Here is a 57,243-nt window from a genome sequence, read left to right as displayed (position 1 = left end):
AACTCGCGAGATTTACCGTCGTCGATGGCGTTGTGACCATTAATAAAGGCTTTCACGCCCAGACGAGTCATCAGGTTGCCATCGGTGTTGTCCTTCACGCGGGTACCGTTCGCTTCGCGGTGACTGTCGGCTTGCACGTCCATCCATACCACCTGCGCTTTCGGTTGCAGCCAGTAGCTGTTGCGCTCGCTTTCACCCAGTTTGAAACTGTAACCGGCTTCAACCGAAGCGGTTATCCCGCTGGATTTGTATTTCTCTGCTGCCTGCTCCTGGCCCATCACTTTGTTATCAAACCAGTTATACAGCGCCCAGGTATCTACGTAGGTGCCGGTCTTGTCGGCGTCATTGGCATACCATGTGCCGTACAACCCCACACTGTAACCGGTGACCTGGCCACGTGAATGGTAGCCGGTCAGGCTGGACTGCGTGCGGTTCTGGCTGTTGGCATAACCGGCCATCGCGCCGAGGTGCCAGCGGTCAAGACCGTCGCTACTCCACTGCGCCAGGTCGCCGCCTAGCTGCATCACATAGCTGTTGCTTTGGGTTTTCAACTGCCCGCTACCGTCTTTGAAGCGGGTATGCGCCCCAACGTTACGCATCCACAGGCTGGTAACTTTCTTCTCGCCTGTCAGCATATCGACGTACTGCGTTTCACCCAGACGATCGTGCAGTCGGGTCATAAACAGCGTGTTAGCCGCATAGTTGTTCGCCAGATAACTGCCTGCTTCCGGACGGTATTGCTGCTCAGTGACAGGAGGCGCAACAGGTTCTTCCGGCTCAGGGATAATCGGGTCTACAGGATCGACCGGGTCTGGATCAATAGGGTCAACCGGGTCCGGATCAACAGGGTCAGGGTCATGCGGATCGACGGGGTCCGGGTCTTCCGGATCCGGCGGAGCAGGAATAAAGCTGGTCAGATACCAATTACTGCCTTTCTGCACCACGTTATAGTCGTACGCACCGGCAACAATACGGCCCGCTTTCTCAAAAGTACCGTCAGAATTACCGGCCACTTCGATGATCTCAATACCTTCAATGGTCTGCGCCCCGGTTCCGCCAATGTTATTCACCGCCACAAACGCATTACCCGCAGTGTTGCCGAGCACTTTCAGCTTGTCGGTTTCGGAGGTATCGTCATTCAGGACAGTATTGAAAACCAGTTTGCCGCCGTTCCCGGTAAAATCTTCATTGATGGTAAGCGTCTGCCACGGTTCGCCGTCAGCATGCCCAAAGTTCACCACTGACCCGCCGTTCAGCGTCAGGTCGGTGAGCGTTGAGCTGTTAGTCATGTTCCAGGTCGCGTCGCTCATTTGCAGCGAGATAACGCCCGTCCCGGCAGTGGCGCTGGTGATGTATGACGCCCCGCTCCACAACGAGTTGTCGGTCATGTTGAGCTTAATGGTACTGTTTTGCTGCGGCAGGCTGCTGGTTGCAGCAGTCGCGCCAGCGGCATGAAGATCGCCGTCGATAAGAAAACGCCCGCCAGTAGAACCGTCTACGATGCCGCCCGTTTCAGTGCTGATGGCATAACTTTCGTTGCTGTGATCGCCCGCCATGGTAATGGCGGCACCGCCTTCCAGGTTTATCGCCCCGCGTGAAGTCGCATACAGGCCGCGTGGCGCTTTGCTGTATGACGCCGCTTTCGCCGAACTGTTCACGTTGATCGTTGCGTTTTCACCGAGATTCACGGTCGCGTTGGTGGAATAAACCGCATGAGCGCTGACGCCGTTGACCGTAATCGTCGCGTTGTTGCCCAGTTCCGTTTTGGACGATGAGGCGGCATAAATCCCCGTTGAAGAAGCACCCGAAGTCTCGATGGTGGCGTCATTGCCAAGCAGTATCGAGGAACCGCTCTGCCCGGTGCGAAGACCCTCTGAACTGTCACCGATCGTCACAATGTGTGCCCGGTCGCCGACCACAATTGTATTTTTGGCCTGCGTGGCGTCTTTCATCGCGTTTGCTGTGATACCACGTCCCTGGGAACCGGTGGTTTGAATATACAGATCGTCGCCGACGTAAATGCTGGCCGAGCCCTTCCAACCCTGGCTATAGGAGTTGTAACCGGCATTAATCCCGTCACCATCCTGACCGTCCACATAAATGCTGGTGCGATCCCCGGTGATGATAAAGACCGGGTTATCCGGCGTATTGGCCCCGTGCGTGCGGATACCGTCAACATCTTTACCATTATTGGCGGCATTCTTCGACTGCGTGCGAATCGTCAGGTCATCCCCAAAAATAACGCCCGGACTACCCGTTGTACTGTTCTGAATAACGGTAACAGAGTGCTCAAAAGCTTCAGCGCCGGGTCCATTAATCGTTAATCCATTGCCATAAACGGGAATAGTGCCCGCACTCCATTGATAAACATAATTCGGCATGGCGCTGGTTTTAGCGAAACTGGCATTTGCCTGCGCTGGAATTATTGCCTGCAATTCCGGGGGCAGACTGCTAACCAGTCCGGTGGAGGGTAGACTATCAACGTCAACCCATGCCGCTTGAGCTGAAAATACCATAGAGGTTAATGCGGCTGAAACCGCTATGGCAATACGAGAATAAGATTTGGGATTTGGCATATTAGCCTCCTGCTTTCAGGCGTAGAGCGTCCACCACATCGCAAGGATGTGAAAATAATAAAACTCAAAAATACGTTATAAAATATTCGACAATATTTGATGAATACTATGGCCTAACTTATCTTCAAGCCTGAGCTTGTAGACATATATTTTCTTAATATCGATATTATCTATTTTGGTAATTTGCTGAATACTTTTCCCTGACACAAAACGCTTCAGTAATATCATTTCAGTATAGTTAAGTGAGCGTCCACGTTTGCTGTTAGCGAGATGACCAGTAAAGAGTCGCCTAATTTTCTGATGTTGAACTTCGTCATCATCATCAGAATATATAATCCCTTGTATTTTATTGCTTTTGGATAGCCAGTAATTGGCTAACGGCGCCAGGTTCCTGTCTGCTATCAACACAATATGCATACCGCTGTAGGCAAGCCGGTCAACCCATTGCGGGTCGGCAAACAAGCGCAGATTCGGGAAAGAAAAGTCCACAAAAATAAACCCACGCGACAAATGGTTTTGATTATTAAGAAGAAGCTTTTCAATAATTCCTTTTTGCAGAAAGCCATTCCCCTCAGGCCAGATCGCAAATGCGGCACGGTGACAGTAACTGGCACGAACCGCAGTATCCGGAAATAATTGACAGGATAATTCACAGCTTATGCAACGAACAGTCTGTGACGGTGATCTCTTCATCAAAAATGACTCCTGTTATTTTTCCATAAATATTTCATTGGTAAACAAATGTGTCAATCCAACACGTAGTACGTTCCTTGTCAGCTAATAACAGTGGCGCTAATAAAATGTAATAAACTCCTGATGCACTAATATGTATGGTCTGTGAGTAATACGATTGCGCTAAGCTTATTTACGCTTTATCTCAGAATAACAACCTATGCATTAGGAATTTTATGCATAAATTCAGATTCCAGGATAAACAGTAAAAAAGCACTATTTGCTAAAAAATAACCTGCGTAAAAGTTACTTACTAATTACGTAATTCTGATAACTCAATCACCCTTGTCATGTTGTGGACAAATATAAAGATAATTCAGATAAAACTGTAATGAATTCTCATTATTTAACCTTAGTTAATTCTCACCTAAGAAATAATATCGCTAACATATTGTATTTAAAGATGTTTTAATAAATTGGTGAAATTCTTATCTTCGTTCATGAACAAAGAGTGAGGCGCATTTTCGATTTGGATGTAAAATTTAAAGGATGCGTTAGCACACGCTGTGATTCGTTTTGGTTACTGAGGGCTGGGCAATTGTACCTTATCAATCAGTTGGTCGAATTTAATCCTGATAGCAAAAGTCTGGTCAATCGTCAGACCGGGCGAGCAATTCAGCTCCAGCTCCCTGCCTCGCTCTGTTTTCTCTATTTAATTACTCACGCAAGTGACATTGTTTCCCAGAACACGTTGATGACAATTGGTTGGGGTGAAAGAAATAATGTGACCACCACCAACACATTTTACCAGGCTATTCTGACGCTACGAAACGCGCTGGCGGACGTGGGGTTGCCTCGTGATACGGTGAAAACTATTTCCCGACGCGGGCTCAGATTAAATGAGAATACGCAAGTAGAGACAATAACGCTTCAACAGAGTGAAGTTTCCCCGCCGCCGGTTATTGAAGAAATCCCCCCCGCAAAGATAATTCCTTCGACACCACAACAAACGACGCAGATACCCTGGTTTGAGGTTTTATTTAGCGCCAGTGTCGTGATTGCCACGTTGATCATCTGGCTGGTGTGGTATCAAACGCGCCCTGTTATGCCGTTTAGTAAATTTGTCCAGGCTTCCATGCAGACCCCATCGCGGCAAAATTGCAAAATCTATTACTCACCAAATGAACACGACCAGCAAGGCTATTTCAATCTGATGCAGTTACATCCCTATCTCTGTGAAAACAACAAGCACGTGTTTCTTACCGGTTACAGCAAAGCGGAAAGGATCGTGGCATTTGTCTGTGATAAAGATGCACGGGTGGATGCTAACGCATTTTGTACTACTCATTATTACTGGATGCGCGGGCAATGAAAAAAACACGCCACCTTATAGTGCTCGTGGCCGGGCTGGTTACTGTGCTCGGTTCAGGCGGATGGTTATGGCATTCACGCTATGCCGACAAACCGCTGAATTGCATCGGTAACATTGAATGGAATATTGGCAGCAACCGCTTTACGGGTACGTTATCGTTTCGGATGTACAACAGTGAAGGCCTGGCCACTATTACCGGCAAACTGTACGGGCGTAATACCTCAGACATTAGCAGGAACATCTATTTTAACTACACCCAAAAGCGCGATGCCCGAGTGCTACAGGCGATGCAGGTCGTCAAAACCTTCGCTGACACCGCTGATGAAGCGGATATTAACGACACATTACCTGGATTTTACCGCCAAAGCGGACGAAGCCTGAGCCTGGTCATGGAGGAGTATAAAGGTGCATGGATTTTTGCCAGCTCCAATGTGCCCTCGCTGTATTGCCGCAAAAGGTAGCGTCATATCCGGAAACAAAAAGTACGGCCCCTCAATGAAATTCACATTTGTCATCATTGACTTACGCGACATGGGTCACTGAATCCACACATAACCCATTGCTATTCTTCATCGCGAATCAGGAAACATCCTGAATATCATAATATCCGTTGCGTAATAATTAAGCGAAATGGGCGTTATATTTTGCCCAGAAGACTTCAACCTACGGATGGATATTTGGAGAAGACGTGGGCAGGGGCGTTTATCTCTCTCGCGAGCAATGTCTGAGCGTTCAGGCGTTATCGCATTTCAGGAAACGGTGTGTTTCCGGTGTATTTTTGGCGTACATATGAGGGATACGTAATGTTTACTTTTAAAAAGTGCCTGATTGCACTTTCTATAAATTTGGCCGTTGTTTCATCAGGTTTTGCTTGTACGACCCTGCTGGTCGGCAACGAAGCATCAGCGGACGGCTCCATGCTGGTCGCCCGTAGCGCAGACAGCGATGCCCTGAAAGCACAGCATTTTGTCATTCATCCGGCAAAGCAAAATCAGACCGGGGTATACAGCACCAAAGCACATAATGGTGCGAATGATTTTACCTGGCCACTGCCGAAAAACTCTCTGCGTTATACCACTGTCCCAAACTGGAAAACCCAACTGCACGGCGCGACCGGATTTAACGAACTGGGTGTCGGCGTGAGCGGTACAGAATCCATTTTTGCCTCACCGAAAGCACTGGCCGCCGACCCGTACGTTGAGGATAAAGGGATCACCGAAGACGATATCCCGGATATTCTGCTGTCACAAAGTAAAACCGCACGTGAAGCTGTGGCGCTGTTGGGCCATATCGTTGAGACCGTCGGCGCAGGCGAAGGTTTTGGCGTTGCCGTCGTCGACGATAACGAGATCTGGTACCTGGAAACCGGTAGCGGCCACCAGTGGATGGCGCAGCGTCTGCCGAATAACCAGTATTTTGCCACCGGTAATCAGGGCCGCTTACAGGATTACGATCCTAAAAGTCCGGACATGATGGCGTCAAAAAACCTGATTCAATTTGCGACTGAAAAAGGGCTGTACGATCCGGCGAAAGACGGTAAATTCAACTTCTCCAAAGCCTATACCCGTGATGACGAGCGTGACCGCACGTATAACGACCCTCGCGTATGGACCATCCAGAAAGAGTTCAATCCTTCCGTAAATCAGGATATGGCCAAAGGGCGCGAATTCCCGGTCTTCATGACGCCAGAGAAGAAAATGACGCTGGATGATGTGAAAGCCGTGTTGCGTAGTCACTATGAAGGGACCAGCCATGACCCATACACCAACGGTCTGAACGGCAAAGAGCCATGGCGTCCGGTCAGCGTTTTCCGTACCTATGAAGCGCACGTTATGCAGGTCCGTCCGTGGTTGCCAAAAGAGATTGGTGAAACGACCTACATTGGCCTGGGCATGGCTGACCTCACCGCCTTCGTTCCGTACTACAGCGGTCTGAAAGCGTATCCGGCTAACTACACGATGGGTACCGATAAAGCGGACGATCAGTCTATCTACTGGAAATATCGTAAATTACAAACGCTGACGATGACCGATTATCCGAAGCTCGCGCCAATCGTCAAAAAAGCCTACAAAGCGTGGGAAGACAAAGTGGCGAAGGAGCAAAAAGAGGTCGAAGCAGAGTATCTGAAGATGGCGAAAACCGATAAACCCGCCGCGGATAAGATGCTGAATGACTTCAACCTGCGCATCATGGCCGACGCCGAGAAGCTGACGGAAGATCTAACCAATCAGCTATTTACCATCCGTACTAAAGACATTCAGTCTGATATTTTCTTTGCGAATGCAACGAAAAAAGACTGAGTAACGACGCGATAGTATTCTGGCGTAAAGCGCTTATTAGCTTTGCGCCAGCATTTCACACCGCGCCTTCACCGCCTCGTGCAGAAGGCGTACCGCGGTTGAAAGCTGCTTCCGATGCGGGCAAATCATATTCAGCGGGACTTTCTCTCCCTGATAATCCGGCATCAGCAGTTGTAATCGACCGTCACGCACATCCTCGCTGACATCCAGCCACGACTTGTACGCCACACCTTCTCCGGCAATCGCCAGGCGCCGGATCACTTCCGCATCGTCACTCATAATGGTGCCGTTAACCTGCACACTGCTGACCTCGCCGTTGCGCGTAAACGTCCAGCGATCGTGCAGGCGGCCGCGTAATACGAAAGTCATGGCGTTGAGCTGTGTTAAATCATCCAGTTTTTGCGGCGCGCCGTTTTGCTCAACCCATTCCGGTGATGCCACCAGCACGCGTCGGTTACCCGCTGCAACGGGCAGCGCAATGTAAGACGCGTCTTCGGTGTTGCCATAGCGAAACGCAACATCGACGGGGTCTTTAAAGACATCCGTTACCTGGTCGGAGAAAAAAATCCGCAGGCGCAGCGCGGGATAGCGGCGTCGAAACGACTGAAAGACCGGCAGCAGCAGGTTACGACCGAGATCGGAAGGCACGGCGATTTGCAACGTGCCTGACACTTCATCTTCCGGGGTCTGAATTTTTTGCAGCCCGGCATGCATTACGTCCAGCATCTGGCGGGCATAGGGTAACCAGACTTCACCTTCTGGCGTCAGGCGCAGGCTGCGCGTGGAGCGGGCGAACAAGCGGATAGCCAACGTAGACTCCAGACGCTTGATAGCAGAACTGACCTGAGCAGGCTGAACGCCGACTTCGCGCGCGGCATCGCTAAAACTATTCAGCGCCGCGGCGCGGACAAACAACGTGAGATCTTCAAGCCGGAACATTTTCACTCCCCGAGTATAAGTCCTGTCGCCATAGGGCTATTTTTCCCGTTCTGTTACCGGTTTACCATCAAATTATATCAACAGATATACCCTAAATAATTCGAGTTGCATGAAGGCAGCAAGAGAGTGAATCTCCAGGAGCATAGCAAACTATGTGACTGGGGTGAGCGAACGTAGCCAACGCACATGCAGCTTGAAGTATGACGGGTATAAACTGATTCCTGTGACCGGAGATAATATGAAAGCCATCGCCATTACCCGCGCCGCGACCGACGGCAATAACATTGAATTTTTACAAGAGATTGACCTGCCCATGCCAGTGGCTACCGGGCACGATCTGCTGGTTGAAGTGAAAGCCATTTCCGTCAACCCCGTTGATACCAAGGTCCGCGAAGGTTTTAACGCCGATGTGCCGCGTGTGCTGGGCTGGGATGCCGTTGGCGTGGTGAAATCCGTGGGTGAAGCGGTCACCCTGTTCGCACCCGGCGATGAAGTCTGGTACGCCGGAGCGCTCGGCCGCGCTGGTAGTAACAGTGAGTTTCAGCTGGTTGATGAACGTATTACCGCGCTGAAGCCAAAAACACTGGACAATGCTTCTGCTGCAGCGCTGCCGCTGACCGCCATCACCGCCTGGGAAATGCTGTTCGACCGTCTGGGCGTTGAGGAAAATGGCAATGAAGATGATGTTTTATTGATTGTTGGCGCGGCTGGCGGCGTCGGTTCTATTCTGACGCAACTGGCCAGTAAGCTGACCAAAATGACCGTTATTGGCACCGCATCACGTGCGCAGAGCCAGAAATGGGTACGTGAAGCGGGCGCTCATCATGTGATTGACCACAGCAAGCCATTGACGGAAGAGCTGGCACGGATAGGCATTAAAGAGGTGACGCACGTTGCCAGCCTGAACAATACCGAGCAGCACTATTCGCAAATTATTGCCGCACTGGCGCCGCAGGGCAAACTGGCGCTGATTGACGATCCGCAAACTCTCGATGCGCGCCCGCTGAAGGCCAAAAGCATTTCGCTGCATTGGGAGTTTATGTTTACCCGTTCGATGTTCACAACCCACGACATCATTGCGCAGCATCAGTTACTGACCCGCGTGGCGCAGCTGATCGACGACAGCACCCTTCGTACCACGCTGGGCGAACATTTTGGCGCGATTACCGCGGCAAATCTGCAAAAAGCCCACACGCAAATTGAAACCGGCCGCTCGGTTGGCAAGATCGTGCTGGAGGGGTTTTAACATGTCTGATTCTGACGTGATTTCAATTATTGCGGTACTGAAAGCCAAACCGGGGAAAATCGACGCACTGAAACAGGCGCTACAAGCTCTGCTGCTGCCCACGCGCCGGGAGCCGGGCAATATTGAATATGCCCTGTTCCAGTTACGCGACACGCCGGATGTGTTCTACGTGCGCGAATCCTGGCGCGGTCAGGCCGGTCTGGATGAGCATATCGCTCTGCCACATTTCCAGGCGTTCATTCTACAAATGAACGATCTGCTAGCCGAACCGCTACGGCTGGATTATCTGACGCCGATTGAGCCTTAATGTCTCGACGCTCCCCCGCAGCTATGCGGGGGATTTACATCAGCCATTGCGTCCGGCCATAACACCGCCATCCACATCCCAGATGGCGCCAGTTACCCATTGCGCTTTGTCTGACAACAGGAAGGCGACGGATTCAGCCACATCACGCGGCGTACCAACCCGACCAATCGGATGGAAGCTGTCAAAGCTACTCATCACACCTTGTACGTCTTCTTTCGGGATAAATCCTTCGTAGATAGGTGTATGCACGACTGCTGGCGAAACGGCATTGACGCGGATCCCATTCGCCCCCAGCTCAATGGCCAGATTTTTAGTTAATGCATGCAGGCCCGCTTTTGCCATTGAGTACGCTGAAGAAGGTGTTGCGCCAATTGCCTGTTGTGCCCACATCGAACCAATATTCACAATGGCACCCTGGATGTTAGCCGCCACCATATTACGCACGACATCGCGGGTGATAAAAAACGTCGCGCGGTTGAGGCTCATGTACAGTTCATAATCTTCAACTTCATGATCAGTGAAAGGTTTTGGGAAGAAAACCCCAGCTGCATTTACTAACAGGTTGATGTCTTTGTGCTCAGCATTCACCGTTGCCATCACCTGCTTAACGCCCGCTTCTGACATCAGATCCGCCACAATGACAGAGACGTCACCCAGCTCCGACAACGCCTGACGGGCCCGTTCCGCTTTCTCGGCGCGATTGCCAACCAGCACCACTCGACCACCACCCTGGAGGATCAGTTTTGCGGTTTCAAATCCGATACCACTGGTACCACCCACCACTAACAGTTTTTTGCCGACAAATAATGTGTTCATCGCTAGCCTCGTTTCACGTATTCGTTAATGCGCTAACAATGCCACTACCCTGAGGCGCTGACGAATGAGAAGAAATAGCGATCCGAGAAAGAAAATCTATCTCGATGGCATATACTGAAGATATTCACAAAACGGGAAATGACCTGATGCGCTCGCTTAATCGGCTTAAATGGTTACACGCTTTTGAGGCCACAGCCCGCCACGGCAGTTTTACTGGTGCGGCGCAGGAACTGGGGGTAACTCCGGCTGCCGTTGGGCAACTGGTTCGTGCGCTGGAAGACTGGGTTGGCCACCCGCTGCTGCATCGAACCCGTTCAGGTAAAGAGCGTCTCACGCTGGTCAGCGAAGCACAGGACGCGTTGCGCGAGATAACCCAGGGACTGGATAGTCTGGAATCTGGGCTGAACAAGTTACGCGGTCGGCGAGCGCGCTCGGTGGTGATTATCACGGCCTCTCAGGTACTGGTGATGAACTGGCTAATGAGCCGCCTCAATCGTTTCTCACAAGCGCATGAAAACATAGAATTACGCTTGAACGTGACGGAAAAGCTGATGGATGTTGCTCATGGCGAAGCGGATCTGGGCGTACGTTGCGGTAAAGGCGACTGGCCTGGGGTAAATAAAACCTGGCTGATGGATGAAGAAGCGGTTCTGGTTTGTAGCCCACGTATTGTGCCAGTAGATAAAATATCCTGTGGAGAATGGTTGGCCGCACAGAAGCTTATCCATGATGACACTACCCACCCCGGCGCCAATTTCCCGGGCTGGAATGATGTCCTGACCGCCCCCCAGGCACCTGCCGTTCGCGACAGTGGATTGCACATCAACTCTACCTCTGCAGTGATTCTGGCGGCGCTCAGCGGTCAAGGTGTCGCCATTGTGCGTAGGGCATTGGTGCAGCAGCTACTGACAGACGGACAACTGGTTCAGCTTCATCCCAACACCCGCTGGCCTCTGGCGTGGTCTTACTACATTGTTACGCCACAGCACGCGGTAATGCGCCCGGAGGTAAAAGTCTTTAATGACTGGCTGATTGCGGATGTGCTGGCAGAAATCACAACCATCTCTGCTATGATGCCTGCACACAAATAAAACAAAACAACATGTCGAGGGAAAGATGAGTTCCACCAGAAGAGGGATGATGAACGTCCTGATTGCCGCCGTATTGTGGGGAAGTTCAGGCGTTTGCGCGCAATACATCATGGAGCAAAGCCAGATGTCGTCGCAGTTTTTGACCATGACGCGCCTGATTTTTGCCGGGCTCATTCTGCTGATGCTCTCTTTCGTTCACGGCGACAAAGTGTTCTCCATTATCAAAAACCGCAAAGACGCCATCAGCCTGCTGATTTTTTCCGTGGTTGGGGCGCTCACCGTACAGCTAACCTTTCTGCTGACTATTGAAAAATCCAACGCCGCTACCGCGACGGTGCTGCAATTTTTGTCACCGACCATAATCGTGGCGTGGTTTTCCGTGGTGCGCAAAGCACGACCGGGGATTTTAGTGCTGACTGCGATCTTTACCTCGCTTATCGGCACCTTCTTGCTGGTCACCCACGGTAACCCGACGTCGCTGTCTATCTCACCTGCCGCGCTGTTCTGGGGAATTGCCTCGGCGTTTGCCGCCGCGTTCTACACCACCTACCCCTCAACGCTTATCGCGCGCTACGGCACGCTGCCGGTCGTCGGCTGGAGTATGTTAATCGGCGGCATGATCCTGCTGCCGTTTTATGCCGGACAGGGCACTAATTTCGTGGTGAATGGCAGTTTGATTCTGGCGTTTTTCTATCTGGTGGTCATCGGCACATCGCTGACGTTTAGCCTGTACCTGAAAGGCGCGCAGATGATTGGTGGACCGAAAGCGAGCATTTTAAGCTGCGCGGAACCGTTGAGCAGCGCATTGCTGTCCCTGCTGCTGTTAGGTATTACCTTTACCCTGCCAGACTGGCTGGGCACGCTTTTGATCCTCTCTTCGGTAATACTTATCTCAATGGACTCACGTCGCCGCGCCAGAGCGGTTTAACACCAACCGGCGCGGCAAAAGGTCATGATTACCAGCCCGGAACCGCGCCACCGTTAAAGATAGTTTCTGCCGCCTTCGCCACTTCCGGTGACTGATAAGATTCCAGGAACTCTTTCACATTCTCGGCATCTTTATTGTCTTCTCGCGCCACCAGAATGTTCACATACGGTGAGTTTTTGTCTTCAATAAATACGCTGTCATGTACCGGGGAAAGCCCGGTTTGCTGGATGTAGGTGGTACTGATAATCGCCACATCCACTTTCTGATCGTCCAGCACACGCGGCAACTGCGCACCTTCCAGTTCCATAATTTTCAGATGCCGCGGATTATCAGTAATATCCAACGCTGTTGGCAGCAGGCCGGTATCCGCTTTCAGCGTAATTAACTTCTCTTTTTGCAGCAGCAACAGCGCCCGGCCCAGGTTGGTTGGATCGTTAGGTATCGCAATCGTTGCACCGTCTTTTAGTTCAGCGACAGTTTTGATTTTCTTCGAATAACCAGCCATCGGGAACACAAAGGTATTGCCCACTGCGACCAGCTTATAGCCGTGTGCTTTATTATCTTGTTCAAGGAACGGGCGATGCTGGAAGACGTTGGCATCCAGCTCACCATGATTGGTGGCATCGTTGGGCAACAGAGAACCGCTAAAACCCACCAGTTCAACCTCCAGACCATATTTTTCTTTAGCGACTTTCTTCGCGACCTCCGCCACATCCTGCTCTGCACCGTTAATTACACCCACTTTGATATGCTTTGCATCGCTGCTCTGTTGATCGCATCCTGCCAGCAATAATCCCGCCAGTAATACCGCCGCCCCGGCCCCGAAATAAGGTATCTTCAGCTTCACGTTTTATCCTTTTGCAATAACCGCCTGATGAGTAATGAAATGACTATAGCGGGAAGGCCGCTGCGGTTTAAAAAACGAAAAAGCATCAGCAAGAAGAAAAAAGCATAATGGGGCTAAGATAAATTAGTCGGAAGATACCGTTAGTTCATCAATTGCAAGACCGGTAATGATTAGCACCAGTTCACTATCGATCCCCTTCTCAAGCATGGCATGGGCTATCCGCAACGCTTCGTCCTTTTTTCCCTCGCGTTTGCCTTCGAGTTTGCCCTCTAGCAACCCTGTCCTTCGCCCCGACTCACGTAAGCATTCTGCAATCGTCATTAATCTCTCCTTATGCTGGGGAACGCGCAGGGCAACCTCTCGAATAAACGCCTCAAAACGCGGTGCGCTGCCAGACTGCACCAGGTAATTAAATAGCGTTTCTACCTGACTGTCATTAGTGTGTCCTTTATATACGTTAAAATGCCCGATAGCGCTTACGCTGACCGGGCTGGTGACATGAGGTTATCTGTAGGCCGGATAAGCGAAGTGCCATCCGGCGATAGCAATATCACACCAGGGCTTTGACTATCTCCATCAGCCTGACGATATCTGCAGGCCGGGTATTGCCGGTCTGTGGGTCGATAATCGAGCTATAAACATGCGGCATGACGCGCGGTACTCCCGCCTCCAGACAGGATTGCAGGATAACGCCGAAGTTATCGAGATCGATACCGCCGGTCGGTTCAATCAGCGTCATGCCGTTTCGTGCTGCAGTCGTCGCCAGTGCGTATAGCTCAGGCAGCGACTGTTCACCGCCCATTGGGAAGAACTTCGCCGCATGGGCTCCTGAATCCAACATCATACGGACCGCTGCCTCGCAGGAAACGCGGGCTGGCGTGCCCCGGCTGCTTCTGACGCCGGTCGAGATCAACACGTCCCCCGGCGTGCCAGTGGGACTGACTAACGCGTTGATATGGGTCTGTTCACCGCCCGTTGCCGCCAAGGCGCCTGCCGCAAACCCGCAACCGGTAAAGGTCTGGTTGACGTGTGCTGGATGTACCTGTGAGGCAATCATCGCCGCTTTGTAATACTGCGCCGGGTCACCGGCCCCCAACCCCACAGAAATCGACGGCACGTCGTTCATCCAACGTTTTACTTCCAGAACTCCTTCCTCAACCGAGGAAAACTGCGCCGAAAGAATGCCAATCACCGCGTGGCCTTCGGCAGCATCATAGATTTCCCGCGCATTGGCGATATCCTTCGCCAGCACGTTAATAGCCACTTTATTACGATAAAAATTAATGTGCTGCATGTTCTGCAATCTCCTTTAATCGGGCCACGATCAGCGCCATTTCCCCTTCTGCGACCGTACGCGGGTCAAGACTAAAGACGCCCTGATGAAGGTTGTAACGGCGAGCGTAGATCGCGATATCGCCCTCACGCAGGTGCGCTTCTACAGCGTAAGCATCCATTCCCAGCACCTGCGCATTCACCCGAATACGAATCCGCCAGATATCGCGTCCGGCCTCATCCTGCTCGATATCCGCATCCAGTCCGCGAATCTCTGAAATCGCCTGCGCCACGGGGCGGAGCTCTTCGGTGGTGACTACGGTTTGTCCCTGATGGTAGTTTTCCAGGGCATACACCAACCCAACCATATTCTCTTTGCCGATTTTCATCGCCCGGGCAATCCCGTGGTGCTGCGCTTTACACGCGGCAATCCACTGTTTCTTCCCGGTGATAAATCCGGAGGTCGGCGCGTTAAAAGCTTTTGCCCCGCTGTAGACCACCATATCCGCCCCGCTCGCCACCCATGCGTGTAAATCCTCCTCGGCGGCAGCATCGACAATCAGCGGCAGGTTGTGAACCTGCGCGATCTGCACAAAATCCGCAATGCTCAACATCCCCTTCTGCACGCAGTGGTGCGATTTCACGTACAGCAGCGCGGCGGTGCTATCGGTAATCGCGCTCTCCAGCTGCCAGCGGGCCGCCAGATTACTTGAGCCAACCTCCACCACCCTCCCGCCGCCCAAACGGATGGCGCTGGTGATAGGCGCACCGTAGTCAACGTTATGCCCGCGCAGCATGACCACTTCATTGGCCATACCTGCGCTGTCCGGCATCAGCGAGACTCGCGCCTGGTCACCACGGGTAATGGCGGCGGCAACAGCGATAGCAATGCCCGCCGATGCACAGGAGGTGACATAGCTGTCTTCAGCCCCGGTGTAGCGGGAAACCAGTTCTCCAGTTCTGTCCACCAGCCGATCAATTTCAACAAAGGCTGAAGCAGCCCGCGCGGTGGCCTGCATTACTTCCGGCGCTACGCTGGAAACCCCCAGAATCGTCATCTTGCCGCAGGCGTTAATGACCTGTTTTAGCCCCAATTGTTGGTAGATATTCTGTGTCATGGCTTACAGCACTCCCAGCAGCGAACAGACCACGCTGAGCGCGACAATCGACAGTAAAATCGTGGTGTAACGCGGCCCTTTCTTCACCAGATAGAAATAGATGGCGAACACCGCCGCCAGCGGCAACAGGCCGGGGGCAATAGAGTCGAGGATTTGCTGGACCACCACTTCAGAGCCTTTCAGGGCGCTAAGTTTTAACGGCGTGGTGATCTTGACGTAGCTTGCAGAAAGCGCGCCCATCATGATCAAACCCAGCACGTTAGCGCCGTAGATAAGTTCCTTTATTCGCCCTCCCTGCAGCAGCCCAATTATCGAGTCACGCCCCAGCGTATAGCCTTTGTGAACCATGCCATAGCTGATTGCCAGCGTAATAGCAGGATAGAGAATTAACGGTACAATTCCGCCCATCGCGCTGCCATTCGCCGCAAACGGGATGAATATAGCAATTAACAGCGGCATCACGGCGGCCCAGATGATGGAGTCCCCCATCCCGGCCAGTGGTCCCATCAGCCCGGTTTTAATCCCGGTAATTGAGGCGTCGCTGATCGGCTCGCCGCGGGTTTTCTGTTCCTCCATCGCAATGGAGATCCCCTGAATCACCGCCCCGAACGTCTGCTCCGAGTTGAAGAAGTTCAAATGGCGTTTCAGCGCTTCAACCTGCTCCTCTTTTTGCGGGTAGAGTTTTTTGATGATCGGCGTCATTGAGGCGCAGAAAATAAGGCTTTGCAAACGTTCATAGGAGCTGGAAACTTCCGCGCCTAGCCAGTAGATAAACCAGGCTTTGGTGATGTCTGCTTTGGTCAACGTGCCGCTTTCACGCGCGCGCTCCACCAGTTCATGCTGCATTACATCGCTGCTCATCATGCTGCTCCTTCATTTTTCGCCAGACCTTTAATGAGGAAGGCCACACAGGTACCAAAGATTGCCATCGCCATGATGTCTACCTTCAGGTACAGCACCGCAAAGAAACCGCCGATAAACCATGGCAGCAGGCTCTTTTTACCGATCACCATAATGGTGATGGCGAAGCCCAGCGCCGGCAGAATGCCGCCCATAATTTCAAAGGAGTGCGTCAGCCAATGCGGCATCAGCTTAAGGAAGCTTTCCACAACGTCCTGACCAAAATAGTTGGCGGCGAAGACCACCGGGAAACGCAGTACCAGTCCGAGCAACGCCGGGTAGAGGAACGCACAGCGCATAATGCCCGCCATGTTTGCCGTTTCCGCATGCTTGTCGGCCATATGTACCCATGCCGCGTTTAGCGTGCGGCGCAACTGGTCGAGGAACACGCCGATAACGCCAAACGGGATCGCCAGTGCGATAGCCAGGTTCGGGTCCATTCCGGCCTTCACGGCGATAGGAATTGAAATGCAGGCAGCCAGCGCCGGATCCGACGGGACGTTGCCGCCTGGCGTGGAGGTCACGCCGAGATAAACCAGCTGCATACCCGCACCGATGATCATCGCCGTTTCCATGTTGCCTAACAGCAGACCAACGAATACGGCAATCACCACTGGCTGTAGCAGCATGGCGGAGAAGGTGTAGCCAAGGCGTAATCGGGCAAACCAGTAATACAACCCCATCAGGCTTGCGAAGACTAAAGTATCCATAATTAAGTACCCTGTTATCAAAGAATTAGAATTTTTTCAGGATATCGTCCAGCGACTGCGGCTTATCTTCCGGGATAGTCTGGAAGAACACCTGAATCCCACGATTTTTCAGGTCGCTCAGAATGCCGACGTCTTTTTCATCCAACGTAATGTTCTGGAATACCGCTTTGCGGTTTGGCCCACCGCCCAGCCCACCGACCTGAATGGTGGTGACATCAAAACCCAACTGGACCGCTTCCTGAACCGCCGCCAGAGAGGGGAAAAGCACCAGCACTTTGCCGTCACCAAGCTGGTTTTCTTTCCAGGCAGCCGCAAAACTTTGGTTACCGAAACAATCCACTTTGATGTTCGGCGGCGCGGCCATCAGGTAGATGTTTTTCATAAACGGATCGGCATCCAGCTCATCGCTGACCACTGCAATCCGGTTTGCCTGAGATTGCCCAACCCATTTGGTCACCACTTGTCCATGAATCAGACGGCTATCGATACGACATAAAACGATGTTTGCCATGATGTTTATTCCTTATTGTGATTGTTGTAATTGACGTACGTGGGCAACAACGTCCAGGCAGCTACTACGCCCAGCCTCGACCAGATCGGCCACGCAGGTGGTCAGTTGGCCATGCTCGCGTTTGTCGAGCGCCTCCAGTAACAAAGAGGCGTTGAGCCCTGAAATCACTGCCACTGGGTAATCGGCGCTCAGCCGTGCCGCCACGTTAGACGTGGTGCCGCCAATAAAATCAGTCAGGATCAGTGAGCCTTCCGGCATAGTTTTCACTACGGCTTCGACGCGCTGATAAAATTCGCCGAGCGTATCAACGGGCATTAGCGGAATTTCCGTCACGCCTTTGATTTCACCCATCACCATGCGCAGGCTGTTGCAAAGCTGTTGCCCCCAGCCGCCATGGGTCAGCAGCAGGATCTGGGGCAAGGATTCAGTGGTAGTCAAAATGGCCTCCTGGCTCGATTACATAGACATAGGTAAACAGAGCAAAGGCTGTGCCAGAATTTGTGTCACGCGGGGGAGTTATGGATGCCGACGGGGCGCAAAGCCCCGCAAGTCTTGGGATTAGCTATACAGCAGTTCGTAGATATAAAAATATTCCGCGTCCGATAAGCGAATGGCATAGGCCTCTTCGATCGGCAGGAAAGCAGATTTAATGACACTAAACGCACGAACATCCAGATCCGGCTTGTTCTCCAGCGCCATCTGTAACGGTTTGCGGTTAATCACGATACGCTCGACCATACAGCAGCAATGGATCAGGAAGCGCAGTGTCACCTGACGGCTCGGTTTGAGCGACAGCGCAGCGGTCAGATGATTCAGCACGCCTTCCATCTCTTTCAGAATACGCTGCGGGTTGAGCACCGAAATATGGTTAATGATGCTCTCCATAGTCAACGCGCTGATAAAGCGCATCGCGCTACGCTCCATCTCCAGTCGGCGTTCGCTGCTGGAGAGATCTGGCGTCAGCAGGCTGAGCACCAGCTCAGGGCCTTGCTCAGAGAACAACTCCTCGAGCGAGATAAACGGAATATCCGGCAGTCCTGGCTGGAAAGTACCCACTATGCCCGCCAGACGTTCACTGGCGTTAATCGCCTGCTGAACACGCTCCAGGCTGCGAACTTCGTTGTAATCGAGGATCACCATCCGTGTATCCTGCGACATCAACTCACCGAAGCTCTCTTCCAGCACCTTTTTGATTTTTTCTGCTGTTCCCATCCCGGTGATGCACGAAATGACCAGCACTTTACCGCTGTTTTCCTGCTGTGGCGTACAGAGCTGACAGGGAATATTTTTGCTCTGCATCAACGCCGCCAGTTGCGGCAAGTCGCTGGTTTCGTAGCTTAAATCCAACCCTATTTCCAGCAGACTGGTGAGCGTGATGTTGGGCATCAGCAGAACGTCTATCTGGAATAATTTGCTGATCGTACTGCCAAAATGGACCAGCGAGCCAATATCTACCATCAGGATCAATCGGCGATATTGTCGGGTCTGGATCATCTGTGTCAGGGCTTCTAGCGTGTCATGCACCGACTGCTCGAAAGGCATATCGATAGCGCTGAACACCTCGCGCTCCAGCACGCGATTCACGTACTGCGCCTGGCTTGTGGCGGTCGTCGCGCCGTGGGCAATCAAAATCACCCCGCAGTCAGGACTGGCGTCAATCCGTTGGCGGTAATGGCGACACTCTTTGAGGAACAGGCACAGCCAGACCACCTCCGTCGCCGGACACTGAATATGCAGCAGTTCATTGATTTTTCGGCATAACAGCGTGGCGTTTTCGTATTCATCTTTGCAGCGATCGAGGATCAGGCTGGAAGAATAAAGTTGCGGAATAAGGCCGCGCTGCACGTAGCCAATCAGCGCCAGAAAGTGTTTGCGCAGCGGGTTAACCAGATTTTCCGGCAGCGTAAAACCAAGCACCTGCTCAACGCAGCCGATCAGCAGCGTAACTCGCTCTTCAATCTGATCGCCATAGCGCGGGGGATGCGCCACACTATCGCGGCTGTAGAGACCATATTCAAAAATCGAGCTGAGTTTGTTTTTGAGGATTGCCAGCGTTTCAGCAGGTGGTACGTTGCTGTTACGCAGGTTGATATATTCCCGGGTCAGGAAGCTGTAAAAGAGATCGCTCTCTTCAATTTCAGCTCCGGTGGCCAGCGAATTTTTCAGTGCCGGCAACGTGCGGGCATCGATGCTCAGGTGCTCTTTGCCTTCGAACAGCGCTCCAACCAACAGACGTTGTTCCGGTGTGGCATTAAAGGGGATCTCGGTCAGACGTTTATCCAGCTGTAGAGTATCGCTGTGCTCCGTCATTCCCGAGGCCCAGGCCTGGGCGCAGAGAAACTGAATATCGCTCTTGAGCTGACCAATATTGCCTTCCAGCGGCTTGTTCAGCAGCCAGAGCAGCAGGGTACGGTCGATGCTTATCGTACGCTCGATTTTGCGGCTCTCACGCTGTAAGAAACCAACGATCAGCTCAACCTGCTCTTCCACCGAACGCTGGCGAATGCCGGGGAGATCGATACATACCTGAATACGTCGCTGGAAAGTGCGCAGCAACGCCGAACTTACCGGTTCGGTGGTCGCACATATCAGGCGAACCGAGATTGAACGCGCCACGGCGCTGGAACCCAGCGGCCGGTATTCACCTTTGTCGAGAATAGAGAACAGCTTTTCCTGACCTTCATACGGCAGACGATGCACTTCATCGAGCAGGAGATAGCCGCCATCAGCCTGTTCGACCAGACCGGGTTTATTCTCGTTTGCACCGGTAAACGCTCCCTGTCGATGACCAAACAGGTGCGATGAGAGCAGCTCCGGGTTATGCGCGTATTCCGCGCAGTTGAAATAGACCAGCGGTGGAGGTGTTCCCGGTGCACGTTCGCAGGCAAAACGGTGCATCAGTTCGGCAAAAAAGGTTTTACCCACGCCGGAGGGACCGGTCAGCAGAACATGTAGCCCGTGGGGATACAGCACCGCCGCGCGGCCTTTTTCCACCGCATCGCGCAGGCTGCGATCGTAACCAATCAGGCTGGAAAAGGGATCGTCTGTCGCCTGGTTTTCCTGAACAGGCAACAGGTCGGCAACGGTTTGCACTTCTCGCTCGGACTCATCCAGTTTGCGCCCCAGCAGCGTTTCAATCGCCTGACGATGCAGAAAGAATACCGGGCGCCCGCGGCTTTTAATCGCCAGGCCGTCGTTCCAGAGCTGATTGAGATCTTTACTGACCGAGTTGCGCGCCAGCCCGAGGTTGAAGCCGATGGCCTCCGCCGTGAACGCCGTTTCCTGCGCCAGATGGGCAAGATTCAGTCCTCGCGTCAGCCGTTCCAGCTCTCCCAGTATTATCTCAATCCGTCTCATCTCTTTACCGCTTAAGAAATAAATGATTGTTCAGAACATACACTATTCTGCTGCGCAAGAAAGTGAGGCGGCATCCAGACCTTCCGGTCATCAAAACGTTTTCGACAAATAATGGCGCGCGGAACCGGTTTCCGGGAAGTTATCGAGGGTCATTTGCAGCTTATAGCCGTTTTTCTGATAAAACGGCAGCGCCTGGAAACTCATGGTATCCACCAGCGCATGCAGGCATCCTCTCTCACGCGCAGTCTGTTCTGCGGCCTGCATCAATTTTGTGCCGTAACCACCTTTACGCAGCGAGTCATGCATCCACAGAAAATCAATGCACAGCCATTCGCCTTTGATTTTGCCGATCAGCCCACCCAGAATGTCATTGCGCTCATCGCGCCAGTACACCGCCAGGTCGCCAAAATTGGTGGTTCTGAGAAACTGCCGGTTGTAAGCGCGCAATCCAGCAAGCAGGGCATTTTGATCGTCTTCGGTAATCGTATCTGTAATCTGTATTTGCATCCTATCCTCCTGAAATAACTACAACTTCTGGCTGATTTATTTTTAGACATTAACACAGGGTGATGAGTGAGTCGTATGCCGTCTACACTTACTCTTGAGATGATGCGCATAGACAACAAGGATTATTATCATGAAACGAGTCATTTTTCCGATTATTGCCGTCCTTTTCACGCTACCCGGTCTGGCACATGCCGACTCGGCTTATGGCAGTCTGCAGGCTGTACACGAAAAGAATACTGTTATGAAGGATTTACGTAAGATTTGCACCCCGCAAGGGTCGCCATCTGATGAGGTGTGGGAAAAAACGATTATGGCTGATACGCGTAATCAGCAGCACATCCGCGAAGCCATTCTGGCAATTCAAAGAAACAATCAAAACAACTACTGGGAAGCGCTTGGCAAAGTTGAATGCCCGGATTTATAGGCGTGAAGCGAAATAGCCCCACGCCAGAGGGAAAGCGTTAACGCTGAGGAATAATTAAGTCGCCGCGCAGCACGTACGACCCCAGCACGCTCTGGGTTTTCTCGTTGAGCCAACTGACGATCCGCGCCGCCATGGCGTCCATGGAATATTCAATCGCCGGGATCGTAGGGATTCCCGGCAGATGCAGCGAACCGGCCAGGCTAAAGACCATAATGTCTTGCGGTACTGATTTATTAAACGCCTGCAACTGCGGGATCACCCGCTGTGCCTGCTGTTCATCCGCCACCAGCAGCGCGTTAAAATTCAGCGTGGACGCGTTGTTCAGCAGCTCCTGCAAGGCCACTGACGATGACGTTGCAGCCATAAATACCAGGTTACGGTTAAACGGCAGGAAGTTTTTTTCCAGCGCGTGTTTATAGCCCAACAGCACCTGATCGGAGAAACCCATCCCGTCCGGATGAATTAAAGCAATCTGGCGTCGGTTCTGACTTATCAGGTAGTTACAGGCGGTTTCGGTAGCGAACTCATGATCGAACTGGATGCTGTTGACGTCATCGCCGGAATCCAGACAATCCACCAGAATGACATTCTCCTGATTGATTTTCAGCGGAAAACGCGCGCCAATAATCAGGACGTCATCGCACAAGCCGCAGCTTAATTCATCAAGAGCGCTCATGACTTCCGCTTTGGTATTGGCAAAACGCAGCAGCAGGTGCTTTTGATGCTGGCTAAGATGCTTTTCCAGCGCGTAGAGATAACCCGTGGTCTGATTAATGTTGTCCTGCGCGCATATCACGCCGATACAGCCCGTAGACTGGCTGAGTAGCGACTGCGCAATCACGTTCGGACGATAATTGAGTTCATCCACCGCTTTCAACACGGCGAGGCGGCTGGCCTCTTTTACACCACGCGATCCGCTCAACACGCGTGACACAGTGGCTTTTGACACGCCAGCCAAACGCGATACATCGTTGATAGTAGACATCATTCTCCCCTGACAGGACCCGCCTGGCCCTTTCCATCCTGAATTTAACATTGGCTCAAATAATCGCCATCCGCAGTATAGCTGTTTCCGTTTTTCATGGAAACCGATTTTCCATTTGGACTCAAAAAGAGATCTTCACAGCTAATTTCGTGAGCTAAATCCAAATAATTAGCCTTATAAGAATAAGATCTTGATGGCCGTCACAGTTCTGTTTTCCATGAATGGAAACCGGTTTCCGTATGATATCAAATTAGACTCGCAATAAGTTTTTACATTTAAAGGATGGTTCACTATGTTCAGGATTATGTTGTGTTGTTCGGCAGGGATGTCCACCAGCTTGCTGGTTCGCAAAATGGTTGAAGAGGCAGAGTCTCGCGGATTGCCTGTGAAGATTGAGGCTTACGGCGTTTCCGAATTTGACATTCAGTTTCCAAATTACCAGGTGGTGCTACTCGGCCCCCAGGTAAAGTACATGCTTAATACGCTCTCCGAAAAGGCTGCCACCCAGGGTATACCCGTAAAAGCCATAGATATGATGGATTACGGTATGCAACGCGGTGACAAAGTGCTGGATTATGCTCTGTCGCTGATTGAAGCGACACACTAGAAAGGTGTCATTATGAGTTCGTTATATCAGTCAATGGTTGCCGTCATTGAACAATCCATCACCCCGCTCGCTGGCAAGTTAGGGCAGCAGAAGTATGTGATTGCAATTCGTGACGGTTTTACGGCGGCGCTGCCGTTTATGATCATCGGCTCCTTCATGCTGGTGTTTATTTTTCCGCCGTTCTCTGCCGATACCACCAACAGCTTTGCCCGGGGCTGGCTCGATTTCTCGGCAACTTATCGTGAACAGCTGATGCTGCCGTTTAACCTCAGCATGGGTGTTATGACGTTCTTTATCTCCGTGGGCATTGGTGCCAGCCTGGGCCGTCAGTTTAACCTCGATCCGGTGATGTCTGGCCTGCTGGCCTTTATGGCGTTTTTACTGGTTGCTGCGCCCTATGCCGACGGTAAAATCTCGACGCAGTATCTTTCCGGTCAGGGTATCTTTACCGCCCTCATCACCGCCATTTACTCCACCCGTATATATGCATGGCTGAAGCAGAATAACGTGACAATCCGCCTGCCGAAGGAAGTCCCGACCGGCGTCGCGCGTTCATTCGAGATCCTCATTCCGGTACTGGTGGTGATTGCGACCCTGCATCCGCTGAACCTGTTTATCGAAGCACAAACCGGGATGATCATCCCGCAGGCGATTATGCACCTGCTGGAGCCGCTGGTTTCCGCTTCTGACTCACTGCCCGCTATTCTGCTTTCTGTGCTGTTGTGCCAGATTTTCTGGTTTGCCGGCATTCACGGCTCATTGATCGTAACCGGCATCATGAACCCATTCTGGATGGCGAACCTGTCCGCTAACCAGGCCGCTCTGGCAGCGGGCGCTGCGCTGCCCCATGTCTATCTGCAAGGTTTCTGGGATCACTACCTGCTGATTGGCGGCGTCGGTTCAACTTTACCGCTGGCATTCCTGCTGCTGCGCAGTCGCGTCGCGCATCTGCGTACTATCGGCAAAATGGGAATTGTGCCTAGTTTCTTTAATATCAATGAGCCTATTCTGTTTGGTGCGCCAATCATCATGAACCCGATGTTGTTCATCCCGTTTGTCTGCGTCCCGCTGGTTAACGCCGTGCTGGCCTATAGCGCCACCAAACTCGGCTGGCTGGCACAGGTTGTTTCACTGACGCCGTGGACTACGCCTGCGCCAATCGGTGCTTCCTGGGCCGCAAACTGGGCATTAAGTCCGGTGGTGATGTGCTTTATCTGTATGGCGATGTCAGCGCTGATGTACCTTCCATTCCTGCGTGCTTACGAACGTTCTTTGCTGAAAACCGAAGAGCAAAAAGCACAGGATGCCGTCTCCGTGGCGAACGCTGCCCGTAGCAACTCATAATGAATCAAGGAGTCAGAACAATGAGATACCGTTTTCCTGAAAACTTCTGGTGGGGCAGTGCCTGCTCAGCGCTGCAAACCGAAGGGGATAGCCTGAACGGCGGCAAAAGCCAGACCACGTGGGACGTGTGGTTCGACCGTCAGCCAGGTCGTTTCCATCAGGGAGTTGGCCCGGCAACTACCTCGACCTTTTATCAGCACTGGAAACAGGACATCGCACTGCTCAAACAGCTGAAGCACAACAGCTTCCGTACGTCTCTGAGCTGGTCGCGCCTGATTCCGGACGGTACCGGCGAGGTTAATCCTGAAGCCGTCGAGTTCTATAACAACGTCATCGACGAGCTGCTGGCACAAGGCATTACGCCATTTATCACCCTGTTCCATTTCGACATGCCGATGGTGATGCAGGAGAAAGGTGGCTGGGAAAACCGTGAAGTGGTCGAGGCGTTTGGCCGCTATGCACAAACGTGTTTTACATTGTTCGGCAACCGGGTTAAGCACTGGTTTACCTTTAACGAGCCAATTGTCCCGGTTGAAGGCGGCTATCTGTATGACTTCCATTACCCTAATGTGGTGGATTTCAAACGTGCAGCCACCGTGGCGTATCACACCGTACTGGCGCATTCGACGGCGGTTCGGGCATATCGTGCCGCAAACCATGACGGTGAAATCGGCGTGGTGCTGAATTTAACGCCTTCCTACCCGCGCTCACAAAATCCGGCGGATGTAAAAGCCGCACACTATGCGGATCTGCTGTTTAACCGCAGCTTCCTCGACCCGGTGCTGAAGGGTGAATATCCAGCGGATCTGGTTGGACTGCTGAAAGAGTATGATCAGTTACCAACATGCCAGCCAGGCGACAGCCAGTTAATCGCCGAGGGCAAAATCGACCTGCTCGGCATCAACTACTATCAGCCGCGTCGCGTTAAATGTCGTGATAGCGCCGTCAACCCGGATGCACCGTTTATGCCGGAGTGGCTGTTTGATTATTACGAAATGCCGGGGCGGAAAATGAACCCCTACCGTGGCTGGGAAATTTATGAGCCGGGTATTTACGATATTATTACCAATCTGCGTGATAATTATGGCAACCCGCGCTGTTTTATTTCTGAAAACGGTATGGGTGTCGAGAATGAGCAGCGTTTTATTCAGCAAGAGCAAATCAACGACAGCTACCGTATTGAATTTGTCTCTGATCATCTTAAATGGCTACATAAAGGAATTAGCGAAGGCTGTAATTGTCTTGGCTACCATATGTGGACCTTTATTGATAACTGGTCATGGCTTAACGGCTATAAAAACCGCTACGGTTTTGTTCAGTTAGATTTAGCAACGCAAAAACGTACGGTGAAAAAAAGCGGCGAATGGTTTGCCCAGACCGCCGAAAATAACGGATTCGATTAGGAAGAGAACAACATGATTGCATTAGAAGAAGCAGTAATGGAAATCATCGTCAATGCCGGACAATCCCGCAGTCTGTGCTTTGAAGCGCTGCATGCCGCGCGCGCCGGCAATATTGACGAGGCAAAAAGCCTGCTTCGTGAGGCTGACGGTTACGCCCGTCAGGCTCATCACATGCAAACCAAATTGATCGAACAGGACGCCGGGGAAGCCCGGCAACCAATGACATTAATTATGGTGCATGCGCAGGATCACTTAATGACGTCGTTATTAGCCCGCGAACTGTCAGAAGAAATTATTCATCTGTATCAGCGTTAATCGTTAATTAAACATTCAACAACGGAGAAAGCATTACGATTAAATAAAGCAGCCCTGTACCCGTTATTAAATAGACAAATCAACTTGTTTTGGTGATAGCAAATTAAACCGAGACGGGATGGTTATTATCTTAAAATAAATTAATGCACACGCTTATTCAGAATGCTCTACGCAAACTGAAGGGTAAAGTGTCGATGAGATAACCATGAACATGATAAAAAAACTTCCAGTCACGCTGGCGGTCGTCGCCGCGCTGTGCCCAATTTCTGTCCTCGCACAGGAATTCACACAAGAACAAATCGATGCCATCGTTGCCAAAGCCGTCGATAAAGCGCTGGCTGAGCGTCAGGCAAAAATGGACGCCGCCGTGGCGAAAAAAACCGATGTCATTAACGAGCCGCAAAGCGCGGCGCAATCGCCGGATATGGCTATTCCGTTCGGTGTGAAATTCAGCGGCTATGCGCGTTACGGCGCGCATTTCCAGAGCGGCGATCAGAAATACGTTGGCGTTGATGGCTCCTACAACGGTGCTTCCGCTATCGGTCGCCTGGGTAACGAAGGCAACGGCGGCGAGTTCCAGCTCTCAAAAGCGTTCAAAAGCGATAACGGCGCCATCTGGGACATCAACGTGATGATCGACCACTGGGGCGACGAAGTTAACCTGAAAAAAGCCTACGCGGGCGTCACCAACGTACTGGAATCCAATCCCAACGCCTATATCTGGGCAGGCCGCGACTTCCACCAGCGTCCGCAACAGGGTATCAACGACTACTTCTGGATGAACCACGACGGCCAGGGCGCCGGGGTGAAGAACTTCGACATCGGCGGCGTACAGTTTGATGTCGCCACCGTTGCCGCAGTTGAATCGTGCAGCCCGGAAGTGATGGAAGACGAAGCCAACCCATCGCGTATTACCTGTACCGGCGGTTCCGGTACCGGCGATAAAGGCAACTACGCTGTGACGTCAAAAATTCACAATATGAAAGTGGGCCCGCTGGATCTGGAGATCTACGCCAACTACGGTTTTGACTCCAAAGCCGTCGAGAGCGATGACCGCCTGAAAGCCTGGCAGGGCGCATTCGTGCTGAGCCACACCAACGACAGCGGCGTGAATAAAGTGATTGCCCGTTATTCTGATAACTCCGACAACAGCGTCTATAACAAAACCGACGACCTGACTACGGTTTACGCCAGCTTCGAGGGAAGTCATAAGTTTACCCGCCAGGCGCAGGTGGAATACCTGTTAGCGTTCCATGATTACGACAACAGCACCGATAAGAGCGATAACCGTAAGAACTACGGCGCGATTGTGCGTCCAATGTACTTCTGGAACGACGTTCACTCCACCTGGCTGGAAGCGGGCTATCAGCGCGTAGATTACGACAACGGCGGGGATAACCACGGCTGGAAACTGACGCTGTCGCAGAACATGTCAATCGCCATGGGACCGGAGTTCCGCCCGATGCTGCGCTTCTACGTCACCGGCGGCAAGGTGGATAACGATCGCACCGCGCGGGTCAACGGCACGCAGGATGAAACGCTGGACGACTTTAACCTTGGTGCCATGTGGGAAGCATGGTTCTGATTAGTGAGTCGTGAAGTGCCGGATACGGCGAGAACGCCTTATCCGGCGAACAACACCGAGATTATTGCATACCTTTTATGCGAACTTTCGCTGCCACCAAAAGCGCCGTCAGCAGCATCAGGCTGCCGGAAAGCATCAGGGGCGACAGCAGTCCGAGGGTATCGAGCGCATAACCTCCCACCGCTGCCCCGCAGGTATTGGCAAGCTGGATCACGGCGACCTGGACGGATCCAGCTTTTTCTGCCTGATCGGCAAGTGAACGGGTGATCCACGTCGACCAGCCGACCGGTACCAGCGCAAACAACAGTCCCCAGATAATCGCAATACCTGCCGCGACCACTTTGTCGCTGCCCCACAGGATCAGGACCAGCGCACTGAGCGCCAGCACCAGTGGCGCACCGGCTAACGCCAGTTTGACCGAACGCTTCAAAATCATCGACGAGAACGACGTACCAACGAAACTGGCAATACCGAAGCTCAGCAGCACCAGCGTCAGGCCATCAACGTCAAAGCCCGCCAGATTCATATAGATCGGGCGAATATAGGTAAAGAAGGCGAACTGACCAGCAAAGGACATGAAGATGGCAATCATCCCGGCCATCACCCCTGGACGCTGCAACAGGCTGAACATGTTTTGTTTCTGATGCGAAGGTTCACCTGGCAGCGAAGGCAACGCTCTCACCACCCAAATCGTGCACAGCACGCCCATTACCGCCGCCGCATTAAACACGTTACGCCAGCCGATAATGCCGCCCAAAAAGCTCCCCAGCGGCGCGGCAATTACCAGCGCGATGGAGACCGCGCCAAAAATAACCGACAGCGCTTTCGGCACCGTACGTGCAGGAACCAGACGCATGGTCAGCGACGCCGACATCGCCCAGAAGCCGCCAAGCGCCAGACCGAGGCAGGCGCGGCCAACGAGCAGCAGCGAAAAAGAATTGGCAAAGGAAACCAGCAGACAGGAAAGCGTCAGTAGCACCGAAAACAGGATCACCACATAGCGACGATCGGTCGCCTGAATAATTTGCGTCACAAACAGGCTGGCGAACATGGCGACAAATGCCGTCACTGTCACCGATTGCCCGGCCACGCCTTCAGAAATCCCCAAATCCTGCGCCATCGGCGTTAACAGGCTAACGGGGAGAAATTCAACGGTTATCAGGCAGGCAACGCAGAACGCCACGGCAAATACCGCCGACCAGTTAGGTCGGGAATTTGCCTCAGCGCGGGATTTTTGTTCAACAGCTTCACTCATTTTGTTACCTGCGTGGGGTTATTGTAGAAAAGTTACGCAGTGTAACATTAAATTTGTGACGTAATTAACGTTTTGACAACTATTCACCAGAGATCGGCTGCGCCTTATCCGGCCCAGGACAGAGAGCCCTTTCTGGCTCAATTAAGCGTCACGCGCAGCCCGGGCCAGGCCGGTTATCCACTCCTGGTGACCGTTGATCATCGGATTGGGCAGCGTACGTGCCAGTTCTTGTGCCGGAACGCCAATTTGTGATTCCTGGGTCAGAATACGTACGCGCCCGCCGGGTAAATCCTCAAAGAGCCAGGCGTGGATCACATCCAGACGTGTAGTGGCGTCGCCTTCCGCCCAGCCATGCCAGGCAACACGCGCGGCCAGGCCGTCAACCGGCGGCACATACTCAGTGATTTGCGCTTCGATGGGGAAACCAAAAGTCGTAAAACGAAAACGGGCATCCATGCTTAACAATGGACCGGAACCGTCGTGAAAACGGATATCCGCCACGTTGCTGTAATACGTCGGCCAGCGCGTTGTGTCATTAAGCTGTGCCCAGACGGCACGGGCGCTCAGTCCGGCAACGATAATTTCATTTGAAGCAAAGTTATCAGTCGTCCCCGGCAGATACGCTGCAGGCCAGATAATTGCACGTTGTTGAGTCGCTTGATTCATGATGTACCTCGTCGTGTGAGTTAACGAGGTACATCATGCTTTCGCGTAAGATATAAAGATAATGACGATTCAAAATAGTCGTCATCATAAATTTTGATATCAGTGCAGCCAGTGCACGCCATCCTCGGGCTGGAAAAAGGCGTTATAGCGCATCTGGAACGCATTAAGCTCCTGCATATCCGGCTCCATCTCGCGCAGAAAACCGAGCGCCAGACGCACCTGCGCGTCGGTAATCGGTGCAGCCAGCCGGGCTTTTTGCAGCCAGCGGTGCCATTGCAACAAGTTCTGCTCACTGCCGTCGACAATAACGATTTGCCAGATCAACAGCACCTGGGCAGCATTTTGTAGATGCGATTCATCAGGACGGTGGAGGTACTGTAAAAAAGCCTCACCCTGTACTTTTCCCATCTGATCGATCATCGATTCTACCGGCACGACATCAATGTTCAGCCGCTCGCTCAGACGGCGAATTGCCCGCCGCGACCCGGACGTTAGCACCCGAAATCCCACCACAAAAACAACCACCAGCGTGGCCAGCATTATCCAAATCATGCGCACATCCATTACCAGACAGGACGCCCATCATAGCGGCAAATTCACCTCTGTCGACGACTGAACGTGTCATAATGTGACTTATCGAACTCGCAGGCAGACATCATGAAATCTGATATCAGAACGCTCGATCTCAATCTGTTAAAAACGCTGGATGCCCTGCTGGATGAACGCAGCGTAACCCGGGCGGCGCAGCGGCTGTCGCTCACTCAGCCTGCGGTAAGCGGTATGCTCAACCGCCTGCGCGACTATTTTGACGATCCGCTGTTTAGTCGCACACCGCATGGCATTGTTCCGACGCTGCGTGCCCAACAGTTGGCCGCCCCGGTCAAACAGATCCTCAGCGATATCGATATACTGCTTAAACCGACACAGTTTGACCCGCTCACCGCAGCGCTCACCTTTACCGTCGCCGCTACGGATTACGCGCTCAAAGCGGTTATCGTGCCATTTATTGCCGCGCTTCGCGTGCGCGCACCGGGCATTAGTGTACGAGTGATCCCGGTTGAGCCAGTGCTGCTCACCACACAGTTTGAGCAGGGGAAAATCGACCTGGCATTGCTGACGCCGGATTCCACGCCCGGCAACCTGCACAGCCGGGCGTTATATGATGAAGAGTACGTTTGTCTCATGCGTCATGCGCATCCTGATGCGGGGCAACCGCTGACGCTCGATCGCTTCTGCGCGCTGGAGCATGTGCTGGTTTCTTATGAGGGTGAAAGTTTCTGGGGCGTCACCGATGAGGCACTGGCAAGCGTCGGACGCCAACGGCAGATTGGTTTGTCAGTTAGCAGCTTCCTGGTATTGCCGGACATCCTCGCTATCAGCGATATGATTGCCGTTGTTCCTGCCCGTCTGGCGTATGACGACACCCGTATGCACGTTTTACCGCCCCCGCTACCCATAACCGGTTTTACAAAAAGCATGGCCTGGCATGAACGCACGCACCGCGATGCCGCTCATCAGTGGCTGCGCAATCTGGTACATGAAACCAGCCAGTTGAGAGCATAAAAAAGCCCGCCATTAAGGCGGGCAAAAGTTACCAATGCACACTTAACTTAAGCTACTTTCAATTGTTGAATCTTTTTCTCGCGGCGAATTTTACGTTCTTCAAACACGGCCACGATGGCCATCAGGCAGATACAGCCAATGGCGGCGGTATCCAGCGCAGCAAAGGTGCCTGCCCAGCCGGTCAGCCCGAAAATCGGCGTGCCGTCGGCAATCATCCCCAGACCGAGCTTGGCGAAGCTGTCACCAATCAGATAAGCGAAAGTGCCTTTAATCCCATCGGCTGCGCCGATCGCTTTTTTCGGTACAAATCCGACTGCCGCAACGCCGATTAACAGCTGCGGGCCAAACACCAGGAAGCCCAGCGCAAACAGCGAAGCCAGATAAACGTACTGGTTGCTGGCGTGCTGATAAACGCCCAGGGTGGCGATAATCAACGCCAGCGCTACACAGGCCACCAGCGCACGACGACCGTTAGCCAGGTCGGAGAGCCAACCCCACATCAGCGTGCCAACCAGCGCGCCCACTTCAAACAGGGTAAAGCCCTGAATCGCCACTTCTTTGGAGAGCTTCAGCTCCTGGAAAGCGTAGACGGTGGACCACTGGTCGATACCGATACGCACTACGTACAGGAAGATGTTCGAGAAACATAACAGCCAGATCACTTTGTTTTTCAGCACGTACTCAACAAAGATCTGCCATTTGGTCATCTCGTTTTCTTCGGTTTCTTTGTCTTCTTCGCTGATCTCCTCACCGAACAGCTCTTCGGCTTTACCGAGGCCATAAGATTCCGGGGAGTCGCTGCCGTAGCGCAGGCCGATAAAGCCGACAATCAGAGCAATAATCGACGGGAAGATAAACATACCGATGACGTGACCGTCGAACAGATAGTTAGCGCCAAACAGCGCCACGCCCGCCGCACCCGCACCGCCGAGGTTGTGGGAGATATTCCACATGCCGAGGTAAGAACCCCGTTTGCGACGCGGCGTCCATTTAGTAATGGTGGAATAGCTACATGAGCCGCCAGTACTCTGGAAGAAACCGCTCAGCGCGTAGAAGGCGATCATCAAAAACAGGCTGGTTGAACCCGCGCCCATGCTGGCGCTGAAGCCGAGCATACAGATGGCGGAGAGGATCAGCATAAACGGCAGAAACTGCTTGGTGTTTTTGCCATCCGCGTAGTAGGAAACCAGCGTTTTACCCACGCCGTAGGTGATGGAGAAGCCCAGGCCAATCATCCCCAGCTGCGTCATGCTCAGCCCGTAGGTGGAGATCATGTCATTCTGCGCGATGTTGAAGTTTTTGCGGATCAGGTACATGGTCAGGTAGCCGATAAAGACCACCAGATAGGACTGCATGAATGGTTTGAACCACATTTTGCGCCGCACATCGAGCGGCAGATCCAGGGTCGGCTTGCGCACCTGGTTTAGAAAGGCCAGCATTTGACACTCCCGAGCTAATTTTTATACCTGCGAATAGCAGGCATTGTAAAAATCAGCCGGAAGACGCGCCTGAGACAGCGTCCAGGTGAAACCGGGAAAATTTCTTAGTTTTGCTCCACTCGGGGCAAAAAGGTGAGGTACATCACGCTTCGTTGAGTTCGCGCGGAGCCTGGGCGTTTAAAAACGGCAGCAGCAGCAGCGCGGAAATTCCCGCCGCAATAGCGATCACCACAAAGAATCCGGTCCAGTGCCAGACCTCCATCACCTTCGCCAGCGGCCAGCCGGAGAGCGATGCCCCCAGATAAGCAAACAGCCCGACAAATCCGGTTGCCGCGCCCGCCGCCTCTTTGTGCGAACACTCCGCCGCCGCCATGCCGATCAGCATCTGCGGGCCGAAGACGAAGAATCCGGTGGTGAAGAAGCACGCGGCCTGCATCACATAGCTGGCGAACGGCATTAGCCACAGCGAGCCAACGGAGAGCAAAATTCCGGCGGCGAAAATCAGGTTCATTGGACCGCGGTTGCCGTTAAACAGCTTGTCCGAGCCCCAGCCCGCGACCAACGCGCCGATGAAGCCGCCCAGTTCGAACATGGTCACGGCGGTATTGGCGGTCACCAGATCCACGCCGAGCGTCTCCGACATGTACAGATTGCCCCAGTCGTTAATCGCGGCACGGACCACGTACACCAGCACATAACACAGTGACAGCAGCCAGATATAAGGATTCAGCAGCACATAGCGGGTGAGGATCTCTTTGCGGCTCAGCCCAGCACCTTCCTGCTGTTGGGCAATTTCCAGTTCATCATGCCGCCAGTCGCCAATTGGCGGCAGACCAATCGCCTGCGGCCTGTCGCGCAGCCGCCAGCAGAGAAAAATCCCCACCACAATCGCCAGCATCCCGGCGATCATCATCCCGGCGCGCCAGCCGTAGTGCAGCGCTGTCGCCGCCATCACGATAGGGATCAGCGCCCCGCCGACGTTGTGCGCGGTGTTCCACAGCGCCCACCAGCCGCCGCGTTCAGTACGCGAATACCACGCGGTCAATAAACGCGCGCAGACCGGCGATCCCCAGCCCTGGAAAAAGGCGTTCAGCGCCCACAGCACCGCAAAGGCCCATAGCGAGGTGGAGAATCCAAACAGAATGTTTACCACGCCGGTGGCAATCAGTCCGATGCCCATAAAATAGCGAGCGTTGGATCGGTCGCTGACGATACCGGAAACAAACTTCGACAGGCCGTAGGTGATGTAAAACAGCGTCGCCAGCAGCCCAATGTCGCTGCGAGTCAGCACGCCGCTGGTGAGGATATCCGGTACGGCGGCATTGAAGCTCTTGCGTGTGAAATAGAACAGCGCGTAGCCGAGCCAGATGGTGGTCAGGATATGCCGCCGCCAGTAGCGGTAGAGGGCATCCACTTCACGCTTATCAGTAATGAGCGGCGCACTGGCCGGAGCTTTTAAAAACGAAAACATGACCGCGCCTTACACATATCGCTGGGGTAACGACACGCTGACCCGCGTACCGTGCGTACAGGAAATCGAGAGCGATCCGCCGAGGGCGCTAATCCGTTCACGCATCCCAGTGAGGCCAAATCCCTGTTGATTCGACCCAGGCGGCAGGCCGCTGCCGTCGTCCTCAATCACCAGCATTAGCCGTTCATCCTGTTGCCAGCCCTGAAGCGTCACCGCGCTGGCGTTGGCGTGCTTAACGATGTTGTTCAGCCCTTCCTGACAGACGCGAAACAGCGTCACCCGCTGGCTTTCGCTAAGTGCAGATTCATCAATTCGCCAGTCGAGATGGCTGACGATACCGCGACTTTCCAGCTCCATTTCGCGCATCAGTGAGCGGATGGCCTGCTCCAGCGTGAGATCGTCCAGTTGACGTGGTCGCAGACGGCCTAACAGGCGACGCACCGAATCGTACACGCCGAGAGAAAGTTGTTCGATGTGCGCCCCGCTGCGCTTCACCCCTGCGTTTTCTGGCGCCAGCCGCTGAACAATACCCGCCTGGGTGCGAATGGCGGTGATGGTCTGGCCGATATCATCGTGCAGTTCGCGCGCCACATCCCGGCGCACGCTCTCTTCGGTTTCCAGCAGGCGTTCCGCCAGACGATGGTTGCGTGCTAATTCATTTTGCAGCGACTGGTTAAGTTCGCGCAGACGCTGAATACCCGCACCGAGCAGCAGCCCGGTCAGACTTTGCACCAGCAGCGAGAGCAACAGATCGACGGGATGATCGTGCCAGGTCTGGCTGGCAATCAGCGCGATGGCGTTCATCAGCGTCGCAATCAGTGCCCCTTGCCAGCCGTAGTGCCAGGCCAGCGCAATGATCGGCAACGCGAGGCAAAACGGCGTGAAGCGCGAAAGTTCGGCGGGTAAACCGAGCTGTAGCCACAGGCTGACGCTAAACAGCAGCAGGTACCAGACCAGATACCGCCCGCGCCAGTTCACCGGCTGCGACACCACCGCCGGGCCCAGCGGCAGCCAGGTCGTGCTGGTCAGATAGTGCCAGAACACCAGGCAGATCGGCGCCAGCGTTAATCCGCCGGTGAGCGTCAGCAACAGCGCGTTCCACGCCTCTTCACCTTGCCCAAGCCAGGGCAGCGATTGCAGCAGCGCCGCCGCCGTGAGCGCCGCGCCCTGCAACAGCAGCGTGCGCCAGTCGCGCTGATGGCGGTATCGCGAAATCAACATCACCGGGAGTAACGTGAGGAAGCTGCCGATCATCAAAAGTGGTAAATGGACCAGCGCCACTTCCTGCGCCAGCCAGAAAAGAAGCAGCCATTCCGCGCCCAGCAGCACCGGCCAGTAGCCGCGCGGACATTGCAGCATCAACCCCAGACGCAGGCCAAACGGAAACAGCAGTACCGCTAGCTCCGGGCGCTCAACCAGATGCAGGCTGATGCTCCACAGGCAAAACCACGCGGCAGAGAAGATAAAGAAGCAGGCAACAACGGTGATTAACCGGGAACAGAACGTGTTCATTGCCAGCCGTCAAACATCCGGCGGGCCAGTTCGACGTCGTTGCTGACGCCCAGCTTTTCCATCAGGTTAGCGCGATGCACGTGCACCGTTTTCGGCGACAGACCCAGTTCAGCGGCAATCTCTTTGACCGCCATACCTTGCGCCAGTTTTTCCGCCACCTGACGTTCGCGTTTGGTGAGCGGATCCTGACGACCGGCAGCCAGTTTGACGGCGATGTCCGGCGTCAGGTAACAGCCTCCGGTCGCTACGGTATGCACCGCCGCGATCAGCTCATCCGGGCTGCAGCGTTTAGAAAGGAAACCACGCGCGCCCGCGTTGAGCGCCTGCTCCACCAGCGCCGGGCTGTCGTGGACAGAGAGCATGATAATCGCCATTCCTTTTGGCAACTGGCTTAACAGTTCAAGACCAGAGATATCAGGCATAGAGATATCGCAGATACACACCTGCACGCCGCGTCCCGGTAATCCCGCCAGCGCCTCACTGCCTGAGCCAAACTCAGCGACCACCTGCAAATCAGGTTCCAGCCCCAGCAGTTGGGCAAAGCCGGAGCGGACGATGAGGTGGTCGTCAATAAGGGCAACGGTAATCATGGGTTCATCCTGGCGCTAAGGCATGCCTGATGGCGCTACGCTTATCAGGCCTACGGGCGGGTGCCGTTGTAGGCCGGATAAGGCATTAATGCCGCCACCCAGCAAAAGCGCTTACCTTAACGATAAGTGCTTTGGTGTTCAAGCCTTGAGCGATCAGGCTATGCCAGTTGTGACTGTAAATGTCCGGGTGTGCTGCGGTTCTATTTCAATCAAGGTGCCATTGCGTTGTGCTGCCAGGAATCCTTCAGGTCGACAGGTTGCAGGCAAGGCGAATGCCGCAACCTGTTGATCGCCGTTGTAGAGGATCCAACGCGTCACATAATTCAGCTCCGTGCTGGAGAAACGCGTAACGAACGTGGTGCCATCAGGCGCGATCATGCTAAATTCTGGCTTATCAGTGTACCTGTCCAGTTGGTCAGCAAAGAAGACAATTTCCGGATCGTAAAAATGGGGTTCATTGAGCCGCGCCAGAGAAGCCTCGCCCTGTACAATCCGCTGATTAAACGCCAGCCACTGCTCAGTCGGCTTAACATGCGCGGGTATCGACTCACGCAGCTTCATGGCCTCATCCGGAATATTCTGGCTGAAGGTAGCTTCCGGTACGTAGGCATAGTTCATATGGCACATGTACTGCAACGGCATTGCCACTGAGGCGAGGTTGGTAACCGCCATCTGAATATCAAACAGCGCGCTCGCTTTGTGCATTACCACCGCAGGATGCGCCTGATAATGATGACCGAACCCCATCACATACTCATAGCGTCCAGCCACGCGCAAATTCTCACCCTCCAGCTCCAGCCAGGCTTCATCCATCGCGGCACAAGCCATTTCACCGTGCAAAGGATGTGAATCCTCTGGTGATGGGCAGCCATTTGCCAACAGACCTGAGTGGAAGGCAAAACAGCCGTAGGTCGCCACCACTTCCGCCGCCGGTTTCGGCTGACTGAACATGTTGCGCATGGTCAGGTCATGGCCATCAAACTGAGCATCCCAGATCATCTGCCCCATCCAGGGCAGAATAACCAGATGTCCACGACTGTTTTCTACCTTCAGCCCTTCCACTCCGCTGGCGTAACGAAATGCGGTAACCGTAAAGTCGTTATTCTTCAGTAAGATTCGCGGATGCTCTGCAAAGAGTTCTCGCCACAGCGTTATACGTGTTGTCATGATCGCTCTCCTCAGGAAACGGTCGCTTCAGCCAGGTTGTTGCGCACTTTGCTTTCACGCCAGAAGTAGATACCGACGTACACGAAGCACAGCATGGAGACCAGGAACGAGAGTTGCAATGAATGGAACATATCGGCCACATAGCCCTGAATCGCAGGAACCACCGCAGCACCGACAATCGCCATGACAATGACGGCACCCGCCATTTCGGTATGCTCGTTATCCACGGTATCAAGCGTACCCGCATAGATTGTCGCCCAGCAGGGTCCAAACAGGACACTCACCAGCACTGCGACATACACAGCGCTGAAGCTTGGCGCCAGTGCAACATAGACGAGGAACAGCGCACCAATAATGGAATAGAGAATCAGCACTTTTTCCGGATTGAAGCGCGTCATCAAAATGTTGGCGATAAACTTGCCGATAAAGAAGCAGGCGAAGCTATAGACCATGAAGGTTGAGGCGTCGCGCTCGTTGATATCACCTAATTCCAGTGCCAGACGGATGGTGAATGACCACACCGCGACCTGCATCCCCACATAAAGAAATTGCGCCACAATTCCACGACGGAAACGGGCATTGCTGGCCAGATAACGCAGTGTATCCATCGCTGACGGGCGTTTATGACTCGTGGTTTGCGCGACTTTACATGTCGGGAAGCGAGTCAGCAGGAATAACACCATCACCACAACCAGTACCATAATCATGTACTTGTATGGCTCAAGGGTATTTTCCAGCATCAACACTTTAAAGTTATGGATCTGCTCAGCGTTCATCCCGGCCATCTGTTTTTCCAGGCTTTCACCTTCAGAGAAGACCAGATATTTACCTAGCAGAATGCCAGCAGCCGCACCAATAGGATAAAAAGTCTGACTGATGTTCAGGCGTAAAGTGGCATACGCTTTTGGGCCGATCATTGAGCTGTAGGTGTTGGCTGCTGTTTCCAGGAAGCTCAGACCAATCGCAATCGCGAAAATCGCCGCAAGGAACATGGTGTAGGTGGCCATGTGCGATGCCGGGAAAAAGAGCGTACACCCAACGATATAAAGGGTCAGCCCCATTAAGATGGCGACTTTATAACTGGTCTTTTTAATCACCAGAGATGCTGGAATCGCAATTAAAAAATAACCGCCATAAAAGGCACTCTGAACTAATGCCGAGGCAAAGTTGCTGAGTGAAAATACGCTTTTGAATTGCGTAATCAGAATATCATTTAATGCGGCTGCGCATCCCCATAACGGGAATAAACAGGATAACAAAATAAACTGGAACAGAGGGGTCTTATTCAAATAGCCGTCAGGCATCTGAATGATGTTTTTATCGTTCATAGTGCTACCTTTTACAGTGCAGGAGTATTATTCGTTTAAGGTAAGAAACTCATTAAATTGTTCGATGCTTGGATAAGATGATTGAGTGCCTTTCCCGGTAACGCTGAAAGCAGCGAAGAGAGCGGCTTTTTTCATGGCGGCTTCCACATCACCGCTTTGAACGTAATAGTGAGCAAAACAACCGATGAAAGCGTCGCCTGCACCACTGGTATCGACAGCGTTCACTTTAAACGCTGGAACATGGACTTCCTGGTCACGCGTCATCCACAGCGCACCTTTCTCACCCATGGTGACGATAATATTGTTCAGACCTTTATCAACCAGAGAACGTGCTGCTGCGCGAATATGGTCATAAGTATCCACTGGCATACCGGTTAATATTTCCAGCTCGGTTTCATTCGGCACAAAAAAATCACATTTACAGGCATAAGACATATCTAATTCCCGTAATGCAGGGGCGGGATTTAGTAACACTTCAATACCGTGTTTTTTGCCAAATTCAATCGCGTGATAAACGGTTTCCAGCTGCACCTCCAGTTGCAGGACAATAAGCTGACATTTTTTCAGATCTTCCGCCGCACGATCGATATCTTCCGGGGAGAGAAATTTGTTCGCTCCTTTAATAATCAGAATACTGTTGCTGGAGTTCGCATTAACAAAGATCGGTGCGACACCGCTGCTGGTGCAGGGTACCTTTTCGACATAGGTAGTATTAATTCCCCAGGATTCGAGATTGCGAATAGTGTTATCCGCAAAAATATCATCACCGACTTTTGTCAGCATCAGCACTTTGGAATTGAGCTTAGCGGCCGCAACGGCCTGATTTGCGCCTTTGCCCCCGCAGCCAATTTTGAACGCCGGTGCTTCCAGCGTTTCCCCTTCTTTGGGCATCTGGTTGATGTAGGTGATGAGATCCACCATGTTGGAGCCAATAACCGCGATATCCATTTTACTACCTCTCAGAAACAATCACACAACAATGATATTAAAATAACATTATCATGTTACTTTCGTATCATTTGTGACTAGGATCGCGATTGGAAGATCATTTTATTGTTTATTTATTGCACTAAATGTTACTCCCACATCACAATACAAATGATAAAGTTGCTTACAATTGACTGAAAATTAACTGGATATAATCAATAAAACGTGAAAAAACACGCTTTTATTTCCGGATAGTCAGACGTATAGTAATGCGGCAATGTCATGTTCTCAGAAACACAAAAATGTTACTGAAGGAACATGGGAACATGATTCGTGGAGAAGCACATGGAAACTAAGCAAAAAGAACGTATTCGACGTCTGATGGAATTGTTGAAGAAGACCGACCGAATCCATCTGAAAGAGGCGGCACGAATGCTGGAAGTTTCCGTGATGACTATTCGTCGGGATCTCAGTCAGGATGACGAACCGTTACCACTCACGCTGCTCGGTGGTTACATTGTGATGGTGAACAAACCTGCTGCCATCGTTAACGCGCCACTCCCCGCGCAAAAACAGTATCACCGCGACGATTTACCGGTTGCCATTCTGGCTGCGGGGCTGGTGAGTGAAAATGATCTGGTCTTTTTTGATAATGGTGCGGAAATGCCGTTGGTGGTCAGCATGATCCCGGACGATATTTCCTTTACCGGGATTTGCTACTCGCACCGGGTGTTCGTAGCACTAAATGAAAAGCCCAACGCCACAGCGATTCTTTGCGGGGGGACCTACCGGGCGAAAAGTGACGCCTTTTACGACACCAGCAATCCCTCCCCGCTGGATGCACTCAACCCACGGAAAGTCTTTATCTCCGCCAGCGGAGTCCATGAGCATTTCGGCGTTAGCTGGTTCAATCCGGACGATCTGGCCACAAAACGCAAAGCGATGGAACGCGGATTACGCAAAATTCTGCTGACGCGCCACGCCCTGTTCGATGAGGTCGCCCCCGCCAGCATTGGTCCACTCTCCACCTTTGACGTACTGATAAGCGACCGTCCGTTACCGGCAGATTACGCAACCCACTGCCGGAACGGCTCTGTAAAAGTGATCACCCCGGATTCAGACGGCGACTAACTCACTCAAAGAACACGGTAATTTTGTTAAACATCGACGGATCGGACTGGTTGCGGGCCACTTTCACCACATCTTCCAGCTTGTCGATCTGGCTTATCATCTGCTCAAGACGTTGATCGTCGTTGACCAGTAGCCAGATGCGGCTCTTATCGCTGTCCTGAATCGGTAGACAGAGAATGCCTTCTACGTTGAACGCGCGGCGGGCGAACAGCCCGCAAACGTGAGTCATTACGCCCGGATGGTTGCGTACGGTGAGTTCCAGGATTACGTTGTCATGTGTCTGCTGTTGCATGGCTTATTCCCCCACCATTTCTGTGTTTGCCGCACCCGGCGGCACCATCGGGTACACTTTTTGTTCGGCATCGATGCGCACGTGAATCAGCGCAGGCCCAGGACGATTAATAATCTCCTGCAACGCTGCCTGTGGGTCCGCTTCGTTATTCAGATCGCAGGTTTCGAGACCAAACCCGGCGGCTATCTGCATAAAGTTAATCATCCCCGGATAGGTCGCGGCAAAAACACCCTGCTTATAGAACAGACTCTGCTGCTGATACACCAGACCCAACGCTTCGTTATTCATCAGGATGATTTTAATATCCAGCTGATTTTCGCTGGCTGTCGCCATTTCCTGAATATTCATCATCAGGCTGCCGTCGCCGGAGAAGCACAGCACTTTCTTGTCTGGATTGGCCAGCGCCGCGCCAATTGCCGCTGGCAGGCCAAAGCCCATAGTTCCCAGACCGCCGGAGGTCAGCCACTGACGCGGACGATTCAGCGGGTAAGCCTGTGCCGCCCACATCTGATGCTGGCCTACATCGGTGGTGATAATGGCGCTGTCATCCACGCAGGCAGCCACGGCGTTGATCAATCCATAGTGGCTGAGCGGGTCGCTTTCCTGCGGAATAGTGCAAGGGAATTCACGTTGTAAATCGGCCACCGTTTGATGCCACGACTCTCGCGGCTGCGCGTCAATTAATGGGATCAATTGTGCCAGAACCTCATCGACATCCGCCTGAATCGCCACGTGCGGTTGTTTGATTTTACCCAGCTCCGCGCGGTCGATGTCCACGTGAATGATTTTGGCGTTCGGGCAGAACTGCTCCGTTTTACCAATCGCCCGGTCATCAAAACGTGCGCCCAGAACAATCAATAAATCCGCTTCTTGCAGAATAAAGTTAGTGCTACGCGCGCCGTGCATGCCCAGCATGCCTAACGACAGCGGATGCGCTTTCGGCAACATACCGAGCGCCATTAAGGTCATAGTGGTGGGCAGCATCGCTTTTTCCGCCAGTTCACGTACGCGCTCAGGTGCGTTAATCACGCCGCCGCCAAGGTACAGCACCGGACGCTGTGCGGCGTTAATCATGGCTGCGGCATCGCGAATGCTGTCCTGGCTGAACGCTGGTGCCGCCATTTTCTGCGCAGGCTCCGGCATCTCTTCAATGTCAAAAACGGCGGTTTGAATATCCTTAGGAATGTCTATCCACACCGGGCCTGGACGTCCGGACTGCGCAATGCGGAACGCATCGCTCATGACCTGCGGTAATTCACTGATATGGCGGACCAGATAGTTGTGCTTAGTGATGGGGATAGAGATGCCGTAGGTGTCGACTTCCTGGAAGGCGTCGGTGCCTATCATTGAGGCCGGAACCTGCCCGGTGATACACACCAGCGGGATGGAATCCAGACGCGCATCAGCAATGGCGGTCACCAGATTGGTTGCGCCCGGTCCGCTGCAGGCCATACAGACGGCGGGTTTGCCATCGGTTCTCGCCATTCCCTGCGCGATAAACCCTGCTCCTTGCTCGTGGCGCGCCAGGATATGACGGATTTGCGTGCTTTGACTTAAGGCGTCATAGACGGGAAGAATCGATCCGCCGGGAATACCGGTAACAACCTGAATTCCCTGGCGTTCCAGGAAATGAACGATGAATTCTGCGCCCGTAAAACGCGTACGCTTGGATGTTATGCCCGAACTTGCCATGCTCCAGTCCTTTTATTCTGGGCCTTTGCTCCGGGCAGGTCTCTGAAACGAAAAACCCCGCCCGGTTTGCGCCGGCGGGGTTTTGGAATCGTGTGTTGATTCAGACCCTACGGCGCATTGCCGACGACCACCACCACACGCACGACGACCGCTGCGCGAGATGGCGCAGTTTTTAGTAGGGTCGCAGTCAGCATGGAAGGGTTCATTAGGGACCTGTCTGTTTGTTGATTAACTGGATTTATACAAACACAGGTTTTTCAGCGTGACAATGGAAAAATTTTCATCTGCATAAAAATGCGTCAACGATCACATTTCGTTGTGCATTGCTGAAAAACAAAAAACCCCGCCGGAGCGAGGTTTTTTTCAGTGCTGTGCGGTTGGTAGCCGCCGAACACACTGTGTTATGTCAACGAAAAAAGTATACGCGTTCTGCGAAGAACACGCAATTTCGGCACGAATTTTGATGGTTTTGAGTATGGAACATGAATAGCGTAACGTCCATAAAATACTGTTAATTTATACAGTATTTATCTATAATGTCTCGGTACGCAATGTGTTATGCGGGGGCCGCATCGTAAACCGGCGCATCAAAGTCCTGGCTGAAACGGGTGGTGCCGTCAGCGCCTTAACCCCCGTGTGAGCACACTGTGTTATGTCAACAAAGGTGCTGGCAACAGGCAGCGGCGAGGTACGTCAGCACCGTGCTCCTTGTACCAAAAGGAGAGCGTATGAGCCTCGTGGATATCGCTATTCTTATCCTCAAACTCATTGTTGCAGCACTGCAACTACTTGATGCTGTTCTGAAATACGTTAAGTAATTCGGATTCAAGTCGCACCTAAGGGGGGCGGGTAACACTCCGCTCCCCTTTCACCTTCTCCCTGGTGCTTGTGTCGCGCCAATATGTTACGTTTTTATGACATTCTCAGGGAAGAATTCCACCATGACGCTTTCTGTTTTCTGCATTTTGCTGTTCGCCGCGCTGCTGCATGCCAGCTGGAATGCCATTGTTAAAGCTGGAAACGATAAACTGTACTCAGCGATCGGTGTCAGCGGTTCTGCTGCAATTATGGCATTGATTTGCTTACCCTTTGCGCCGCAACCTTCCGCCGCCAGCCTGCCGTTTTTAGCCGTCTCAACTGCGTTGCAAATTGTATATACCGTCCTGGTCGCCAAAACCTATCAGGTTTCGGATATGAGCCAGACCTATCCGTTAATGCGCGGCACAGCGCCACTACTGGTCGCAATTATCAGCGTCCTGTTTCTTGGCGATAGCCTCTCTGTTCTAGCCTGGGTGGGGATTGCCACGATCTGTCTGGCGATCCTCGGCATGGCGTTTAACGGACGCAGCAGCTCGCAACGCGGGATCGTGCTGGCGCTCATTAACGCCTGCTTTATCGCCGGATATACGCTGGTTGATGGCACCGGCGTACGTTTATCAGAAACCGCGCTGGGTTATACGCTGTGGACCTTCTTTCTGAACGGCTCCTGCCTGCTGGGCTGGGCGATGATTGCCCGACGCCGGGAAGCGTCGCGCTATCTGGTACAGCAGTGGAAGAAAGGTATTCTTGGCGGGATTGGCACAATGGGTTCTTACGGTCTGGCGCTGTGGGCCATGACTCAGGCTCCGTTGGCGGTAGTCGCTGCGCTGCGTGAAACTTCCATCCTGTTTGGCGCGCTGCTCGCGTGGCTGCTACTGAAAGAGAAGGTTGCCGGAATACGTCTTGTTGCGGCTGGAAGCATTGCCATAGGCGCAGTTTTGCTACGCTTATCATGACCTCTGTAAACCCGATGCAATCCGGCAACATTTGTTGCCGCTTTTTGTTTACATTTCCTGCCGTTCATCGTTTAAACATTCCAGCCCACTATCTGGCCTTCTTTTTCTGTTGTGGTAGATTCCACGCGCATTTACGGGAAAGTGCAGCACCTTATTCTTATTTTTTCACTTTTTGAAAAGTAATCAGCGAAATGAAAAGGCATAGAAGCGTCAATTTGTTGTTGATGTTGGTATTACTGGTGGCGGTAGGTCAGATGGCGCAAACCATTTATATCCCCGCGATTGCTGATATGGCGCGTGAGCTGAACGTTCGCGAAGGGGCGGTGCAAAGCGTGATGGCCGCCTATCTGTTGACCTACGGCCTGTCACAACTGATTTACGGCCCACTTTCCGATCGCGTTGGCCGCCGCCCGGTGATCCTCGCCGGGATGTCCATTTTTATGCTGGCTACGCTGGTCGCCATAACCACCCACAGCCTGACGGTATTGATTATCGCCAGCGCAATACAGGGGATGGGAACGGGCGTCGGCGGTGTGATGGCGCGAACGTTACCGCGCGATTTGTATGAAGGCACGCAGTTACGCCACGCTAATAGCCTGTTAAACATGGGGATTCTTGTCAGCCCACTGCTGGCACCGCTGATTGGCGGTATGCTGGATACCCTGTGGAACTGGCGAGCCTGTTACATCTTCCTGCTGGTGCTGTGTGCAGGCGTCACGTTTAGCATGGCGCGCTGGATGCCGGAAACGCGCCCCGCAGGTGCGCCGCGTCCACGGCTTATCGCCAGCTACAAAACGCTGTTTGGCAACAGCTCTTTCACCTGTTACGTGCTGATGCTGATCGGCGGCCTGGCGGGCGTTGCGGTCTTCGAAGCCTGTTCCGGGGTGTTGTTAGGCGCGCGTCTCGGCTTAAGCAGCATGGTGGTCAGTATCCTGTTTATTCTGCCCATTCCGGCGGCGTTTTTTGGTGCCTGGTTCGCCGGTCGCCCGAATAAGCGTTTCTCGACGCTAATGTGGCAGTCAGTTATCTGCTGTCTGGTCGCCGGTTTGATGATGTGGATCCCTGGTCTGTTCGACGTGATGAACGTCTGGACGCTGCTGGTTCCCGCCGCACTGTTTTTCTTCGGCGCCGGGATGCTGTTTCCGCTGGCAACCAGCGGCGCAATGGAGCCTTTCCCGTTCCTGGCCGGTACTGCTGGTGCGCTGGTTGGTGGATTACAGAACATTGGTTCCGGCGTGCTGGCGTGGTTCTCTGCCATGCTGCCGCAGACCGGGCAAGCCAGTCTGGGCCTGCTGATGACCCTTATGGGGCTGTTGATTTTTGTTTGCTGGCTTCCGCTGGCGTCACGCGTGTCGCATCAGGGACAGGCGGTTTAAGCGTATGATGGCCCGGCTTCTCGCCGGGCTTTTCACACTCAGGGGCAATCATGGTATTCAACAACGGCTCCAGCGCCGGTCTCCATGCCCCTTCCTCACCATCATAGAACTGCGTATCCGCATTGATAGCATAGGGAATTTTCGCTTTCTTCAGCTCGCAAGCCATAAAGCGGGCAAACGCCATTTGCGAGGCAGAAGGCGCATTCCTGATAGTTTCTCCCGGCGACCAGCCTCCTACCCAACTAACATGACCGGTTTTCTGCTGCCAGTGAATGGCGGTATTGATACGGGCGCGAATGGCGGCCTTTTCTGCCGCTGTCCCTGAGGTCCACGGGTATTTACCGTTATTTTTCAGCGGCCCCCACGGGAAAATATGCCATTGGGCCAGCACGGTATTCTGACTTTGCGGCGGCAACTTTAGGTTGGGCAAATCTTCCGGAGCGGCATGCAGTTTCGGCGCGATAAATATCATTCGCTGTGGATCGATGGCATGGATGGTACGGATGGTTTTGTCATACACCCTATTGAGCGACGCCTGATTATGGTTGAGCTTATCGGCAGGTTCATAAATCAGGTCGAAACCCAGCCACGGCGAACTTTGACCAAAGTAATGCGCCACTGCCACCCACCAGTTAACCACCTCTTTTTCGTTACTGGCACTGGGGTCTTTTTTATACTCGTCAGCCTGATAGGCGATTATCGGGATCACGCCATACTGCTCGCAGGCTTCCACCAGCTTGCGCAGATGAATGAGCCGCGCCTCCGTAGGCTCACCCGCCACGCGAATGCGCACGTGGGTCACCCCTTTCGCCTTATAATCCCGCACCACCAGCGGATCGAATTCACGGATGCCCCGATCGGTACGCGCCCAATCTACGTTCATCCCAACCCCAAGCTGCTGCACATACTGCGCCGCCGTCAACACAGGTTGCGCGGCACACACGGTGGCGCTGGCCAACAGTAAAAGGGAAACAATCGGCTTTAACACGGTCGTCCTTACGCAAATCATCAGGAGTGATATCACGTATTTAGCACGCTTTTTCACTTTCCGTGTAGAGCGAAAGCGTAAAAAATATTCGCGACCCGCTTATTTAACCTGCTCCTGTAGCCAGCCAATAAACGCCTCGATTTTCGGCCACTGCCTGCCGGGCAGCGTGGTGATGTAGTAATGCTGATGACATTTCAGCGCCATATCGCCAAAAGGCGCAATCAATTCTCCGCTGTCGAGGCGTTTTTGCACCAGCCGTTTTCGGCCCATCGCTACGCCGATATGGTTCATTGCCGCAATCACTGCTAAATCAGAACGATCAAAACCAATCCCCGACGATGTCGGCAAATTCGCCGCAAAATTCTGCGCCCAACTGTGCCACTCATCGGTCCCGGAATCGTTACTCCACGCCTGTCTGTCGTGCAGCAACGTACAGTGCGGCAAATTCACCAGCGAACCGGTAAGGTCATGGCGGCGGGCGTAGTCCGGGCTGCACACCGGCAGGATCTCTTCATCCATCAGGAAGTGATGCGTGAGTTGCGCGGAGGGTGCATCGTCAAAATAGATGGCGAGATCGATACCCGCACGCTGTAGATTGACGTTGTCGTTCCCGGTCAACATGGTTAGCGAAATTGACGGGTAGCGACGGGTAAAGTCGCCGAGCGCCGGAACCAGCCAGCACTGGGCGATAGAAGGCCGTGAGTAGACGGTGAGCGTCCCCGAGAGCTCCTGATTCTTAATATCAAGAATCTCCTGGTTAAGCGTGTCCAGCGACGACTTCAGCGCCCAAAATACCCGCTTACCCTCATGAGTGAGTTCCACTTTGCGATGAGAACGAACAAATAATTGGATACCAAGCTCATCTTCAAGCTGATTTATGCGATGGCTGACGGCGCTGGGGCTCAATGACAGCTCGTCTGCCGCCAGCGCAAACGACTGATGCCGGGCCGCCACTTCAAAAGTATACAGCTTTGACAGCTGCCAGCCGTTGAGCAGCCGGTTTCTGACTTCGCGTAGGGGATCCATTCTCACCTCCTTTCCTTCTGATTCATACGCTGGAGTGTAAAAAAGTTCGCTGTAAAAATCAGCTCAAAGGTGAATCAGAGTGAACCATATCGCATAAACAAAGCGCAATTAGACATAAATCACTCATTTGATGCAATCTGGCTCATGTGAATGGGGATTTATATCGTTTGTCAGACCATGCCTTATTTTTGTCCAATAACCCTATATTAATCACAGGGCAAGGTGAGTTATGCACTCTCAAATCTGGGTTGTGAGCACGCTGCTGATAAGCATCGTGTTAATCGTTTTGACCATCGTGAAGTTCAAATTCCACCCGTTTCTGGCGCTGCTGTTAGCCAGCTTCTTCGTGGGTACGATGATGGGCATGGGGCCGTTGGATATGGTCAATGCCATTGAGAGTGGCATCGGCGGTACGCTGGGCTTCCTCGCCGCGGTTATCGGCCTTGGGACCATTCTGGGCAAAATGATGGAAGTGTCCGGCGCAGCCGAACGCATTGGCCTGACGCTGCAGCGCTGCCGCTGGCTATCCGCCGACGTCATTATGGTTCTGGTTGGGCTGATTTGCGGGATCACGCTGTTTGTTGAAGTCGGCGTGGTGCTGTTGATTCCACTGGCCTTTTCAATTGCCAAGAAAACCAATACTTCATTACTGAAGCTGGCGATTCCGCTGTGTACGGCGCTGATGGCGGTGCACTGCGTGGTACCACCGCATCCGGCTGCCCTGTTCGTGGCGAACAAGCTGGGCGCAGACATTGGCACCGTGATTGTCTACGGCTTACTGGTCGGCTTGATGGCCTCGCTGATCGGCGGTCCTCTGTACCTGAAATTCCTGGGTAACCGTCTGCCGTTTAAACCGGTTCCGGCTGAGTTTTCTGACCTTAAAGTGCGTGACGAAAGTACGCTGCCGTCGCTGGGTGCTACGCTGTTTACCGTTCTGCTGCCGATTGGCCTGATGCTGGTAAAAACCGTCGCTGAGCTGAACATGGCGAAAGGCAGCACGGTATATACGCTGCTGGAGTTTATTGGTAACCCGATCACCGCGATGTTTATTGCCGTTTTCGTTGCCTATTACATTCTCGGCCTGCGTCAGCACATCGGTATGGGTACGTTGCTGACCCACACTGAAAACGGTTTTGGCTCCATAGCTAACATTCTGTTGATTATCGGCGCAGGCGGCGCATTCAACGCTATCCTCAAGAGCAGTGGGCTGGCGGATACTCTTGCGCTGATCCTCTCGAACATGCATATGCACCCGATTCTGCTGGCGTGGCTGGTGGCGTTAATCCTGCATGCTGCGGTGGGTTCCGCCACGGTGGCAATGATGGGCGCCACGGCAATCGTTGCACCGATGCTGCCGCTCTATCCCAACGTCAGCCCGGAGATCATCGCCATTGCTATCGGTTCCGGCGCTATTGGCTGCACGATCGTTACCGATTCCCTCTTCTGGCTGGTGAAGCAATACTGCGGTGCCACCCTGAATGAAACGTTTAAATACTATACGACCGCGACATTTATCGCGTCCGTGATTGCACTGGCTTGCACATTCCTGCTTTCCTTTATTATCTAAGCGCAAAGAGACTGACTATGGAAAACATTCAAACACTTATCGCCCAGTATCCTTTAGTGGAAGATCTGGTTGCTCTCAAGGAGACAACCTGGTTTAACCCTGGCACCACCTCTCTTGCGGAAGGTTTACCGTATGTTGGCCTGACTGAACACGATGTTCAGGATGCTCACGCCCGTCTGACGCGCTTTGCGCCGTACCTGGCAAAGGCATTCCCGGAAACCGCGGCCACCGGCGGCATTATTGAATCTGAGCTGGCCGCGATTCCGGCCATGCAAAAGCGGCTGGAGAAAGAGTACGGGCAGCGCATCAATGGTGAAATTCTGCTGAAGAAAGACAGTCACCTGCCAATTTCTGGCTCGATTAAAGCCCGTGGTGGCATTTATGAAGTACTGACCCACGCGGAAAAACTGGCGCTGGAAGCCGGTCTGCTGACCACACAAGACGATTACAGCGTTCTGCTTTCGCCCGAATTCAAACAGTTCTTTAGCCAGTACAGCATCGCAGTAGGCTCCACCGGTAATCTCGGCATGTCGATTGGCATTATGAGCGCCCGTATCGGCTTTAAGGTGACGGTGCATATGTCGGCCGACGCCCGCGCATGGAAAAAAGCCAAACTGCGCAGTCACGGTGTGACGGTCGTGGAGTATGAAGAAGATTACGGCGTGGCGGTTGAACAGGGCCGTAAGGCGGCGGAGTCCGATCCAAACTGCTTCTTTATCGATGATGAAAATTCCCGCACGCTGTTTTTAGGCTATGCGGTGGCCGGACAGCGCTTAAAGGCGCAGTTTGCCCAGCAGGGGCGCGTGGTGGATGCAGACCATCCACTGTTTGTTTACCTACCATGCGGCGTCGGCGGTGGCCCTGGCGGCGTGGCGTTTGGCCTGAAGCTGGCGTTTGGCGATAACGTGCACTGCTTCTTCGCAGAACCAACCCATTCACCGTGCATGCTGCTGGGGATTTATACCGGACTGCACGATACGATTTCCGTGCAGGATATTGGCATCGACAACCTGACGGCGGCTGATGGGCTGGCTGTCGGCCGTGCGTCTGGCTTTGTTGGCCGGGCAATGGAACGTCTGCTCGACGGTCTGTACACTCTGGACGATCAGACGATGTACGATATGCTGGGCTGGCTGGCGCAGGAAGAAGGTATTCGCCTCGAACCGTCAGCGCTGGCAGGGATGGCCGGTCCGCAACACGTTTGCGCCTCTGCTGACTATCAGCACATGCACGGCTTCAGCGCGGATCAGCTCAATAACGCCACCCACCTGGTGTGGGCGACCGGCGGTGGAATGGTCCCGGAAGATGAAATGGCGCAGTATCTGGCCAAAGGACGTTAAATACAGCTGAGCTTAACGCAGCATCGCCATCAGCTCCATCGGTGAGCGATGCTGCTTAAGCAGGTCACGCATCACGCGCATATGCGGCGCGGTATGGCTGAAGAAAGCCTGATAGCCTGCACACAGCACGCCCTTTCCATTTTCCTCGCAGTACGCAGGACAATCACCGTGGTAATATTGAAACAATGAGCATGTCTGGCAACGCGTATTCATTGATGACATGGTCTGTCGTTCAATCTGTGCCGTCAGACCACACCACTGGCGAAGCGTTTTATCGAAAAGCTGGATAGATATCTGATTAATATCTTCACGTACCCAGATATCAAATATCGTAATTAAAAATCGGCCCCATGCCTCAGACGTAACCGATTCGTCTGTCAGATGACCTGAACCATCGTGCTTAACCAGCGGAATAAATTGTACCAGGCGAACATTTCCTTGTTGCAAACCACGGTACACTTCAACCGGTTGTAAACACTTCTGATGGTCAATCACCACGTTTAAAACATCATCACTAACATCCATGTTCTCACATCCTGTCATGCAAAATTCCCGATAAATACGATAAGTTGGCGAACATGCGTTACAGCAAACAGCATTGCGAGGGATAACACCGCGAGGGAGATCATAAATTTGTCACGCACCGCGCGAGATTCAGAAAAATCGCTATGACTCACATCCATCAGATTACGGCTGCGGGTGTAGTGCCAGAGGATAATCGCCACTATCGCCAGCACAACTACCGATATCCAGAACAACACTCCCGCCTGGTGCCAGTTGTGCTTAATCGCCAGCGCCATTAACGCGCCATAGCCCAACAACGTGCGAAACCAGGCCAGTGAAGTCCGCTCCGGTTGTAACCCCGGGTCAGCGATGCGTCGGGATTTGCGGCTATCCGGCATACAGCACCAGCGTCATGACAATCACCGCCACAATAGTCAGCATGACGCTGATAATCAGCAGGCTGTGGGTGTAGGGCAAGTCCTCTTTCAGTCGCATCGCCTTTTCGTTACGTAGCCAGCGCAGGTAGCCGTAGATCGCCAGACCGCCGGCAAACAGACACAGCAACAAGGCAAGCGCCTCACGGATGACCGGCGTGGCAAAATCCGGGGCCAGTTGATCAAGGCCAACCCCCGCCGCCAGAAATCCGAGCGCGGTGCGGATCCACGCCAGAAAAGTACGCTCATTTGCCAGCGAGAAGCGATAATCCGGTGCTTCTCCAAGGCGAGAAATCTTCATGACAGCTCCTTAAATATTGTTGTCTGGTCGTTATACCGGAACAGTTAAGGAGTATGAACCTGATTCTCAAACGAGAGGGCGAGTCGGGTGATGAGACAATGGGAAAGAGAGAGGGTGTTTGTAATGCCGGATGGAGAGTTGCGTTTTATCCGGCCTACAGGAGATGCAGGCCGGATAAGTCAGTTTTAACCTAATCCCCAGAAGAGCACCGCCAACAGTTGCGGGGTGATAATCCTCAAGAACATGACCAGCGGATAAACGGTTGCGTAGGAGAGCGCAGCCGCCCCGCTGGTGGCATGCAGGTTATTAGCAAACGCCAGAGCCGGGGGATCGGTCATTGAGCCAGCCAACATGCCGCACAGCGTCAGATAGTTCATTTTGGCAAAGATTCGCGCCAGCAAGCCCACGGTAATGAGCGGAATCGCGGTAATGAAAATACCGTAGCCCACCCAGCTCAGACCATCTCCCTGTGTTAGGGTATCGACAAAATCACCGCCTGACTTCAGTCCCACCACTGCAAGAAACAGCACGATACCCAACTCTCGCAACGCCAGGTTAGCGCTGGGAGGCATAAACCAGTACAGCTTACCGATGCTACCAATACGCCCCAGGATCAGGGCCATAATCAGCGGTCCACCGGCCAGACCCAGTTTTAACGCCACCGGGAACCCCGGGATGAATAGCGGGATTGAACCCAGTAGAACCCCCAGCCCGATACCGATAAATACCGGCAGCATCTGCACCTGCTGCAGTTTTTGCTGCGCGTTACCCACAACATTGGCAACGGCATCAATGGACGAAGGACGTCCCACCAGATTGAGGATATCCCCGAATTGCAGGCTGGCGTCACTGCTGGCTACCAGCTCAACACCCGCACGGTTCAGGCGGGAAATCACCACGTCGTAACGTTCTTTAAAGTGCAGGTCGCGGATACGTTTACCCAGCACCTGCTCGTTGGTCACCACAACGCGTTCTACGCGTAAATCGGTACCTCGCGTAGACAGCGATGTGTCTACCTCCTGCCCAATCACCACCTGCGCGTTATGCAGGTCAGCTGGCTGCCCGACCAGGTGTAGTAGGTCGCCCATCTGTATAACCGTCCCTGGCGACGGCACCATCAATGTCTCGTCACGTTTCAGACGCGAGCAGATGATTTTGTCGCTGTTCAGAATCGGGACATCCTGAATCGCCATATTGTTGATGTTTGGGTTTTCCACGCGGATGTTCATCGTCTGAATCAGTGCGTGCCCGTTGGTCAGCGTGGATTCATGCTGCTGGGCTTCAGCATCGACGTTAACGCGGAAAATAAGGCGCATCAGCCACATGGTCAGTAAAATTCCGCAGATGCCGAAAGGATAAGCCATGGCATAGCTCATCCCCATCTGGTCAACCACATCGCCAGGCGTACCTAAATCGCGCAGAATTTGCTGCCCCGCACCTAACGCCGGGGTATTGGTGACCGCTCCAGAGAATATTCCCAGCACCACAGGGAGAGGAATGGCAAAAATCTTATGCAGGATCGCGGTGACCAGGCCACCCATGATGACAATCAGCACAGCAAACAGATTCAGCCGCAGGCCCGAAACGCGCAGAGAAGCAAAAAAGCCCGGCCCCACCTGAATACCAATGGTGTAGACGAAAAGAATCAGGCCAAATTCCTGAATAAAATGCAGCATGTCGCCGCTCAGGGTCATCCCTGCCTGATCGACAAAATGCCCGACGATAATACCGCCGAACAGCACGCCTCCAATGCCAAAACCCACACCACGTATTTTTATGTTGCCGATCCATAACCCGACAACTGCCACTAATGCCAGAACGCTGACCGTCAATGCTATATCACTCATATCCTGTTCCCTGTGAATAACATCATTAAGTAAATGGATTCTCGCAGAGTACAGTCGCAATGTATGGGTGGTAAAGCACAAAAAAGCCCCGTCATTTCTGGCGGGGCAAAGGCATGGAGCTATTTAACTATCTAATGCAGAACGTTCGCTGATGGCGATACGTTGTGGAGCAATGGTTTCAGGTTCATTCCGGGTCAAATCAATATGCAGCAAGCCGTTAGTGAAGCTTGCGCCGGAGACCTCCATATTTTCAGCCAGCGTAAAGCTCAGGCTGAACGGCTGAGTGACCAGCCCCTGATGCAACCATTTGGTCTCTTTTTCCGGCTGCTGCGGCGTACCTTTCACGGTCAGGCGCGTGCCTTCCAGTTGAATATCCAGATCTTCCTGGCGGAAACCGGCTAACGCAAGGGTAATGCGGTAGTGGTTATCATCGCTCTTTTCGATGTTATAAGGCGGGAAGCTCTGGCTTTCACCGGTGTTTTGCAAGGCATTGGCCAGTTTGTCAAAACCGATCCATTGACGCAGCAGTGGGGATAAATCGTAGTTACGCATAATAATCTCCTTCTAAGAAGCGAGCAGGTACCTTTCGGCTCCCTGACGGCAAGCCGATGACTTAGCAAGGCCGCCTGAAGCGGCCTACAGAATTAGTTGATTTCGATGCGGCGCGGTTTGTTCGCTTCAGGAATCACGCGCTCAAGATCGATATACAGCAGACCATTTACCAGGTTTGCGCCGCGAACATGAATGTTCTCCGCTAACTGGAACTTGCGTTCAAAGTTGCGCTCGGCAATACCCTGATACAGGTAAGTACGTTCTTTTTGATCGTCCGCATGGGCGCCTTTTACCACCAGCAGATTGTCCTGGGCAGTAATTTCCAGTTCGCTTTCAGCAAAACCGGCAACAGCAATTGCAATGCGGTAATGGTTTTCGTCTACCAGCTCAACGTTGTACGGAGGGTAGCCGCCATTGCTCTGGCCCTGATTGTTTTCCAGCAGGTTAAACAGACGGTCAAAACCAATAGCAGAACGGTACAGCGGGGATAAATCAAAGTTACGCATAATCAATAGCTCCTGAAATCAGCGAGAATAATTGACCTTCCATCATGGACAGGTCAGGTAGCCAGGACACCCATCAGGCATGCCCTTCATTTGTCTACACTCTAAAAATGGGTCTTAATACAAACTTTTCAAGCGTATTCATCTCACTTTTTTTGCAGTTTGTTGTCTATTGCATACACTGGGGGGAGCAGTTGTTCTCGTGAAATCGCGATGGCCGCCACAGTGCGACGAAATGGTGATGTTATTTTCGCAACGGATCGCTTTAACTCACCATGCAAACACGATAAATACAGATGAATAAATGATGATTAAAAAAATGTTGGTAACACTGACGATGTGTAGTGGGATGGCGTTTGTAAGCGGTTGTTCCAGCATCATGTCGCATACAGGTGGTAAAGAAGGGACGTATCCTGGCACGCGAGCCAGTGCCACAATGATTAGCGAAAGTGATACAAACTGGGGAACCAAGTCGCTGGCGATTCTGGATATGCCTTTTACCGCGGTGCTCGATACGGTATTGCTACCTTGGGATCTCTTTCGCAAAGATAACTCGGTGAGATCCCGCGTAGAAAAGAGCGAGGAGAGAACTCAGGCCACGAACGCCGTTATTCCCCCGGCAGAAATGTCTGCTCCATAAATTAACGCCCGGTTTCAGTCACCCACAGCTGGCGGAAACCCTCGACGTCTTCCATCCACGCAACCTGTCGACCATCAGGGGAGAAGACGATCGCATCGGCCGACGGCGGGTTATCATGACGTTCCGTTAAAAAATCAATCTCGCCCGTTTGAACATCACAACAGGCAATTCTGTTCTCCAGTACAAATCCCAGCCATTTCCCCGATGGGTGCCAGTTAAAGGCTGACTGAATATTCGTAGCGCACTGGGTAAGCTGACGCAGCGATCCACCCTGTGGGGAAATCAGCCATAGCTGTACAATACCGTTGTCATCACGCATTAAAAACGCAATCTCAGATGCCTTTGGATTACTGCGTACCCAGTGGCGAGGCTGATTCACCAGCCCCGGGAAGGCGCGCTCATGGGTAAACGTCAGACGGCGTTGGCGAATACCGGATGGTGGCGCAGGCATGGTCACGTCAGTCCCCTCCAGAGGCGCGTCCCCCGGCTGTTTCCAGCCGCTTTCATCCTGTGGCAAATCAACAATAAACAGCTCAGGTACTTTCTCGCCAGTGGCTGATAGCGTATCACCGATAAACGCCAACCTGTTTTCTCCAACCCAGCCCTCTTCATAGGCGCGGTTAATCTCATCGCTACCCGGTTTTGGCGTTGGTGTCGTCTGGCTCACCAGCACGCACCAATGGCTGCCACTGTATTCACGCGGATGCTGCGCGGAGACCTTCACCGGACCATACGGTGCAGCCACGCCGACGTTGCGTAAATCGAGCGCCGGAGAGCGCTCATGCAGTACATGGTCGTTATAGGTGAAACTGACAAACTCACCGTTCGGGCTAAAGACATGCACATGACTCCCGCCGCGCAGCGCACCTGGCGTATAGGGCGCAGTAATATCCATTGCATCCAGATTCTCCACCCCAGCCTGCGTAACAATCACCCCACGACGATGATGGAAGTCGTAATGCCATGTTTCATCAGGATTTTCAGGCCCGTGAATGAATACATATTTTTCCAACTTTGGATGAACGGTCACCACGCCAACGTGCGATCCCTGAGTAGCCCGGTAAATCACCTCCAGCTCGCCAGTATGGATATTGACGCGCTCAATTGCTTCACCGGTAAAGGAAGCGCCGGAAGGGCGCACATCAAAGACCAGCCACTGGCTGTCCGATGTCCAGGTGTTGATATTGGTAAGCTGATGATTACGCGGCGTAAAGGTGATTTGCTT

General features: G+C 53.0%; 57 protein-coding genes, 1 pseudogene and 1 other annotated feature (2 of these 59 running past the window's edge). Of the genes and pseudogenes, 21 read left to right on the top strand and 37 right to left on the bottom strand.

Going from position 1 to position 57,243, the window contains the following annotated elements:
- On the bottom strand, nt 1–2,576 hold the 5' portion of the coding sequence (gene misL / locus OGY08_RS10160) for an intestinal colonization autotransporter adhesin MisL (protein WP_125363061.1). It extends 229 nt beyond the left edge of the window; 2,576 of the gene's 2,805 nt are visible here — the first part of the coding sequence; its start codon is at nt 2,574–2,576; the stop codon falls past the left edge of the window.
- A gap of 75 nt (nt 2,577–2,651) precedes the next feature.
- Nucleotides 2,652–3,269: a helix-turn-helix transcriptional regulator gene (locus OGY08_RS10155; RefSeq protein ID WP_032945410.1), complete on the bottom strand. Its 618-nt coding sequence runs from the start codon at nt 3,267–3,269 to the stop codon at nt 2,652–2,654.
- A 577-nt stretch (nt 3,270–3,846) separates the two neighbouring features.
- Here OGY08_RS10155 and OGY08_RS10150 point away from each other — a divergent pair.
- From OGY08_RS10150 to OGY08_RS10140, 3 genes are all read left to right on the top strand, one after another.
- Entirely contained in the window at nt 3,847–4,620 is a 774-nt protein-coding gene (locus OGY08_RS10150; protein ID WP_020996049.1) for a winged helix-turn-helix domain-containing protein, read from the top strand.
- Nucleotides 4,617–5,081: a YqeJ family protein gene (locus tag OGY08_RS10145; RefSeq protein WP_032945411.1), complete on the top strand. Its 465-nt coding sequence runs from the start codon at nt 4,617–4,619 to the stop codon at nt 5,079–5,081. Before OGY08_RS10150 ends, OGY08_RS10145 begins: the two co-directional genes overlap by 4 nt.
- Before the next feature lie 342 nt (nt 5,082–5,423).
- Nucleotides 5,424–6,920, top strand: coding sequence for a C69 family dipeptidase (locus tag OGY08_RS10140; RefSeq protein WP_032945412.1), 1,497 nt, complete (start codon nt 5,424–5,426; stop codon nt 6,918–6,920).
- A 36-nt stretch (nt 6,921–6,956) separates the two neighbouring features.
- On the opposite strand, the gene OGY08_RS10135 is transcribed toward OGY08_RS10140, so the two are convergent.
- Nucleotides 6,957–7,859, bottom strand: a complete 903-nt coding sequence (locus OGY08_RS10135; RefSeq protein WP_020996048.1) for a LysR family transcriptional regulator — start codon at nt 7,857–7,859, stop codon at nt 6,957–6,959.
- Between the two features lie 238 nt (nt 7,860–8,097).
- On the opposite strand from OGY08_RS10135, the gene OGY08_RS10130 reads away from it, so the two are divergent.
- Nucleotides 8,098–9,105 carry a zinc-binding alcohol dehydrogenase family protein gene (locus OGY08_RS10130; protein WP_125363062.1) on the top strand — a complete coding sequence of 336 codons (1,008 nt, stop codon included), beginning with the start codon at nt 8,098–8,100 and terminating at the stop codon, nt 9,103–9,105.
- A gap of 16 nt (nt 9,106–9,121) precedes the next feature.
- On the top strand, nt 9,122–9,412 hold the full coding sequence (locus OGY08_RS10125; RefSeq protein WP_162623446.1) for a putative quinol monooxygenase: 291 nt from the start codon (nt 9,122–9,124) through the stop codon (nt 9,410–9,412).
- Between the two features lie 39 nt (nt 9,413–9,451).
- Here the strand turns inward: OGY08_RS10125 and OGY08_RS10120 are convergent, their stop codons facing one another.
- The gene (locus OGY08_RS10120; RefSeq protein WP_125363063.1) at nt 9,452–10,228 is read right to left on the bottom strand and encodes an SDR family NAD(P)-dependent oxidoreductase; all 777 of its coding nucleotides are present in this window, start codon (nt 10,226–10,228) and stop codon (nt 9,452–9,454) included.
- A 146-nt stretch (nt 10,229–10,374) separates the two neighbouring features.
- Here OGY08_RS10120 and OGY08_RS10115 point away from each other — a divergent pair, with 146 nt between their 5' ends.
- Both OGY08_RS10115 and OGY08_RS10110 read left to right on the top strand, forming a co-directional pair.
- Nucleotides 10,375–11,319 (top strand): LysR substrate-binding domain-containing protein, encoded by a 945-nt coding sequence (locus OGY08_RS10115; protein WP_125363089.1) that lies wholly within the window; start codon nt 10,375–10,377, stop codon nt 11,317–11,319.
- A gap of 25 nt (nt 11,320–11,344) precedes the next feature.
- On the top strand, nt 11,345–12,247 hold the full coding sequence (locus OGY08_RS10110) for a carboxylate/amino acid/amine transporter (RefSeq protein WP_003827166.1): 903 nt from the start codon (nt 11,345–11,347) through the stop codon (nt 12,245–12,247).
- A gap of 28 nt (nt 12,248–12,275) precedes the next feature.
- Here OGY08_RS10110 and nlpA read toward each other — a convergent pair whose 3' ends face one another.
- From nlpA to OGY08_RS10060, 10 genes and pseudogenes are all read right to left on the bottom strand, one after another.
- Complete coding sequence (gene nlpA, locus OGY08_RS10105) at nt 12,276–13,094, bottom strand: lipoprotein NlpA (protein WP_125363064.1); 819 nt, start codon at nt 13,092–13,094, stop codon at nt 12,276–12,278.
- A 123-nt stretch (nt 13,095–13,217) separates the two neighbouring features.
- Nucleotides 13,218–13,544: pseudogene (locus OGY08_RS10100) on the bottom strand (Rpn/YhgA-type helix-turn-helix domain-containing protein); the annotation flags it as partial.
- 100 nt (nt 13,545–13,644) lie between these two features.
- Nucleotides 13,645–14,388 (bottom strand): 2-dehydro-3-deoxy-phosphogluconate aldolase, encoded by a 744-nt coding sequence (gene dagF, locus OGY08_RS10095; protein ID WP_125363065.1) that lies wholly within the window; start codon nt 14,386–14,388, stop codon nt 13,645–13,647.
- Nucleotides 14,375–15,484: a D-glucosaminate-6-phosphate ammonia lyase gene (dgaE, locus tag OGY08_RS10090; RefSeq protein ID WP_125363066.1), complete on the bottom strand. Its 1,110-nt coding sequence runs from the start codon at nt 15,482–15,484 to the stop codon at nt 14,375–14,377. Before dgaE ends, dagF begins: the two co-directional genes overlap by 14 nt.
- Nucleotides 15,485–15,487: 3 nt before the next feature.
- Nucleotides 15,488–16,348 (bottom strand): PTS system mannose/fructose/sorbose family transporter subunit IID, encoded by an 861-nt coding sequence (locus OGY08_RS10085; protein WP_005121522.1) that lies wholly within the window; start codon nt 16,346–16,348, stop codon nt 15,488–15,490.
- The gene (locus tag OGY08_RS10080; RefSeq protein ID WP_003023960.1) at nt 16,345–17,094 is read right to left on the bottom strand and encodes a PTS mannose/fructose/sorbose/N-acetylgalactosamine transporter subunit IIC; all 750 of its coding nucleotides are present in this window, start codon (nt 17,092–17,094) and stop codon (nt 16,345–16,347) included. Before OGY08_RS10080 ends, OGY08_RS10085 begins: the two co-directional genes overlap by 4 nt.
- 25 nt (nt 17,095–17,119) lie before the next feature.
- Entirely contained in the window at nt 17,120–17,605 is a 486-nt protein-coding gene (locus tag OGY08_RS10075) for a PTS sugar transporter subunit IIB (RefSeq protein ID WP_003023959.1), read from the bottom strand.
- A gap of 12 nt (nt 17,606–17,617) precedes the next feature.
- On the bottom strand, nt 17,618–18,043 hold the full coding sequence (locus OGY08_RS10070; protein ID WP_032945423.1) for a PTS sugar transporter subunit IIA: 426 nt from the start codon (nt 18,041–18,043) through the stop codon (nt 17,618–17,620).
- A gap of 120 nt (nt 18,044–18,163) precedes the next feature.
- Nucleotides 18,164–20,962, bottom strand: a complete 2,799-nt coding sequence (gene dagR, locus OGY08_RS10065) for a transcriptional regulator DagR (RefSeq protein WP_032945425.1) — start codon at nt 20,960–20,962, stop codon at nt 18,164–18,166.
- 90 nt (nt 20,963–21,052) lie between these two features.
- A complete protein-coding gene (locus tag OGY08_RS10060; RefSeq protein ID WP_237857437.1) occupies nt 21,053–21,469 on the bottom strand; it encodes a GNAT family N-acetyltransferase in 417 nt (138 codons plus the stop codon).
- 130 nt (nt 21,470–21,599) lie between these two features.
- Here OGY08_RS10060 and OGY08_RS10055 point away from each other — a divergent pair, with 130 nt between their 5' ends.
- Entirely contained in the window at nt 21,600–21,893 is a 294-nt protein-coding gene (locus OGY08_RS10055) for a YicS family protein (protein ID WP_008786509.1), read from the top strand.
- 37 nt (nt 21,894–21,930) lie between these two features.
- On the opposite strand, the gene OGY08_RS10050 is transcribed toward OGY08_RS10055, so the two are convergent.
- Complete coding sequence (locus tag OGY08_RS10050; RefSeq protein ID WP_125363068.1) at nt 21,931–22,878, bottom strand: LacI family DNA-binding transcriptional regulator; 948 nt, start codon at nt 22,876–22,878, stop codon at nt 21,931–21,933.
- A gap of 292 nt (nt 22,879–23,170) precedes the next feature.
- Between OGY08_RS10050 and OGY08_RS10045 the strand changes: the two genes are divergently transcribed.
- The 5 genes from OGY08_RS10045 (at nt 23,171) to OGY08_RS10025 (ending at nt 28,132) form a co-directional block, all read left to right on the top strand.
- Entirely contained in the window at nt 23,171–23,485 is a 315-nt protein-coding gene (locus OGY08_RS10045; RefSeq protein WP_008786511.1) for a PTS sugar transporter subunit IIB, read from the top strand.
- A gap of 12 nt (nt 23,486–23,497) precedes the next feature.
- Nucleotides 23,498–24,829 carry a PTS cellobiose transporter subunit IIC gene (locus OGY08_RS10040; protein WP_008786512.1) on the top strand — a complete coding sequence of 444 codons (1,332 nt, stop codon included), beginning with the start codon at nt 23,498–23,500 and terminating at the stop codon, nt 24,827–24,829.
- Between the two features lie 20 nt (nt 24,830–24,849).
- The gene (gene gmuD, locus OGY08_RS10035; protein ID WP_125363069.1) at nt 24,850–26,232 is read left to right on the top strand and encodes a 6-phospho-beta-glucosidase GmuD; all 1,383 of its coding nucleotides are present in this window, start codon (nt 24,850–24,852) and stop codon (nt 26,230–26,232) included.
- A gap of 12 nt (nt 26,233–26,244) precedes the next feature.
- Nucleotides 26,245–26,547: a PTS lactose/cellobiose transporter subunit IIA gene (locus OGY08_RS10030; RefSeq protein ID WP_008786514.1), complete on the top strand. Its 303-nt coding sequence runs from the start codon at nt 26,245–26,247 to the stop codon at nt 26,545–26,547.
- Nucleotides 26,548–26,752: 205 nt separating this feature from the next.
- The gene (locus OGY08_RS10025; protein WP_008786515.1) at nt 26,753–28,132 is read left to right on the top strand and encodes a carbohydrate porin; all 1,380 of its coding nucleotides are present in this window, start codon (nt 26,753–26,755) and stop codon (nt 28,130–28,132) included.
- Nucleotides 28,133–28,193: 61 nt separating this feature from the next.
- Here OGY08_RS10025 and nepI read toward each other — a convergent pair whose 3' ends face one another.
- From nepI to OGY08_RS10010, 3 genes are all read right to left on the bottom strand, one after another.
- Nucleotides 28,194–29,387 (bottom strand): purine ribonucleoside efflux pump NepI, encoded by a 1,194-nt coding sequence (gene nepI / locus OGY08_RS10020; RefSeq protein ID WP_008786516.1) that lies wholly within the window; start codon nt 29,385–29,387, stop codon nt 28,194–28,196.
- 141 nt (nt 29,388–29,528) lie between these two features.
- Nucleotides 29,529–30,053, bottom strand: coding sequence for an SRPBCC domain-containing protein (locus OGY08_RS10015; RefSeq protein ID WP_286565872.1), 525 nt, complete (start codon nt 30,051–30,053; stop codon nt 29,529–29,531).
- A gap of 99 nt (nt 30,054–30,152) precedes the next feature.
- Entirely contained in the window at nt 30,153–30,605 is a 453-nt protein-coding gene (locus tag OGY08_RS10010) for a DUF1198 family protein (protein ID WP_003827141.1), read from the bottom strand.
- A 105-nt stretch (nt 30,606–30,710) separates the two neighbouring features.
- Here OGY08_RS10010 and OGY08_RS10005 point away from each other — a divergent pair, with 105 nt between their 5' ends.
- A complete protein-coding gene (locus tag OGY08_RS10005) occupies nt 30,711–31,616 on the top strand; it encodes a LysR family transcriptional regulator (protein WP_125363071.1) in 906 nt (301 codons plus the stop codon).
- A gap of 47 nt (nt 31,617–31,663) precedes the next feature.
- Here the strand turns inward: OGY08_RS10005 and uhpT are convergent, their stop codons facing one another.
- The 7 genes from uhpT to rbsK all read right to left on the bottom strand — a co-directional run bounded on the left by uhpT (nt 31,664) and on the right by rbsK (nt 40,071).
- Entirely contained in the window at nt 31,664–33,055 is a 1,392-nt protein-coding gene (gene uhpT / locus OGY08_RS10000) for a hexose-6-phosphate:phosphate antiporter UhpT (RefSeq protein ID WP_125363072.1), read from the bottom strand.
- A 142-nt stretch (nt 33,056–33,197) separates the two neighbouring features.
- Nucleotides 33,198–34,526: an MFS transporter gene (locus OGY08_RS09995; protein WP_125363073.1), complete on the bottom strand. Its 1,329-nt coding sequence runs from the start codon at nt 34,524–34,526 to the stop codon at nt 33,198–33,200.
- A 9-nt stretch (nt 34,527–34,535) separates the two neighbouring features.
- Entirely contained in the window at nt 34,536–36,038 is a 1,503-nt protein-coding gene (gene uhpB / locus OGY08_RS09990) for a signal transduction histidine-protein kinase/phosphatase UhpB (protein WP_286565871.1), read from the bottom strand.
- Complete coding sequence (gene uhpA, locus OGY08_RS09985; protein ID WP_003023923.1) at nt 36,035–36,628, bottom strand: response regulator transcription factor UhpA; 594 nt, start codon at nt 36,626–36,628, stop codon at nt 36,035–36,037. The genes uhpB and uhpA overlap by 4 nt, the downstream gene beginning before the upstream one ends.
- A 153-nt stretch (nt 36,629–36,781) precedes the next feature.
- Nucleotides 36,782–37,795, bottom strand: a complete 1,014-nt coding sequence (locus OGY08_RS09980) for an aldose 1-epimerase family protein (protein ID WP_048215247.1) — start codon at nt 37,793–37,795, stop codon at nt 36,782–36,784.
- Between the two features lie 11 nt (nt 37,796–37,806).
- A complete protein-coding gene (fucP, locus tag OGY08_RS09975) occupies nt 37,807–39,123 on the bottom strand; it encodes an L-fucose:H+ symporter permease (protein ID WP_003827126.1) in 1,317 nt (438 codons plus the stop codon).
- Nucleotides 39,124–39,150: 27 nt separating this feature from the next.
- Nucleotides 39,151–40,071, bottom strand: a complete 921-nt coding sequence (gene rbsK, locus OGY08_RS09970; protein ID WP_003827124.1) for a ribokinase — start codon at nt 40,069–40,071, stop codon at nt 39,151–39,153.
- Nucleotides 40,072–40,395: 324 nt separating this feature from the next.
- Here rbsK and OGY08_RS09965 point away from each other — a divergent pair, with 324 nt between their 5' ends.
- The gene (locus OGY08_RS09965) at nt 40,396–41,181 is read left to right on the top strand and encodes a DeoR family transcriptional regulator (protein WP_003827122.1); all 786 of its coding nucleotides are present in this window, start codon (nt 40,396–40,398) and stop codon (nt 41,179–41,181) included.
- A 1-nt stretch (nt 41,182) separates the two neighbouring features.
- On the opposite strand, the gene ilvN is transcribed toward OGY08_RS09965, so the two are convergent.
- The 3 genes from ilvN to ivbL all read right to left on the bottom strand — a co-directional run bounded on the left by ilvN (nt 41,183) and on the right by ivbL (nt 43,371).
- Nucleotides 41,183–41,473, bottom strand: coding sequence for an acetolactate synthase small subunit (gene ilvN, locus OGY08_RS09960; protein ID WP_003023914.1), 291 nt, complete (start codon nt 41,471–41,473; stop codon nt 41,183–41,185).
- Nucleotides 41,474–41,476: 3 nt separating this feature from the next.
- Entirely contained in the window at nt 41,477–43,165 is a 1,689-nt protein-coding gene (gene ilvB / locus OGY08_RS09955; protein ID WP_048215245.1) for an acetolactate synthase large subunit, read from the bottom strand.
- A gap of 107 nt (nt 43,166–43,272) precedes the next feature.
- A complete protein-coding gene (gene ivbL, locus OGY08_RS09950; RefSeq protein WP_003827118.1) occupies nt 43,273–43,371 on the bottom strand; it encodes an ilvB operon leader peptide IvbL in 99 nt (32 codons plus the stop codon).
- Nucleotides 43,372–43,893: 522 nt separating this feature from the next.
- Between ivbL and tisB the strand changes: the two genes are divergently transcribed.
- The 3 genes from tisB (at nt 43,894) to emrD (ending at nt 46,316) form a co-directional block, all read left to right on the top strand.
- Nucleotides 43,894–43,983 carry a type I toxin-antitoxin system toxin TisB gene (gene tisB, locus OGY08_RS09945; RefSeq protein WP_003023909.1) on the top strand — a complete coding sequence of 30 codons (90 nt, stop codon included), beginning with the start codon at nt 43,894–43,896 and terminating at the stop codon, nt 43,981–43,983.
- 123 nt (nt 43,984–44,106) lie between these two features.
- Nucleotides 44,107–44,940, top strand: coding sequence for an EamA family transporter (locus tag OGY08_RS09940; protein WP_125363074.1), 834 nt, complete (start codon nt 44,107–44,109; stop codon nt 44,938–44,940).
- Between the two features lie 191 nt (nt 44,941–45,131).
- Nucleotides 45,132–46,316 carry a multidrug efflux MFS transporter EmrD gene (gene emrD, locus OGY08_RS09935; protein ID WP_032934162.1) on the top strand — a complete coding sequence of 395 codons (1,185 nt, stop codon included), beginning with the start codon at nt 45,132–45,134 and terminating at the stop codon, nt 46,314–46,316.
- Here the strand turns inward: emrD and OGY08_RS09930 are convergent.
- Together OGY08_RS09930 and dsdC are read right to left on the bottom strand one after the other, a co-directional pair.
- Entirely contained in the window at nt 46,243–47,325 is a 1,083-nt protein-coding gene (locus OGY08_RS09930; RefSeq protein ID WP_125363090.1) for a cellulase family glycosylhydrolase, read from the bottom strand. The genes emrD and OGY08_RS09930 overlap by 74 nt on opposite strands.
- Before the next feature lie 78 nt (nt 47,326–47,403).
- Nucleotides 47,404–48,330, bottom strand: a complete 927-nt coding sequence (dsdC, locus tag OGY08_RS09925) for a DNA-binding transcriptional regulator DsdC (protein ID WP_057067116.1) — start codon at nt 48,328–48,330, stop codon at nt 47,404–47,406.
- Between the two features lie 229 nt (nt 48,331–48,559).
- Between dsdC and dsdX the strand changes: the two genes are divergently transcribed.
- Both dsdX and dsdA read left to right on the top strand, forming a co-directional pair.
- On the top strand, nt 48,560–49,897 hold the full coding sequence (dsdX, locus tag OGY08_RS09920; RefSeq protein WP_003827107.1) for a D-serine transporter DsdX: 1,338 nt from the start codon (nt 48,560–48,562) through the stop codon (nt 49,895–49,897).
- Nucleotides 49,898–49,914: 17 nt separating this feature from the next.
- Nucleotides 49,915–51,237: a D-serine ammonia-lyase gene (gene dsdA, locus OGY08_RS09915; protein ID WP_003827105.1), complete on the top strand. Its 1,323-nt coding sequence runs from the start codon at nt 49,915–49,917 to the stop codon at nt 51,235–51,237.
- Between the two features lie 12 nt (nt 51,238–51,249).
- On the opposite strand, the gene OGY08_RS09910 is transcribed toward dsdA, so the two are convergent.
- The 6 genes from OGY08_RS09910 to ibpA form a co-directional block, all read right to left on the bottom strand.
- Nucleotides 51,250–51,762 carry a radical SAM protein gene (locus OGY08_RS09910; protein ID WP_003827104.1) on the bottom strand — a complete coding sequence of 171 codons (513 nt, stop codon included), beginning with the start codon at nt 51,760–51,762 and terminating at the stop codon, nt 51,250–51,252.
- Between the two features lie 14 nt (nt 51,763–51,776).
- Nucleotides 51,777–52,139 (bottom strand): DUF202 domain-containing protein, encoded by a 363-nt coding sequence (locus tag OGY08_RS09905; RefSeq protein ID WP_079934376.1) that lies wholly within the window; start codon nt 52,137–52,139, stop codon nt 51,777–51,779.
- A complete protein-coding gene (locus tag OGY08_RS09900) occupies nt 52,129–52,476 on the bottom strand; it encodes a YidH family protein (protein WP_003023888.1) in 348 nt (115 codons plus the stop codon). The genes OGY08_RS09905 and OGY08_RS09900 overlap by 11 nt, the downstream gene beginning before the upstream one ends.
- Nucleotides 52,477–52,661: 185 nt before the next feature.
- Nucleotides 52,662–54,323 carry a putative transporter gene (locus tag OGY08_RS09895; protein ID WP_048237049.1) on the bottom strand — a complete coding sequence of 554 codons (1,662 nt, stop codon included), beginning with the start codon at nt 54,321–54,323 and terminating at the stop codon, nt 52,662–52,664.
- A 123-nt stretch (nt 54,324–54,446) separates the two neighbouring features.
- On the bottom strand, nt 54,447–54,875 hold the full coding sequence (gene ibpB / locus OGY08_RS09890) for a small heat shock chaperone IbpB (RefSeq protein ID WP_125363076.1): 429 nt from the start codon (nt 54,873–54,875) through the stop codon (nt 54,447–54,449).
- 92 nt (nt 54,876–54,967) lie between these two features.
- A complete protein-coding gene (gene ibpA, locus OGY08_RS09885) occupies nt 54,968–55,381 on the bottom strand; it encodes a small heat shock chaperone IbpA (RefSeq protein WP_003023882.1) in 414 nt (137 codons plus the stop codon).
- Nucleotides 55,375–55,447 (bottom strand) — a sequence feature (ROSE (Repression Of Heat Shock gene Expression) occurs in the 5'-region of heat shock genes and acts as an RNA thermometer to modulate expression.). (Overlaps the previous gene by 7 nt.)
- A gap of 238 nt (nt 55,448–55,685) precedes the next feature.
- Between ibpA and OGY08_RS09880 the strand changes: the two genes are divergently transcribed.
- Nucleotides 55,686–56,018 (top strand): YceK/YidQ family lipoprotein, encoded by a 333-nt coding sequence (locus OGY08_RS09880; protein ID WP_003023879.1) that lies wholly within the window; start codon nt 55,686–55,688, stop codon nt 56,016–56,018.
- Between the two features lies 1 nt (nt 56,019).
- Here OGY08_RS09880 and OGY08_RS09875 read toward each other — a convergent pair whose 3' ends face one another.
- Nucleotides 56,020–57,243, bottom strand: partial view of a YidR family protein gene (locus tag OGY08_RS09875; protein WP_125363077.1) — the 3' portion only. The gene runs 3 nt beyond the window's last position; the window shows 1,224 of its 1,227 coding nt (coding positions 4–1,227); the start codon falls outside the window, past its right edge — the gene reads right to left on this strand; it ends in the stop codon at nt 56,020–56,022.

The sequence above is a fragment of the Citrobacter sp. Cpo069 genome, assembly GCF_030332785.1.
In the GTDB taxonomy this organism is placed as follows: Bacteria; Pseudomonadota; Gammaproteobacteria; order Enterobacterales; family Enterobacteriaceae; genus Citrobacter; species Citrobacter portucalensis.
Note: the sequence above shows the minus strand (reverse complement) of the source record. Positions and strands in the feature narration are given on the sequence as shown.

Coding starts and splice junctions, on each gene's coding strand:
- OGY08_RS10155 (WP_032945410.1), bottom strand. CDS start 3,269: ATGAAGAGATCACCGTCACAGACTGTTCGTTGCATAAGCTGTGAATTA.
- OGY08_RS10145 (WP_032945411.1), top strand. CDS start 4,617: ATGAAAAAAACACGCCACCTTATAGTGCTCGTGGCCGGGCTGGTTACT.
- OGY08_RS10140 (WP_032945412.1), top strand. CDS start 5,424: ATGTTTACTTTTAAAAAGTGCCTGATTGCACTTTCTATAAATTTGGCC.
- OGY08_RS10135 (WP_020996048.1), bottom strand. CDS start 7,859: ATGTTCCGGCTTGAAGATCTCACGTTGTTTGTCCGCGCCGCGGCGCTG.
- OGY08_RS10130 (WP_125363062.1), top strand. CDS start 8,098: ATGAAAGCCATCGCCATTACCCGCGCCGCGACCGACGGCAATAACATT.
- OGY08_RS10120 (WP_125363063.1), bottom strand. CDS start 10,228: ATGAACACATTATTTGTCGGCAAAAAACTGTTAGTGGTGGGTGGTACC.
- OGY08_RS10115 (WP_125363089.1), top strand. CDS start 10,375: ATGCGCTCGCTTAATCGGCTTAAATGGTTACACGCTTTTGAGGCCACA.
- OGY08_RS10110 (WP_003827166.1), top strand. CDS start 11,345: ATGAGTTCCACCAGAAGAGGGATGATGAACGTCCTGATTGCCGCCGTA.
- dagF (WP_125363065.1), bottom strand. CDS start 14,388: ATGCAGCACATTAATTTTTATCGTAATAAAGTGGCTATTAACGTGCTG.
- dgaE (WP_125363066.1), bottom strand. CDS start 15,484: ATGACACAGAATATCTACCAACAATTGGGGCTAAAACAGGTCATTAAC.
- OGY08_RS10085 (WP_005121522.1), bottom strand. CDS start 16,348: ATGATGAGCAGCGATGTAATGCAGCATGAACTGGTGGAGCGCGCGCGT.
- OGY08_RS10080 (WP_003023960.1), bottom strand. CDS start 17,094: ATGGATACTTTAGTCTTCGCAAGCCTGATGGGGTTGTATTACTGGTTT.
- OGY08_RS10075 (WP_003023959.1), bottom strand. CDS start 17,605: ATGGCAAACATCGTTTTATGTCGTATCGATAGCCGTCTGATTCATGGA.
- dagR (WP_032945425.1), bottom strand. CDS start 20,962: ATGAGACGGATTGAGATAATACTGGGAGAGCTGGAACGGCTGACGCGA.
- OGY08_RS10060 (WP_237857437.1), bottom strand. CDS start 21,469: ATGCAAATACAGATTACAGATACGATTACCGAAGACGATCAAAATGCC.
- OGY08_RS10055 (WP_008786509.1), top strand. CDS start 21,600: ATGAAACGAGTCATTTTTCCGATTATTGCCGTCCTTTTCACGCTACCC.
- OGY08_RS10050 (WP_125363068.1), bottom strand. CDS start 22,878: ATGTCTACTATCAACGATGTATCGCGTTTGGCTGGCGTGTCAAAAGCC.
- OGY08_RS10045 (WP_008786511.1), top strand. CDS start 23,171: ATGTTCAGGATTATGTTGTGTTGTTCGGCAGGGATGTCCACCAGCTTG.
- OGY08_RS10040 (WP_008786512.1), top strand. CDS start 23,498: ATGAGTTCGTTATATCAGTCAATGGTTGCCGTCATTGAACAATCCATC.
- gmuD (WP_125363069.1), top strand. CDS start 24,850: ATGAGATACCGTTTTCCTGAAAACTTCTGGTGGGGCAGTGCCTGCTCA.
- OGY08_RS10030 (WP_008786514.1), top strand. CDS start 26,245: ATGATTGCATTAGAAGAAGCAGTAATGGAAATCATCGTCAATGCCGGA.
- OGY08_RS10025 (WP_008786515.1), top strand. CDS start 26,753: ATGAACATGATAAAAAAACTTCCAGTCACGCTGGCGGTCGTCGCCGCG.
- nepI (WP_008786516.1), bottom strand. CDS start 29,387: ATGAGTGAAGCTGTTGAACAAAAATCCCGCGCTGAGGCAAATTCCCGA.
- OGY08_RS10015 (WP_286565872.1), bottom strand. CDS start 30,053: ATGAATCAAGCGACTCAACAACGTGCAATTATCTGGCCTGCAGCGTAT.
- OGY08_RS10010 (WP_003827141.1), bottom strand. CDS start 30,605: ATGATTTGGATAATGCTGGCCACGCTGGTGGTTGTTTTTGTGGTGGGA.
- OGY08_RS10005 (WP_125363071.1), top strand. CDS start 30,711: ATGAAATCTGATATCAGAACGCTCGATCTCAATCTGTTAAAAACGCTG.
- uhpT (WP_125363072.1), bottom strand. CDS start 33,055: ATGCTGGCCTTTCTAAACCAGGTGCGCAAGCCGACCCTGGATCTGCCG.
- OGY08_RS09995 (WP_125363073.1), bottom strand. CDS start 34,526: ATGTTTTCGTTTTTAAAAGCTCCGGCCAGTGCGCCGCTCATTACTGAT.
- uhpB (WP_286565871.1), bottom strand. CDS start 36,038: ATGAACACGTTCTGTTCCCGGTTAATCACCGTTGTTGCCTGCTTCTTT.
- uhpA (WP_003023923.1), bottom strand. CDS start 36,628: ATGATTACCGTTGCCCTTATTGACGACCACCTCATCGTCCGCTCCGGC.
- OGY08_RS09980 (WP_048215247.1), bottom strand. CDS start 37,795: ATGACAACACGTATAACGCTGTGGCGAGAACTCTTTGCAGAGCATCCG.
- fucP (WP_003827126.1), bottom strand. CDS start 39,123: ATGAACGATAAAAACATCATTCAGATGCCTGACGGCTATTTGAATAAG.
- rbsK (WP_003827124.1), bottom strand. CDS start 40,071: ATGGATATCGCGGTTATTGGCTCCAACATGGTGGATCTCATCACCTAC.
- OGY08_RS09965 (WP_003827122.1), top strand. CDS start 40,396: ATGGAAACTAAGCAAAAAGAACGTATTCGACGTCTGATGGAATTGTTG.
- ilvN (WP_003023914.1), bottom strand. CDS start 41,473: ATGCAACAGCAGACACATGACAACGTAATCCTGGAACTCACCGTACGC.
- ilvB (WP_048215245.1), bottom strand. CDS start 43,165: ATGGCAAGTTCGGGCATAACATCCAAGCGTACGCGTTTTACGGGCGCA.
- ivbL (WP_003827118.1), bottom strand. CDS start 43,371: ATGAACCCTTCCATGCTGACTGCGACCCTACTAAAAACTGCGCCATCT.
- tisB (WP_003023909.1), top strand. CDS start 43,894: ATGAGCCTCGTGGATATCGCTATTCTTATCCTCAAACTCATTGTTGCA.
- OGY08_RS09940 (WP_125363074.1), top strand. CDS start 44,107: ATGACGCTTTCTGTTTTCTGCATTTTGCTGTTCGCCGCGCTGCTGCAT.
- emrD (WP_032934162.1), top strand. CDS start 45,132: ATGAAAAGGCATAGAAGCGTCAATTTGTTGTTGATGTTGGTATTACTG.
- OGY08_RS09930 (WP_125363090.1), bottom strand. CDS start 47,325: ATGATTTGCGTAAGGACGACCGTGTTAAAGCCGATTGTTTCCCTTTTA.
- dsdC (WP_057067116.1), bottom strand. CDS start 48,330: ATGGATCCCCTACGCGAAGTCAGAAACCGGCTGCTCAACGGCTGGCAG.
- dsdX (WP_003827107.1), top strand. CDS start 48,560: ATGCACTCTCAAATCTGGGTTGTGAGCACGCTGCTGATAAGCATCGTG.
- dsdA (WP_003827105.1), top strand. CDS start 49,915: ATGGAAAACATTCAAACACTTATCGCCCAGTATCCTTTAGTGGAAGAT.
- OGY08_RS09910 (WP_003827104.1), bottom strand. CDS start 51,762: ATGGATGTTAGTGATGATGTTTTAAACGTGGTGATTGACCATCAGAAG.
- OGY08_RS09905 (WP_079934376.1), bottom strand. CDS start 52,139: ATGCCGGATAGCCGCAAATCCCGACGCATCGCTGACCCGGGGTTACAA.
- OGY08_RS09900 (WP_003023888.1), bottom strand. CDS start 52,476: ATGAAGATTTCTCGCCTTGGAGAAGCACCGGATTATCGCTTCTCGCTG.
- OGY08_RS09895 (WP_048237049.1), bottom strand. CDS start 54,323: ATGAGTGATATAGCATTGACGGTCAGCGTTCTGGCATTAGTGGCAGTT.
- ibpB (WP_125363076.1), bottom strand. CDS start 54,875: ATGCGTAACTACGATTTATCCCCACTGCTGCGTCAATGGATCGGTTTT.
- ibpA (WP_003023882.1), bottom strand. CDS start 55,381: ATGCGTAACTTTGATTTATCCCCGCTGTACCGTTCTGCTATTGGTTTT.
- OGY08_RS09880 (WP_003023879.1), top strand. CDS start 55,686: ATGATTAAAAAAATGTTGGTAACACTGACGATGTGTAGTGGGATGGCG.